Origin of the sequence: Streptococcus suis (genome assembly GCF_019794555.1) — a bacterium.
Taxonomy (GTDB): Bacteria; Bacillota; Bacilli; order Lactobacillales; family Streptococcaceae; genus Streptococcus; species Streptococcus suis_AB.
On record NZ_JAIMEP010000013.1, the window covers coordinates 1 to 52,922 of the forward strand.

The following is a 52,922-nucleotide window of genomic DNA, read 5'->3' on the forward strand; positions in this document are numbered from 1 at the left end:
AGTTAAACGATTTGTTTGTAATTTTAGTTATCTGTTTAAAAAGTCATAAGATTAGTCACTGGTAGGAATTAATCTAACGTATTTATTTATCTACGTAATCACTGTTTTTAGTCTGTTTCTAAACAGTAGATGTTTTATCTACATTACGCATTTTGAATACCAACATGACGAATCCCTCCTTCTTAATTACAAATTTTTAGCATCTAATTTAACTTCAATTCCTATTATACAAAATTTTAAGATAATGCACTATCAACACACTCTTAAGTTTGCTTCTAAGTCTTATTTCCATAACTTCTTTTACGTTTCCGCCATTCTTTGCTATTTCGATTTTTATGATATGGTGCAAGTCAGCACGAACACGAACCGTCTTATCTCCCATTATATCTTTTTTTGCACTGATTGGTGTATCATTTCGTTTTTCTTTTTGTGCGCCTAAATTTCCCACAATCACTCACTTCTTTCTATTTCTTCTTATTCTTATTTTATCATCAACAATCACAAATCACTTGTGATTTGTGATAAGTGATTTGTGATAAGTGATTTGTGATTAATATATAAAAGCCCTCTTTAAAGGGCTTTTATGTTTATTTTGAGAAAGATATAAAATCAATATATCCCTTTTCCCCAATTTTTACAACGGCATTGTAGGGCTTTTTCTCTTTGTTTTTGATTCCTTTTACCAGGGTTTCTTTTCCCTCCAGTAATTCTTTTACATTCGTTTTGGTTAGTTTTTTCTTTCTAAAATGTTCAGCTAAAGTAAACTTACATTCAGGATAATTTGAACAACCATAAAACGATTTTTTTAATACAATATTGTTGCCACACTTAGGACATTTTCCTACAATACTTTTTTCTGCTTCTTTTTCTTTCTGTTCCTGGTAATCAGAAAAATTTAGTTTTTCTATATCGTTAGGTACAGCTTCCAGTAAATGAACAATGAATTTTTTGATATTCGTAATAAAGTTCTCTTGATTGCCTTCTCTTTTACCGATTTTTTTTAAATACGTTTCCCATTTAGCCGTCATTTCAGCACTCGTTAAAAGGTGCTGACTTTCAACTGCCTGGCACAATAATTTTCCTTTTTCAGTTACAACAAGCTTATTCTTAATCACTTGGATATATTCTTTTTGTTTTAACGCTTCAATAATACTTGCTCTTGTCGCTTCTGTTCCAATCCCCTCAACTTCTTGTAAAATCTTGATTGCTTCTTCATCATCAACCGTTTTATTCGCCGTTTTCATAGCAGTTAATAATGTACCCTCTGTAAAAGCTTTTGGCGGTTGCGTTTCTTTTTCAACACTCTTAACACCAACTTCGGCACGTTCGCCAATGATAACGAGTGGTAACGTTTGAACGTCCTCTTTTTCTTCTTTGGTTTGTTGTTTGAAAAGAATTTTCCACCCTTCTTGCTTTGGTGTCTTTCCGATCGATTGAAACAGCAAATCAGCTACTTTCGTTTGTATCTTGGTTTCTCCATCCGAAGATTTCATTGAAACAATAACATATCTAGGAATAAGTTCCTTTTTATGATAATAAGGAGTTGCTTGGTAATATAAAACCCCTCCTTCTTTATGAGTCTCTAACCATTGCTGAGCTTTTTTCTCTGTATAACGCATCCCACCATCATTTTCACCAACATTTTGAGTACGAGTGCCAGTAATTAGATTTTCACGTTTTGCATTACCCCCAAGACTGTTCGCAATTAAGTGACTACGATTCCAAAAGAAACCGTTATATTTAGAGCCATTTGAACTAATGATTTCAGCCTTTTCTTCATTCTTTTTCCAACCGCTTGGATCAGACGAACCATCAGTCGCAAAAGGTAGTCTGTTCCCTCTAGAATTCTCAACATTTTGATAAATCAGACTACCTTTTACTTCAGTTGTCCTTTCAAGATCATCTAAACATTTCATCACTGCCTCTCACTTCTCCATATTTTCTTGCAATTTTGAGACATTTAGAAAACACTTCTTTTTTTGTGCCGGTAACAGACAATAAATTTCTATTTATAAAAATGTACGGTATTAGTTTCATTCTTAAACTTTCTCTTGAATCTGATTAAAGTAGACAATCCTATATATTTACATGTAGCCTACACAATTTACACCAATTACTCCTCGTCTTAGGAATATCGTATGAAATTTCTCATACTCAAATTGTTCATATTCAAACTTCTCATATTCAAACTTCTCATATTCAAACGGTTCGTATTCAAACTTTTCATATTCAAAAACTTCAATCCCTATTTCTTTTAATACTTCTTCTGGCAACTCGTAATTTTGGTCTACTAAACCAAATAGAGTAAATCCTGAATCAACACAAAATGATAGAACCGGATTGTATATTGAAGAGTAAATTACTGAGCCGGCTATCGATCCTACAAAACTACCAATCATGTATCCAAGTACAGGAATTTCAATTAGAGACTGACTCACAGAACCCATAGATAAAGCACATGTTGTTACAAACATTTCTTTGATTAATTCATTAACCATCTCAGCTCTACTCATGTTACCAGTAGTGACTTGATACGAATTTTTCATTGAATTCATTACTAATACTGTCACTGCACCAACAACTGATGGATCAATAGATTTCATTGCACTACCACATAATCCTGCCTTACAACTTGCTGTAATTGCTGCTGAAACTGTACCTCTTACAAATCCTTCGCCTGCACCTGTAATCGCTGCAAATCCTATCTCTTTGAATTGACCTTCTTCAATTTCTCCATTTTTAATTAGATAAGCTACTGCATTCCATATTTCAGGAGCAACTCTCAATGCCATTGATATTGTTGCTGCAGTTAAGCCAGACTTGTAGGCCTGTTTCAATATATCGGCGTACTTAATCAACTCTTCAGTTGTTAAATGTACGTTCTCAGGATTTACTCCACCCTCTTTAGACAATCTTGCAAGTTCACGTGCTTCCTGTTCCGAAAAAGCAATCGATTCATTCCCCTCATTGTCTTTAACCTTATCACTCAGTAATTTGAGAGTCTCTTCATAGCGATGAACTTGCTCTGGTCGCTTTGTCGCCTCTTCTCTTATTTTTCGTTCTAAAAACAAAGTCGCTTCTTTTAACTGGTCTGATGGAATTACTCTGTACTGTCCTGAGTAAACCGGATCACTCAAAACTGTGTCTGCTGAGTATCTTCTCTTCTCCAAATATACATCTAAACTTTCTTTCCCACCTTTTGATTTATATTCGCTAAAACATTGAAAAATACTCTTAGCTTGTTGTTCTGCACTGGATGCTCCGTTTTTATAATATTTTAAACCAAATTCAGCATCGAAGTTTATTCCCGTAATATCAGGAGACCCAAAATCATGGCTACGATCCACCTGTACTCTGTTTTTTGAGGAATTAATAGCCGCATTAACATTAAAGGTTCCAGCATGCCAAAACTCAGCAACATCTCCCTTTAGTGTATCTATACGTGCACCATTTGTTTCAAAGCCATTTAGATTATTCACCAACTTCTTTATCTCTGATTCTACAGCGTCTATATAATGCACTCCAGCAGCATGTCCTGCAAAATTACCTGCATTCTTCTCAAAGAATTTATATCCCTCATTAAAGGCTTCCATTCTTTATCCCTCCAAGAATTCAGATAATCCATCCATGTATAATATCGCTGTCAAACCTCTATACTGTTGATCCATGACTTTCTCTTTATCAGTTCCAGTAAGAAATTGAGTAACACCTAACACTGCACCCGTAGCTAATGTAATCCCAGGTGCCAAAAAACCTAAAAGGGCACCACCAGCGATTAAAGCCGCTTTATTTCCACCTACGACATCGTTAACTGCATCAAACGCTTGTTCAGTAATTGGTTTTGAAAATTCAATTTTTTCAAAATCTGTTTTGTAACCGCGACAGTATTCAATAAATTTATCATAAGTATCTCGTTGACTAATAACTTCAGAAACAATCATCATTCCTCGTTTGCCAAGCCAACCATACTTCATTCCAAATTTATTAAATTTCACAGACATACTTGATATCTCTTTTTTACTCACATCATTTTCACCAATAAAAAGTACATGCTCATTAGATGAAATAGTTGCCATATTTGCTTTGTAATCCTTCTCAAGCCATACAGATACAGTAATTGCCCCATCTTCAGTCCCGACTACCTTACCTTCTTCATCATCATTTGTACTTACAAGTTGACGCAAATAATTAGCATATTTTTCAGTTTTGTCATCACAAACAATAATCAATTTTGTTGTTTTTTTCTCAAACATAACAATCCCCTTTATATTCTATTTAATATTTTATGATTTCTTGTTTTCGTAAAAGTCTTATATCAATTTTTAAAATTCGTTTGATATATGCAACTTTACTATTTATTATTATAACATGAAAACACTTTCAAAAATTGTTCTTTTACTAATTTTTGAACTCTTCTATCAATTAAATAATGCTTTGCACAAGCTTCTAGAATTCAGTAAATTAGTACATCTGAATGGTGAGTTATGCACTTTAATTCTTTGGGGTGAACAGAAAAAGCATCCCGTATTTTTGGTACGAAATGCTTTCAATAAGTGTAAATAAGTTTTAACGTTTACTAAATTGTGACGCTTTACGGGCCTTTTTCAAGCCTGGTTTGGAAAGTATGAGTTTCAGTTAGATTAAAAATAGCGTGATATCAAGCCTTTTCAGAACGATATCTACTGATTAATTTCATAAAATTTGAATCAATATTTTTTAAACGGGGGAATAGTTTAGGTCTGTAAGAATTAACTTATACACTTACAAGGTTCATTCTGATCGACTTTATAACTGTCTACGAAAAAAAGATAGAGTTTAAAAAAATAGAAGAAATTCAGCAATCAAAATTAGTATCTCTACTTCTTAATCACTCTCACTAGTAAATAAATCTTCCCACTGAGTGATAGATGCTGGTAGGATTAACTTATACTTTTCATAGAAATCTAATAAACCGTTATCCCCTATCCTAACTACATTTTCAATCTTATCTAAATTTATCACTCTCGGAGCATATAAATATACTAGATAACCTTCATCTACATATTGTTTAAAATCTAAAGCGTCAAGTTCCTTTGCCTTCTTGCCTTTTACTTGAACTACTGCTTTTCTTGGGTTATTGATGTCTCTTGATATCATCTCACATTCAATTTTTATGGTTGTAGACTTCTTTGCAATTGAATTGGAAAGGACATAATAATTTTCCTTAATTTGAAGATATGAAATTACAAGTTCTTCTAAATCAAAAGCTGGTAAATTATCTAAAACAGCTCCTTTAGACGGAATCACCTTATAATAATTACTTTTTGATAGTAGATTAAAAATTAACTTTGAGTATTCTATTATAATTTTATCACGAATATATCCTGCTGTACCTCCGTTAACTCTATTGAAGGATGCTTTAATTTGTCCCGGAACCTGCATTCCGAAATTATAGGCCTCAACTGGAATAAGTGATCCTATATCCATAAGTTTATCACAAATAACTTCTGCTCGTGATTTAACCCTACAAATCCAATAAATTCCATTTAAATCTCGAGTCCAAAATAAATCATCGACCTTTGCATTTTGAAAAATATTAATTGCTGGATTCGCTTTACCACTTTCTTGTTTTATACGATTGTAGTATTCTTGAAAATCGTTAGATTTAATACCTTCACTTAATCTGCTCCAACCAATTCCAACATATTGTTCTGAATTATTCAAGCAAAAATCTACCATTTCCTGCCTAAAATCTGTATTAGTTTTTAAATGTAATCTAGCTACATAATCCAATTTAACACCATACTTTCTCTATTAATTTTTACGAGAATTATTTGTATCATATTTTATATTCCCACAACCACAATAGAAATTACCATTAACCAATTTAATAGCTACAGCTTTAGACTATTTTGAGCATTTTTCATAATCGCACCATTACTTAGTATTCCTTCTCGCTTTTATCAACTACTTTTCCATATCTTTCAGCCAAATTTGTAAAACTAGAGCTTGCTTGAATTTGTTGAGATGGAATGAAAAGGTATTTCCATGGCTTTCTGCCATTTGCCATTGCCCAGTTAGTGGCAACGTCACAAAATTGAACTGCTCTCATACTTTTAGCTATGACATCTGCATTTTCTAATTTATCTTCCCCTTTTACCTCAATCAAATAGAAACTTTCTTTAGTTTCAACAACAAAATCAGGTTCGTAGCGTTTACCTCTGTTATATGTAATATTAAATTCTGCTGGTGCAGGGCGAAGCCAATTTTGAACAGTTGTATCATGTTCCAGAACTCGAGCCAAAATTAGCTCTGGCTTACTATCAAACTTAGTTGTACTAAAAACTCCTTTTTTAATGCCTTCAAATAAAACAGACTTAATTCCAGATTCATACGAATCACTATAGAAGTCCACATGTTCTGTCCATGTATAAGATTGGCTAATATTACAACTACTTGTCCCAGAGACACTCTCCTCAAGACAACCATTCGTGGTATAGAAATGGTCTTCTAGAAGCATTTGAGAATAGATTTTTTGAGCAATATCTTTTTTGAACATCATAATAATATTTCTCATGATATTACTACTATACTTGTTCTCGTAATGATCACAAACTTGTGTAATCAGTTTAAAGAGTAAATCAGAACATTTTTCATAATCAATTTCTGGTTTTTCTCTTAGTATCTCAAGTAAAGCCTTTTTAGGATTGTAACCATCAAAGTTAATAGCATCACTAGACAGTCGTTCTAAATCTGAAAGGTTTGCTAAATTCTGAATGACTAATTCATTATTAATAGGTGTATGTGTAAACGTTGCTAAATCTAAATCAAAATCAGCAAATCCATATTCTTCAACACCTTTATCAGTTACCTTCAATCTAGGAATAGGAATAAATTTATTGATAGCTTGTTGATGAACTTCCTCAATATTTTTATCAAGCCAATGAGAAAAAGGATTTTCATTTTCTCTATAGACTTCACCTAAATCTTTATCCCCATTTACTTTTTCCTTAATCCGATCAACGACACTCCTCATTTGTTCTGAGGTTAAGTTTACAGTCTTCTTCTCTTGGATTTCTTTAGCTAGTTCCGTTTGAACTAGTTCAGAAGTCTTATCAATAACTTTGTCTATTGAATCTGTTCTTGTTATATTCAAAGATTTATAGGCATTTTCACGTATATCATTTTTTTCAAATTCAAACGACAGTTGAGTAGTTGATGTTTTAGTTTCAATATCTTCGATGGTGATAATATTACCAGCTTTAAAAATCGAATCTCCTTGTTGAGCTTCTTCAATGATTTCTTGGAACTTATCATGAGCAGTGAGATAGACAGCATCAACAATTGAATCTCCAGTACGCTTCCCGTATGGCAGTCGCAAACCACGACCTACCATTTGTTCCCTAAGAATTTTAGATGCGGCTGTACGTAGAGGTACGATTGTATAAAGATTATTTACATCCCACCCTTCTTTAAGCATATTAACATGAATCACAATCTCTATCGGATTATCACTACGTTCAATTTCCAATAAAAGTTTATTGTTAGCTTCGCTTTCTGCACCAGTCTTCTTTGAGTGGACAGTAATGGTCTTATTACGATAAATGCCATCTCTAAACTCATCAGAAGTAACAAACGTTTCGACCCACTTTGCGTGGTCAGTATCCTTACAAACTACCATCATAAACGGTTTCACCGTACGAATAGGGTTCTCTTCCGTACTGTTATTTATCGCATAAGTTTCTAGCTCTAACTTTGTTCGCTCATGTAATTTAACCCCATCATATAACATAGTCTTATCCAACTCTTCTACTCCGAAATTAAAAAAATCTATATCAGAGCGTGTCGCAGCATAAGGGGTCCGAGTGTAACCATCTTCGATTGCTTTCGATAATGGATACTCATAAACGACATTTTTGAATTTTTCTTGTTTTTTTCCTTTACCTACAAGTGGGGTGGCAGTTAGTTCGACTCCTAGCATGGGCTTCAAGTCATTCAAAGCTTGAATCCCCTTATCTGCCCGATAATGGTGAGACTCATCCATAATCAAAACAAGGTCTGGTAGTGAGGCAAGATACTGATAAAATGAATCACCAATCATTTCATTAAGCTTACGCATATTGGCTTCATCTTTATTGAATTTATCAATATTAAAGACAAAAATACGAATATCAGACTCAAACATTGAAATCTGTTTAGATTTATAGTCATCATCCGTTACAATTTGAGGTGGATTTAAGAAACATCCTAAACCTTTGAAAACATATTTTGAATGATTGAAATCTGATAGGTCTTTTTTTAGCTTTTCATAAATCGTCGTATTGGGTGCGACAACAAAGAAATTCTTTACATTATGTTGCGTATAAAAATAAGCGATAAAAGCACCCATTAGGCGAGTCTTTCCGACACCCGTCGCGAGGGCAAATGTCAAAGACATAAAATCCCGTTCAAAATCAGTACAAATAGGGTAGAGTGTATTGACACTCTCCAGAGCGGCCTTTAAATTCATCCCTTTCTGGATATGAATTGAGTTCATAATTTCTTCTAGAATTTTTAGAGAATCTCTTTGTGGCGTCCGCAGTGACATGACACCGCTGATGTAATCCGTCGTATATTGAGGAAATCTATTATTCATCTTCATACTCCTCATCATCATATATCGGTGGGTTGATAATATTTAAATTATAGTTTTCTTTGTTAAATTCGCATCGGTCAAGCAGCATTTGAGGAATTTTCTTTACAGTGATATTAGGATAACGTTTTTCAATTTCTTTAGAGAAAGATTTGCATGCTACGATAAGAAATTCATCGTCTTCCATAGCGGATTGAATGGCATCTATAAATCCAATATCAAGATGACGAGTAGATACAAATAGATATGAGTTTTCATTCCCTATCGACTGCTTCCAAAATTGTTCGCTATCTGGCTGATAAGTAAAACCTTCGTGTAAGGCAACCGCACTGGCTAGCATATCCGCATCATAGTCCGAGTTAATCACATACTCATCAAAAGCATCTTTATTTATTAAAGATGGAGCTAGCTCGTAGAATTTATAAGCTCCGCCACCTTGCCATTCTATATTTTTTGAAATACCGCCTTGATCAATACCATCTATCACTTTATCCAAACGGACTTTACAATGCGTATAGGCATGGTCACCCATTTCTATACCAATATATTTCCGATTCATCTTATGAGCGACTGCGGCTGTTGTGCCAGAACCAAGGAAGGAGTCTAAAATTAAATCATCTGGATTAGAGGCAATATGAATAATTCGCTCAATTAGAGTTTCAGGTTTCGGAGTATCGAATATACTTTCTTTGCCGAATATACTCATAATTTCCTTCTTGGCAGAATCAGTATGCCCTACCTCATCACTTGGCCACCAAGTCCACGGAGCAACCCCAGGAACTTCAGATAAATACCTAATTTTATTTGGTTGACTATTATTATCTTTGCCAAAATAAATTCGTCCGCCTGCCAACAATTCTTCGAATGTTTTTTTGGATAAAGACCAGCATCTACCCGCAGGTGGGGTGTGAACTTTACCACCAGGTGCAACTATCTCATAAAATTGTTCTGGAGTTGCATGTCCTGCCTGAGCAGTCATAGGAACAGGACGCCACCTTCCTCTAGGGTCGTTATTAGGATTTTTATAAACCTTAGCCTGCTGTTCAGTCATAGGAACTAGATTTCTATTATTCTTAAATTTTAGTTTATTTATTGCATAAACTAAAATATATTCATGAACATCTCCAATGGACTCTCTATTTTCTCTAGAATATCTTTTCTGCCATACAATTTGTGCAACAAAGCTAGTCCGACCAAATAACTCATCACATAGCACCTTCATATATGCCTGTTCATTATCATCGATACTAATCCAAATACTTCCATCCTCTGGATCTAATAGCTTCCATAATATTTCAAGTCTTGGACGTATTAAACTTAACCAAGTACTATGTTCTACATTGTCATCATAATGTTCAAAAGCGGCCCCAATATTATAAGGTGGGTCGATGTAAATACACTTCACTTTCCCAGCATACTTATTTTCCAAGCTTTTAATGCAAGGAGATTATCGCCATGAATAATCATATTCTCTGTTTCTGGGTCATTGACACAGTTAGATTTTTCCTTATCTTCAATCAATAACCGTGGCTCAACCTTTATCTCGTCGTTCTTACCAACCCAGGTAAGTTCTAGTTTATTTGACATTATCGATGCCTCTCTATTTTTATAATAAAATTATATCATATTTGCGACGGTAAAAATTAGCATATTTTAACCACTTTTTGTTCAGAAAATGTACTCCCATGATATCTGTAACACCTTATCGTTCGATTTTCTTTACTGGATTCTATCTGAAAATAAAAATAATGCTCCCTCCCATCCTTGCTATTCTCCTTATTGAGCTTAAAATAGTTCTTCTGGCTCATAGCCATTTCACGGAGGATGTCATCAGTTAGAAAGGTCAAGGGGATGTCCATGTTTGAGTACTTGTAGAAGTCTTCTTCAAATTTCATGTAGGAATCCGAGAAGTAATCAAACTGCAATTTGTCGTCATAAATTTCTTTTCTACTCATCGTCCAACTCCTCTATCATGCTGATTTCTAAAATATCATCTACCTGAATCAAGTGGTATTTCTCACTTGATTTGATAGTGATTTCCTTAACGTCAATTTCAGTCACTTGCCCAATATGGGTTTCCTTCACTTTCCCTAATTTGACGACAAACATTCCTGTTAGACCTCCTGCATAGAGCTGGCCTATTAAGGTCAGCTTTTCTGCTTTGGTAAGTGTTTGCGTCATGTCAACTTTGTTCTTATCATCAGTCAGTGAAGTCGTGTGCTCGGATAAGAAGAAGCCCATCCACTTCATCATGCCACGATCCTGGTGTTCCCTTGCTGACTGGAAAGGGAGATACATACGATCAATCATTTTAGTCCGTCCAATCCACCAGCTGAATGCCCACCAATTAATTTGCTGCGCTCGACACTCCTGGATGCCTCAAGTAAGGAGGATCCTTTCTGGATAAGGGTAAAGCCAAATTGATTGCGGATGGTGTCAATTGCTGATTGGAGCCTTTCTTCTTTTTCTATTTTTTCGACATCGTCAAAGAGGGAAATCAGACCATAAGACTCGTCCACAAAGCCTGAATAGTAGACAGAAATGGTCCTGACTGCTCCTTCTGAATATTTCTTCCGAAAGAGACCAATAACATAGTTGGCAAGTTCTCTTGTCAAATTTGTCGGTTCTATCTTCATCTGTGCATTGATAGGACGTTTCCCTTCGCTAGCTGAATAGCCAACTCCAATTGATACCCTAGTTGTTTTCTTATGAGCTCGTCTAAGTCGTATAGCTACCTGCTCAGCCATTTCCCGTAAAACAAGTTCCATATCAGTTTGTCTGATATAGTCTCTCGGCAAAACCTGAGAATTTCCTAAACCATTTGACTTTGGTTTATAAGGTTTATGAACATTACTTTCATCTATCCCATTAGCATGAAAAAATAAGTCTACCCCTACCACACCAAATTCCTTTTTGAGGATGTCTGGATTAAAATTAGCTAACTCCTTGATTGAGTATATGCCTAACTTGTTCAGTCGTTTCTCTGTACGATGACCTATTCCCCAGAAGTCTGTTAGGTTAGGAATGCCCCAAACCTTTATTTCCACATCCTCATAGGACCAATTTGCTCGCATGGTTAGTGTCTTCTTGGCTTCATTATCCAGCGCCAATTTGGCCAAAAGAGGGTTGCTATTGGACATGCCTACGGTAGAATATATCCCCGTTTGTCGCCAAATATCCCGTTGAATCCGTGAGGATATCATGTCTAACTTGTCCTTACGACTGATCGTCTTACCAGGAATAAAGTAATTCAGGGACGAGGTCAGATCAATAAAACCTTCATCAATAGAGTAGGGGAGGATATCACTAGGGCTAGCATAATTCTGAAAGATATGTTGGATTTCCATATTTTTCTTTATATAGATATCCATACGTGGTGGAACAATATAAGTTATCTTGGCCCACTCCTCAATGTAGCGAACGTATTCAGGCGTTGTTGGCAATCCTTGTCTTTTAGCATTGTAATAAGAAAACTTTCTCGTATGGATATCAAAAGGCAGGTCATAACTTCTTCCAACATTTGATTTGCCAAAGATTTTTTTAAACATTGGTGACGATGCCAAAATCAAGCCATTGGAATTATCCGCCCTGCTCATGACACAGAGGGAGGTTTTCAGGGGATGCAGGCCTCGCTCCACACATTCCACGCTAGCGTAAAAGGATTTCATATCCACAAAGGCAATATCAGACTTTGGCTCCCGTGAATAATCAAAATAGCCCATCTCATACCTCCAAAGGTGTAAAGGCTCCTACAATTTTCCCAACAATTCGAGGATTGTCGTCGAATGGTGCAAACTTGTCTTTGTAGTCCTTATTGATAGAAACAAGACGAAGTCCTTCTTTTTCACAATAGACTTTCTTGATATAGGTTTGGTCATTCCAGACTACGGCATAGACAGCACCGTCATAGTCAAAGCCAGTTTCACGAATGAGAGCCACGTCATGATTGTGATAGGTCGGCTCCATAGAATCCCCCTCAATCCAAGAGGCAAAATCGTGAGGCAACTCTTCATCAAAATAAACCGTATCGTAGTCTTTATCATCATAAACAGAAGCGCCGATACCAGCGGACATACGCTCATAAACCTTGTAAGCAAATCGTGGTTGCTCATTGACAATGCTGATGATTTTGTTTTGATTGATAACCAAATCCTGAACATAGTCCAACGCCTTCTCCTGATTCGGTTCATTCAGCTGACGATATAGAGTCGATATTTTATTTTCCGTTAGAAAGCCTGTCGGAACTCTCAAAAGCTTCTCTAGCTTTTCTAAATTATCTTTATTCGGTTGAGAACTTCCTTTTTCCCAGGCAGAATAGGATTGCCTAGAGATGCCAATGGCTCTTGCTAACTCCGATTGATTCATCTTCAATTCTTTTCGCCGTTCAATCAATTTTTCAGGATAATACATACTTACCTCTTTTCTAGTAGAAGAATGGTTTTAGCTCGTGATTGAGCTTGTTGTTTGGTCATTTTTTCTTTATCCCAGGCATATCCTATCTTTTTTCCAAAGTCAAACAATGTCCAGGTTCCTATATTAGAATCTATTTGTTCTAAATTTTTGCGAAAGTCATTCTCTAGCAAATCTGGAAAATCACTACTTGAGACAAAATTGTTTGTTTCTAAAGCAGATAATATTGCCACAAGTGGATTCACACTAACTGCTTTATATTCTGCTTCTATTTCATCTTTAATTTGCCCAAATAATTCAAGAATTAACCTGTTATTATTTAGTCGATAATCACTAATCGCCTGATTGATGTCCTGATAATTACTATCCAAGTAATAACGAAACATATCCCTCAAGCGATAGATAAGCGCCTCCGATGATACTACTAGGTCCGACAAAATCTTACTAAATCGAGATTTGCGATAATAAACATTGGACAAAAGCACAATATCTGGCATAAGAATAACAGCAGAAAAGAGATTTGCTTCTGTCTCAAGTCTTGACTCACTACCAGTACTCAATTCCGTAAACATATTACCGTCATGACCAAGGATAAAATGTCCCAATTCATGACACTTGGTAAAATTCTGCTTGACAATAGGATTCTCCTTCTCATAAGAAAAGGAGATCCCCTCATCATCAATCATAGTCAGCCCTTCAATCTTGCGATTAGAAAAATGATGTTCCAAAATCTTAATATCATAAACCTCAACACAGGTATCAAAATAATAATCAAAGCGATAAGTCAGCGGTGAAATCTGATTATCTTTCATGAATTGATACAAATGTTTTCTTGCAATTTGGGTAACTCTAGCATAAACTTCTCTCACATCATACCTCTCAGCAAGTCAAAATTATTTGTCAGTTATTCAACTGACAAAATTATATAATAAAAGTGGACCAATGTCCACTAGAAAATTATTCAAGTCACTCCACTTAATCATTTTGTAACAAAATTAGTCTAAAATAAAACCAAATAGGAGGTACAATCATATGAGAAGACTACTAAGTTTACTTGCACTTACTGCTATTAGCTTGTTCCTGGTAGCTTGTTCAAGCGAGGAAAGCATGAATGGAGAGTATTACGAAATTGGAGACTACGGTACTGATCTAGTCATTACGATTGATGGTGATACAGGTACCGTAGATGCTGAAGGCTCCACGACAAATATGACTATCGATACCGACTCACAAACATTCACCATTGAAGGATTCTCAGACCCTACTGTTGAATACGAATATGAGGATGGAGTCATAACAGCAAATATCACAGGTTCAGAACGCCAATACTATCGAAAAGGTAGCGAGGCGTATGAGAAAGAATTGAAAGAGTATGGAGTTGAAGAATAAAAAAGATTCAGAAGTAACTCTGAACCTTTTTACAATTATTCGATTTGTATTCTATATACCAAAATCCTCAAATTTAATCTCTTGTAAATCATTATCAGTTATCGTATCTAAGCTTGCAATACGATTTGCTTGATTTGAGAATGCTCTTTCAAATAGGTTCCTAACTTCTCGACCGTTCGCAAAATTCTCTGTTTTTTCTTCACAAATTTTTTTAAAGTAGTCCTTCATCATCGGAATAGTATCCTCTTCCAATTTTACATCGTTTGAATCACAAAGAAGTACTAAAATTGAAAAAAGTTGTTCTGGAGTATAGTCATCAAAAAAGATACTTTTATTAAATCTTGACTTCAACCCAGGGTTTGAATCTAGAAATCTATTCATTGGTTCATTATAACCTGCAACAATTAATACAAATTCATCCCGATTGTCTTCCATAGCTTTTAATAAAGTATCTATTGCTTCCTGCCCGAAATCTGTCCCCCCCTTTGCCAAAGTATAAGCTTCATCAATAAATAAGATACCTCCCATAGCTTCTTGAATTTTTTCTTGAGTTTTAAGTGCTGTCTGTCCGACGTAACCTGCAACCAAACCTGCCCGGTCAACCTCGACCAACTGTCCTTTCTTCAGCACACCTAATTGTTTGTAAATTTTTGCAACTAATCTAGCAACCGTTGTTTTTCCAGTTCCTGGGTTCCCTAAAAAGACTAAATGTTTTGATAATACAGGGATTTTTAAGCCTCGATTCTCACGAATCTTATTTACTTTCAAAATATTCGTTAGGGTCCTGATTTCAAATTTAACACCATCTAGTCCAATCAATTTATCTAATCGGTCTAACAATTCTTCTAAAGTTTCTTCGCCACTACTGTGTTCAACTAATGAACTTTCATTATCAACGGAGTTTTCATATTTATTTATGCTGTCTTCACCACCTCTAGCCTGTTTATCCTGATTAACAAATGACTTATTCAACGTTGATAAATAGGACAAAAATTTCTCTGAATCTGTATTACTCTTAGTATTATTGTTGACTAGGTAATACTTCCCAATAGAAATTATTACATTGACATAGGTTTCCCCTATCAAATTTCTATTTCCATCCGAAAGTGAACTGAAAAATTCTGGAGTGTATCCATCTTGTATATTCGGAATAGTTCCAACTTCCTCTGTAAAATATATAGATTTGAAAAAGTTGATTCTCTCTGTGGAATTACCAATAGTAATGTAGTCAATAAAAGACAGTATTTCCTTAATGACCAAGATTTTGAAATTAGGTATTTTATTATTCAATCCAGCCTTACCACAAACATAAAAAAGTTGGTCTAGTACATTTTTGATTTCGATATTCACAGTTTTAACTATTCCCTATTAAAGTAATGCAGCTTGCTCAAAAAGTATTTTTTGGGCTTCTATTGATTCTGGTGTATCTATTTCAGAAAGTGTATCTGTAACTGTACTTTTAATTACTTCGCTAACTTCCTGACTTATGGATTCATGTACAGTTTTTAGAATGCCTGTATCATTAATTAATTGTATTAACTGTTGGTTATCTACTACTTCGTTTTGTAGTTCTATAATCTGATTCATTAGTTCGATATAATAGACGTCAACTACAAGTACAGTTAAATTTGCTTCAAAATATGCATAGTCTTGGAGTTTTTCAGCAAACCAAGCTGAACTTAATCGATTATATACACTCATCCATTTTTCATGTGAAGAATGCCATGCTGACTGATTCGACAAAACTTCTTTATTGTTAAAATAATACTGCTCATCAAAAAATTTTATTGACACTGTCAGCATGGATAATAATGAAAAAATAGACGTAATTAAGTCATTATTGTTTACAGAAATTCCTCTTTGAAAAATTTCAATCAACAAATTAAGTACACTATAGATTTGATCAACTAATACCCTCATTTTCTCTTCGGAATATGGTTGTTGCCGCCTTCTACAATCTAGCATATCAGTGTAGTCTCCTAAAACCTTATCAAATTCAAAAGACGAATATACTTCATGACCGTGCTTTACGGTATTATTTAACTCTCTAAATTGTTGGTTTATATCCTTGCTGAGTCTATTTAACTTGGCATACATAATAGCAAAACCTGCTGTAGTTGCCGCTAGATTTACCCCATTCAAAACCAATCCTAAATTCTGAAAAGCTATAACTCTTTGAATTAATTCTAAGTTCTGAGTTAAGATTTGGTTGTTTTCTCCTACCATGTTAATTGCATTTTTAACTAATGATGTTATTTCATTTTGTTGTAAATTGTTGAATGCAACTTTTTGAAAATTTTTAAATTTTCTTTTTTTCCCACGAATAACTATCTCCATAATTTGATCTTTATTGACAAATTGTTGAAGTTGTTCCAAATTACTAATGTTTAAGATGTCAGCCATTAAAATGTTCCCCAAGAATTCTATTATCCATAAATTTGTGTAATATGATTATTGATAATACCAATATTCCATTTTCTCGCGTATATAACTCGTTCTCGTTTAAAATGTCTTTAACTTTTTTTATATACTTATTCTGACCATTAAAAGTTGTATTCGATAGATTTAAAAGAACACTCGTTATATTTATTTTACTTAAGGTATAATCAAAATTTTCAATTATCTGGCCATCGTTATTAATAATTGAATCATATAAGCAAAACATTATTCTATAGCAGCCAACAAACTGACCTGGGGATAGGACTTGATTGTCTTTTAGATTCTTCTTAGCATGTTCATAATATTTTCTTGCTCTACATGGATTTGGTTTAGATTTAGTTGTTGGCAATATTCTTGAACTAATTTTAGAATCAATTACTTTGAAGTATTTTTTTAGAAATCTATCCCAGTTATCATCCATTTTAAAAAATAATTTTTCAAAGTAATCACATATTTTTTCGGCCAAGATATCTTTGGTAACGTCATTATCATTGATAATAGAGAAATAAATATATTCATTTATTAACAATTTCTTTAGAGTTTCAAAACTATCTTCATTAAGAGTGGTAACTGTATGTTTCACTAACTCAGTACATTTCATAAAATCCTCTTTTTATCTTTTTTCCTCAAACGCTTTTTTTCGTTCTTTCATGAACTCGATGAGTTCTTCACGGAAGACGGTTTTTTCTTCTTCTGTTAGTCCATCAGAAGTCATGCGGAATAACAATTCGACATTTGCTAATTCGTCTTCCTGCTCTACTTCATTACCTAGCAAGCTATCTAGCGATACGTTGAAGATTTTTGCAATCTTGACGAGATTATCTTGGGTAGGTTTTTTTACTCCTCGCTCCCAATCGCCATAAGCTGGTTGAGAAATTCCTATTTTCTCAGCTAGCTCTTTTTGTGTAAGATTCGCTTGTTTCCTTAGTGTTTTCAGGCGTTCTGTAAATTTCATTTGTGCGTCCTTCAAAAAAATATAAAAATTTTTCAAAAAACCGTTGACAAATATAACTAATAGTTATATTATATATTCATAGCCAATGGTTATATTCTAGTTAAAAATTTAACACCAAGTTTGGAACATTGGCATCGATCATTGATAACTTAATAAAAAAGTGCGTCTGACAACCAGAGGACTGACTATCAAACTACACTAAACTTCGTATCTTTATTGTAATTGTTTTGATAAGAAAAGTCAAGTCCGTTTGTGGTTGAAGTTGAGATAGTAAAACAATTCTAGGAATTGTGGGCTCACACGCATTTCGGACTTTCGCACTTTTCCGAATAGTAAAGTGAACCGGCTTCGCCAAAGGGCGTAAGAGAATCGTGACAGGCGTGATAATGACTACCTGGATGATTGGCTGGGAAAGCGATGGTAATTGACGCAAAGCACCTTGCTAAACGTTGCCACCGTGAAAGGTTTGTCTAGTTCCTAGATAGGTCTTTCAACCAAATAACTCTTTTTCAAACGGACCACTTCTCTTTATTTCTCGGGAATAGTCTATGCTAAAGCTACTGGATTTTTCTAGTAGCTTTTGTTTTTACAATAAAGAAAGGAGGCATTTATGACCTCATATTTTGAACAATGCTTAGAGCGTCACTATCAAAATTACCTCTTTACACATAAAATGTACGCTCACAGCTTAGACCTGCAAGCAAGTCTCTTTAGTGCTGCCAAAGAAGAAATTGACACGCTCGTCAAGAAATTCAAGTCAACTGGCTATCCGCTTGCTGAATTGACTTATTATAGTCAAATCTACAAAAACAAAATCAATCGCTTTTACTTTGCTCAAGTCAGCCCTGTTATATGCTGATTTTTTTATTACTCAAATATAGAAACGGAGAATACTTATGATTCCTGAAACACTTGTTATGAAACCTGAATTTATCGGAACTTCTTATTATGAAAAACTTGGCAATGCGCCACGTACCATTTTTGGAAAAGAAGGGAAATACCAACGACACGTCCTGAATAGTCAGGTACATGGTTCGTTCCACGTCATCACACCTGCCACAAACACAATCTTTGATGAAGATACACAAGTCAAAGTAATCAACCCGATTTTCTTCCCAGACCGTGCAGTAAATGGTACCAACGTAGCACCTGCACTCAATGTCTTTGCTGAAAAACTGGAAATTGTAAAATAAGAAAGGAATTAGAAAACTATGGCTAAAACTGGATTAAACTTTGGAGAAAAACTACAGATTGTTGATAAAAGCTACCGCGTTATTACTGATGCCTTAAAGCTAGATGAAGTCTTTGGCAAATTGACTTTCCGCAGTTTGGAAGGTGCAGAACTCATTTATGAAGCGGATCGTAGCCAACGAAATGATGATGGATCTTTCGCCCAAGTTCCAACAGGGGAAATTCGTGGTATTACGGTTGGTATCCATTCTGCCAACCAACACGAAACGCTCTTTTTCACTATCGTGGATATGTCAGAACAAGAAATCGCTGACCTTAATCTCAACTACCGTGAAGAAGTAGAACTAACAGACATTGTGGTGACCTATTCAGCTATTGGACGAAACGATAACTATCGTCTCTATGCTTCTGGTATTAAGAAAAAAGGCGCTGCCGTTCCTAAGACGGAAAACAAAGCAGAAGACAAAAAATGATGCTAGGAGGTAGATATGCACCTCTTTACCTATCGTGGATTACGTGTCCATAAATTTCACAGGCATATTCGGGTGATAACCAGTCTTCTACTGTTATCACCTTTTTTAGTAGCGAATGGATTCTACTACTATCCCATCTATAATCAGCTTCTTGTTGACCCTTTACAGTATGTATCAAGTATCCTATTCACAACTATTCTACCAATCGTAGTTCTTTCAATCATTACACCTATTCTCTACCAGAAAATACTTTTCTTTCAACGCTTAAATACATTACGAATTATGGCTAATTTTCTTTTAGAAAATCGGTATTATACGTCAAAGACTATGAAACGAGAGGGGCGAACCAAGGAAAAAATTACTCTTCCAAAAGTCTACGTCAAACGTGGGAAATACCAACTACTTGTCTCTTTTATCCTTGAAGGCAATAAATTTCAAGACCGCTTTATCAATCTTGGCGCAACACTTGAAGTCATGTTCAATGGGGACTTTAGAAACAAAACCTTTGACGAGCGGTTCGTTCAATATGATATTACCATCAACCGAATTGCCTCCCGCATTCCTGTCTCAGAAGTTATTGTGACAGATAGAGGGCTACGCCTCATGAAAGACGTCTTCTGGGACTATATTTCAGAACCACACTTACTAATTGGTGGAGGAACTGGAGGAGGTAAAACTGTCATTCTCATGACAATTGTATTGGCACTCTCTAAAATTGGCTTCATTGATTTATGTGACCCGAAGAATGCTGACTTAGCTGGTCTAAAAAAAGCACCTGTTTTTAAAGGTCGTATCTTCATTTCAAAAGAAGATATCATATCATGCCTCAAGGAAAATGTCGCTGAAATGGAAGAACGATACGAGGCCATGCAAAATCATCCTGACTACAAAACTGGAAAGAACTTTGCTCAATACGGTCTCAAGCCAAAATTCCTTGTCTTTGATGAGTGGGCAGCCTTCATCGCTAAGATAGAAAATGACTATCGCCTACAAGCTGAAGCGACAGAATACCTGACCCAAATCATCCTTGAAGGGCGTCAAGCAGGAATGTTTGTGATTCAAGCCATGCAGCGACCAGACGGTGAATACATCAAAACAGCACTTCGTGACAACTTCATGAAACGCCTCACCGTTGGACACTTAGAAGATACCGGATACAACATGATGTTTGGGGATGCAAACCGAAACAAAGAGTTCAAAAAGCTAGATAAAATCAATGGCAAAAAGGTTCATGGCCGTGGCTACATTGCCAATAACGGTGAACTAGCTGGTGAGTTCTTCTCCCCCTACGTTCCATTCGATGAAGGATTTTCTTTTGAAGAAAAATTTATGAAATTACCAGTGTTGGAAGATGGACAAACTAGTGCTATGGATGAGAAAGAGGAACTTGAAAACAACAACGAGGCAATGGACACGAAAACCGAGAAAAATTATCAACTACTAACGGAATTCGCGAAGGAAAAGGACCTCCCCGTCAAAACTCTCCGGAAAATTATCTATTTGCTAGATGAACGAGGGATGCCTTTTGACAAGGAGGAAAACTCACTGGTTGTGACACCTTTTCAAGAACAGTTACTTCTTGAAACTTTGGAACTATTTGAGGCGGAAGGGCGCAAGTCTTATCCAAAGGCAGTTGAAAGTTGTCTCGCAAATCATGGGCTAGGACAAGAGCAAGGGCAAGCCTGACAACGTCAGGCGCAGACCGTAGCTCGCAGTTCCTTCGGCCCATGATTGTGTTTCAACCCCCGATTTCTAATAGGGGGGTAACATTTGTCAAAATGACAACATCCAACCCCCGAAACGCCAATGGTACCAAGGTTTTTCAAGATTAATCAAGTGTGTCACTTTGCCTCTAAAAACTGTGTCACTGACTAGAAAGGAGTTTTACTATTGAATGGATAAGTTAAATCCGCTACACCTCAAGAAATTTCGAAAGCAAACAGGTATGACCCAGAAACAATTTGCACAATCCATCGGAATTTCTACTCGCACCTATCGCAGTTACGAGGATGGTTCACGCGGACTGAGTTTGAATAAATTTAATCAATTCAAAGGGAAGCTTGGATTTCATAAGCATAATACAGAAGGCCTCATAGACGTAACGATTGACTATCTACGAATGACATTTATGTCTATTCGTGACCTATCCCACTTCTGTCAAACCTACCTTCACTGTTCTTTTACCGAGTTCAAAGAGTTTGAAACGAGACTCCTAAATTACTCAAGGCTCTGGAAACGAGGAAATATTTGGATATTTGATTTTTGGGATAAAATCGAAACAGGAAATTTCCAAGTAACCCTCCAACTCTCTGGACAAGGCTGTCGCGAAATGGAACTCATCCTAAAAAGCGAAAACCTTACCTGGCAAGAATTTCTCCAAGCAATGCTCTTTGATCTAACGGATAGCCGAATAACGAGGCTAGATATTGCCTTAGATGAACGCTACCTTGGTCACGAAAAAGAACACGAGCAATTTCATCTTTCAGATTTAATTACCAAAGTCTATAAGGAAGAGGTCCGATTCAAACATATCAGAAGCTGGAATCACATTGGAGGGGGCAGTCTTAAAAACGTAGGGGACACCGACGCTAGCCAAGGTATTTCTATTTATTTTGGCAGTCGTCAAAGCGATCTCTACTTCAACTTCTATGAAAAACGCTATGAGCTGGCTAGAAGCGAACAAATCTCCGTGGAGGAATCCTTGGAGATTTTTGGCATCTGGAATCGATATGAGTTACGCTTTTCTCAAGAAAAAGCACAACTCGCAATCGAAGAATTTGTCAACGGTGTTGACTTAGGAGAAATCGCACGGGGAATCATCAACCACGAAATACAGGTATATGACGGCACCAATAAATTTGGGGCGTTTCTACCTGATCAAAAATGGCAACGTCTCTTTGGAGGTACTGATCCTCTAAAACTTCAAATGAAGCCTGAACCCTATTCTATTGACAGAACGGTCAATTGGCTGATGTATCAGGTCGCAAATTCACTCAAATTAGTAGAGGAAGCTGACAAAATCATGAATACAGATTTTCTAAAAATGATTCATGCGAATGGTGAAATAACCGAGCGAGGCGAAAATATCTTACAAGATTTACAAGCATCCTATCACTTACAAAATATAGAAGGAGAACACTATGGAATACAAAGTTGAACTGAATAGTTTAGATGAATTTAAAGCATGGTCTGGTGCTAGAGAAACCCTAAACGTTGTCCAAGAACGTGGTGGAATCGAGCAACTCACCTGGCTTTGTGAGGAAATTTTCTCAGGAACAATTCCAACTGAAGGTGAAATCAATGACTGGCTATGGTTTGATGATGACTATATCTATCGCTCCCTTGGCTATGATGACCTTGTCGAGGAGTAACAGGAGGTATTTATGACCCATCCATATGCTGAACGGTGTAAATTACATACCAACAACCTATTGGCTGAAAGAGTCCAAAAAATCTATGCCGACATGAGAAAACCTTTGAATAATAGCGATGATCTTTTAGTCGCAATCCATACTGAAATAAGATACGCAGACTCAGACCGAACCTACCTCCTCAATAACGTACTGAAGCGTTTAGAAGAAGCCGACAAGCGCGAACGGCTCTTCTATGAGAAATTATCTAGCTTGGAATACCAGATTCGGCAAGCTCTTGATCCGAGTATCTAGCTGATGTTTATCAAAAATATTTATGAAGGGGCTACCTACTTTCATGAAACAAACGAAATCTGGTATCTATTTGTCGTATTGATGAAGGAGAAAGATTTTTATTTTGATACATTCGCGCGAAAAATAGATGATATGGATCACTACCAACATGCGTATTTTACAACGTCGGGCAAGGTCCTTGACTTTAATCGAAAGATGGACACTCATGTCGTCACCCTCTTTCGCCAAATCATCAAAGAACAACAAACCATATTTATGGAGGAAATAATCATGGCAAAACAAACTATTTTTGAAAAGAAAATCAAGTCTGTCTCTTTACAACTTGGTGAACTAATGAAAGCAAATAATGATAAGGAAGCCTGGACAAAAGCTGGTGAATTAAATAGCTTATTGAAAAACGAAGAGGCTGAAAAACTCCCTTTAGACTTCCTTGACCAGATTCGTTCAGAACTACGTAGCTACTACTACATTAACGGGGAAATCAATAAACTTCACAAACAGTTGTATGCAAAAGGCAATAAATTAGTTGAGTTAGCTAGTTTCTAATCAGGAGGAGTTATGACAAAATTCATTTTACTGATTAACCAGGTAAAACAATATCTGTCACGTTTCAAAAAGCAAGACAAGAAACGTGGTTCTCCAAAACTCATCAAAGCAACACGTAAAAACGTAAATATCCTAGTCCTTCTTGGATTAGGATGTTTCCTTTTAATTGGCATTCTTGGATCCATGCGTGCTATTGCCCTTTCCAGTAAAGTCACTCATCTGGAAACTGAAATTAGAAAGGCGCACTCTACACGCCTCACTCCAACAACTCCTTATACAGACTATCGCTTGAACTACTACCTCAATGACTTTGTGGCAGCCTATTTCACGTTTTCGGATAAAGCCGAAGAACAAGAAACTCAAATTGAAACACTCAATAATTTTTATAATGTCACCCCCACCATTAAGTCACAAGGTCAAAAACGAACACCTACCTCACTTGTTTCTGCTAAACTCTTACAACTGACTGATAACACTGCACAGTATCAAGTTACGTATAAACAAAAAGTGGAAGATAAAGAAGTGGAACTAACCACTGGCTTTTCCATTCCATATGGTAAGAATGATAAAAGCTACTACGTTTCCGGATTACCTTGGTACTCTAGTTTGACAGATGTTCAAGCCAAAGATGTGGACACAGATTCAGCACTAAGCCTGACGGCTACAGACAATGTTTCAGAAGAAATTCATGGAAGAGTAACTAAATTCCTTACTATCTTCTTTTCCAATTACACTACGGATCAAGATAACCTTGACCTTGTAGGCAAAGGTTTAATCGCCCTTGAAAACACAATTTTTCATTCGATAGATTATACCTACTTAGTTGAAGATACGGGCACAATCACAGCCTACACACAAGTCACATTTGAAGTTGCTGGCAATACTCGCTCCGAAAACTTTACGTTAACACTTACTCCAAAAGGAGACTCCTATTATGTAACTCAATTACTTCACACCATTCCAAATGATTATGCAAAACCAGAAGGAGAATAATATCTATGAATACTAGCTCACTACAACAATTCCTCCAAGGAGATGGATCTTGGATTATTACAGCAGTCGCAATTCTTTTAGCGATTAAAGCTTGGAAAAATAGTTCTTGGCTCCAGCTTTTCTCTGTTATAGGATTTTGGGGCATTATTATGTCAATGACCAAAGGACAACAGATTCTAGCTGTTATTGGTTGGTTCCTCCGTCTCTTTGGCATTGAAACGGGGCTTTGATATGAACACTGAAAAAGACCCGCTCTATGATTACGCTAGGGGGCTAAACGCTCCCTATTGGATTCAGGAAATCAAAACACAAAAAGGAACACGGATTTGGTACTTCGCAACACCTATGCAATTATCCTTTTTTGTTGTCTTTATCCTAGTTTTTGTCACTATGGTGCTAGGGCTTTCATTCATACTTGTCCCCCTCGCAAAAATTACGCACTCGATTTCCCTCTTATTATATGTGTATGTCCCTTATAAGCTGGCAAAGTTTTACACCGAATACGAACCACATGGAAAGAAAATGCATCTCTTTCTCGCGGACTACATTCACTATTTATATGAATTTCGCCTGAACAAGAAAGCTATCTACAACGATGAACGCGTGGATTCCTTTGAGGAAGAGGAGATTGTCTTTGAACAAACAAATCTATAGAAAGGAAGCAATATGGCTATCAACCTACAATATCCTATTAAAGCTACTTACAGAAATCTTATTTACCGAAAGGATAAACATGTCGCTGCCTATTTCAGGATTCCAAATACTCCAATCACTATAACTGATAACGATAAAAAAAGAAAACATAAATGGACTGTCAGTCAGCTGATTAAAAAGCTAGCGAAAAATCAACACTTTGAAATTTCACTCATCCCAAAAGATTACCTTCTTGAAGAGAAGATGCGTGATTTTATGGATGCCCTTTCTCCCAATAACCGAAAATTAGGTGAAGACTTACTTCTTCATACAGTCGATACATTGACAGATGAAATGGAAATCCCCTATCAATTTGATTGGTTGGTCGGTGTTCGTCTCAGAAAACATGACAAGGCAAGTAGTCTTACAGACCTCGCTTATGAACGGTTCTCCGAACTGACAGAAACCATCGCAAATGGACTTGGTTTTGAATTAGAAGAAGAGAAACCATGGTATGAAGACTATCTTTCCGATGAACAAGACTGTTTTCAAATTCTCTCGGCGCTTCGTTGTCGCCGTCTAACCAACGAAGAATTATTCTACTATCAACGAATGCAATACTTACGCTATATTCCACATTTCAAGGGGGAGGTGCTTGCTAATCGTTCACTGTTTAACGTGACAGATACCTTAATAAAAAGCTTGAGCGGTGGCTTTCTCAAGTTAGAAAGTCCCTACGGAACATCCTTCGTAACCATTTTGCCAGTCGGAAAATTCAATACTATATTCAACGGATTCCACTTAGGTGAGTTTATCCAACGCCTAAATTTTCCTGTAGAACTTCAAATCAAGGCGGAGTTTATTGACAGAAATAAAATAAAGGGAAAAATGGGACGCTCTAATACTCGATATAAAAATATTATGGAAGAGGCAGACAGTACCAATACCGTCCAACAAGATGAGATTATCATGGGCTCCTTTTCCCTAAAAGATCTGATGAAAAAAGTCGGAAATAAAGAAGATATTATCGAGTATGGCGCTTATCTCATCGTATCAGCATCTTCTATCACTCAACTTCGAAACCGTCGCCAAGTGGTGCTCAACTACTTTGATGATATGGGCGTTGAAATCAGTGAAGCAAGCCACGATACACCGTACCTTTTCCAAAGTCTTCTCTATGGACAAGACCTGCAAAAGAAAACAAGAACCTGGACCCACATGGTTACGAGTCGTGGCTTTGCGGAACTCATGCCATTTGCGAATACATCTGCTGGTAATCGTATTGGTTGGTACATCGGTCGTGTAGATAACTGGACAGGACGTTGGGATTCAATCGATAAAGCTATACATGCCTCAAAAAACATTGTCCTCTTTAATGCAACCGTCGGTAATAAAGAAGACATTGCAGGTAAAATAACCAAAAATCCACATATCATCATTACCGGTGCAACTGGGCAAGGGAAATCTTTCCTGGCACAAATCATATTTTTATCTGTTGCGCTCCAAAACGTAAAAACGCTGTACATCGATCCTAAAAGGGAACTTCGTCATCACTACGAAGAAATCATGCATTCTACAGAATTTTCTAGTCTCTATCCAGAACGAAAAAAACAACTGGAAGCATTCAACTTTGTCACACTCGATAGCTCACTCGCTTCCAATCACGGAGTGCTTGACCCGATTGTTGTATTGGATAAAGAACAAGCCGTGGAAGTTGCAAAAAATATGTTGGAATTCATACTTCAGGCCGTCGATAATGTCACAATGGATCAAAAGACAGCTATTACTGAAACCATCAATGATATTGTCGATAAGAGACAAGCAGGTCAAACAGTTGGCTTTAAGCATGTGCTTGTAGCGCTGAAAGATAGTCAAAATGATCAGATTGCCTCAGTTGGTCGTTATCTAACCTCTATCGTAACCAACTCAATTTTGGAGTTGGCATTCTCTGACGGCACTACACAAGGCCTCAATTATGACTCACAAGTGACCATACTTGAAGTCGCAAATCTAAAATTACCAAAAACGGATGCCACTAAGATTTCAGACCATGAACGGAACTCAATTGCACTAATGTTTGCTTTAGGAGCCTTTTGTACCCACTTTGGTGAACGAGATGAAAATGAAGATACTATTGAATTTTTTGATGAAGCATGGATACTGATGAAATCAGCTGAGGGCCAAGCAGTTATCAAGAATATGCGCCGTATTGGACGGTCAAAAAACAATACCTTAGCGCTTATCACACAATCCGTACATGACGCGGAAAATGACGATGATACAACTGGATTTGGAACAATTTTCGCCTTTTATGAAAAATCAGAACGAGAAGATATTCTTAAGCACATCCATTTAGAAGCAAATGAACAAAACTTAGAATGGATGGATAATATGATTCCTGGTCAATGTCTCTATTATGATGTCTACGGAAACCTCAATATGATTTCTATACACAATATCTTTGATGATATTGACATGCTCTTAAAACCAATGAAAGCAACTGTCTCATCCAGCCTAGAAAATAAATATGCTATGTAGAAAGGAGGGCTCATATGCAAGAAGCATTTGAGAAATTAAAAGGCGTCGATATCTTCGCTTTAAAATCATATCTTGAAAAGACCTCAAAAATTGAGACCTCCATCATCGTGGCAATGAACGAGATTTTTGTAAATCTCTTCTTTTTTGTCTTAAATCTTGTGGTAGGTTTTTTCTCACTAATGATTCGAGTTCTTGAAAATATAGATCTGTACGATTCCTACAAAACCTACGTCTATAATGCGGCCAATTCCATTTGGCAAGGGCTAACAGGCTCCACTTCGGGCGGACTTTCCAGTGGTTCATTGGTTTCGATGCTTCTTACAGTTGGAGCCTTTTACCTCTTTTATCAATATTTCTTTTCACGTGGAAACTTCATGCGGAAAGTTCTACATCTTTTTATCGTCACCGTCCTTGGATTTGGATACTTTGGAACAGTAGCTTCAACTTCAGGGGGGCTTTATATCTTAGATACAATTGAAGACCTTGCAGATACTGTCACGACAAAAATATCAAATATCTCTATTTCTTATGGAGATGGCAAGTCAATTAAAGTTGGAACCTCAATGGCTGATAGTTATATCGCCCAAACTTCTTACACTGCCTATGTCTTTGTGAATACTGGTCAAGAAAACGGGAAATATAAAAATAGTCAAACTGGAGAAGAAGAGGTGTTTGAGGATTCAAAAGTACTCGGTATTAGGAATGAGGCTGGTCAATTTGTTTCCGTAAAGAATAAAGACAGAGAAGAATATCTGGATAAACTAGGAAATGATGCAAATGATGGAAAAGAAAAAAACCGATGGGTATCGGCTGTATGGGACTATCTATTCATTGAAACCTTCTATGTTATTTTTAAAATCATTGAAGCCATTATTATTGCGATTCCACTAATTCTTGTACAAATACTAAATCTTATTGCTCAAATTATCGTCCTTGCTATGATCCTATTATTCCCTCTCTCATTGCTCGTCTCATTTGTCCCTGCAATGCAAGATATCATCTTTGGAATTATGAAAGTCATGTTTGGAGGACTTGTCTTTCCGACTATTACGACCCTTATTACGCTGATTATCCTTTACTTAGAAAAAGTCATTGAAAGTTTCATCACTTCAGGATTTGATGCAGTTATCGGAAATTTTTCATCTCTTGCCACCTTTGCACTACTCTTCAAGCTTATGCTTACTGTTATTGCAAAGGCTGCAGTCTACTACTTCCTCTGGATATATAAAGGTGAACTTATTGAGTTCATTATGGGATCTAGAGCACGATTGAAGATGGAAGACATTGGACATCAGGTCGAGACTAGAGTAACTCAAGGAAGAGAAATTATCCAACAAGTTCCAACAAGAAGTTTTGAAACGGCACAACACATTGGAAACTTTGCCTTAGCTGGAACTGGTTTTGTAGCAGGATCCGCTATTCATGCAACATCTCATATCAAGGATATAGGTAACAGATTGAAACCAAATCCTATACGAAAGGAAGAACCTGTAGAACAGGCGGAACAATCAAATACCATCGCTCCAGAACATAGACCACCTTCTCAATCGCCAAAACAAGATCCTATTTCTCCAGTAACACCAACCGTAACGACTGAAAAATTAGAAATCCATACACCAAAAGCGACAATGATTGAGCCAAACAGTCAACAACAAAAAGTATCTACAATCCGAGTCAGTCAAGAAAATCCAACAGAAGGCAAACATTCAAGTCCCAACAAGAAATCACATTTCCAAACATCAGAACCTTTACCAGATATGGAGTATCAGGAGCTCAAGCAACAATGGATTACGCCGCGTAAACAACGCAAAATGAAACGTCTAGAAAAAAAACTCAACCAATATGATCAGATTGGATCAATGTATCAGGCACAAGGATCCAATGCCTTTACAAAGAGTTTTCGTAAAACAATGACTAGAGACGACAAAATCAAAGCAAATATTGAGCGAAAAAATCATCTTATGAAAGAACTAAACAGACTGCGAGGTGAACAAGATGGACGCTATTAGAATCTATTCTAGAAATCAAATTCAAACACTCTTGGAAAAATACATTTATCAAGCTTATGAAGAAGATTTGAAAGCAATCAAAGTGACTGTTTTCTATCCTGTTGATGATCAGGAAGCCAGAAGAATTATTGAAACCTGTCGCGCAATGCAAGTCGTTTTGGATGCAAAATGGCTCTTCGGTACAATTATCTTCAAAGTTTATCTCAAACACTAAAGGAGGTGATGGGGTCACATGAAATTCCTATTTAAGCTTAGTTTGTTCACTCCACTTCTGTTGCCCCTTTTCCTTGTTGTCATTTTTGCGGCTGCCTTAGCTGGAAATCCCTCAAGCAATATAAGTAATGGAACAACTTTTGGAAGACAAACAACATTGACGGCTAAAGAGGTGGCACAAAAAGCTTCAATTTCAGAAGAACGAGCTGAGGACGTGATTAAAATTCTCAATTTTCAACTGTCAAAAGAAGGATTCACACTTGCAGGATCTAGCGGAAGCCTGGCAGTTGCAGAAAGAGAATCAGGTTTTGATCCTAAAGCCATTAATCCAAGCGGTGGTGTTGCCGGCTACTTTCAGTGGTCAGGCTGGTCAAATACAATTAACGGAAATCGTTGGTCAAAGGCATCCCGCAGAACACTCGACTCCGATATTCAGCTACAACTCATGTCTACAGAATTAAATGTGGATTATAAAAACGTTAAAACTGAAATGCAAAAGGCAACTGATCCTGCTCAAGCGGCCTTGTACTGGTCAGAACACTACGAAGGAGTTTCGCTATCCGATGGACAAACGAAGGCTGAAAAACTACAAAATGATGCCATCAAATGGTTCTCCATCTTCGATGGAACAATTACCTCAGGAAGTATCATACCATTTTCAGGTGAAACAGGTCTTACTACTGGAACCCTTCTTTCTTCTTTTACATTCCCATCCGAATACGCTGGAAAACTCAAATATGGTGTCCCAACTGAAAAATCAGTAACAACACAAGGAAATAACACCTATCCACCTGGTCAGTGTACTTGGTACGTCTGCAATCGGCTGATTGAGACAGGAATCAGTACAAACTCAGCTATTTACAACTACAATGGCAATGGCCAGGATTGGGTAAATAGTTTAGTAGCTAGAGGTTGGATGAAAGTAACCGAACCACAAGTAGGGGCAGTCATGTCTATAAAGGGTGGATATAGAGGAACTCCAGAAGAATATGGACACGTTGCCTTTGTCGAGGCTGTCAATAAAGATGGCACATTTCTCATTTCCGAATGCAATATTGGAGGTGTTCAAAATAAACCACATTATGCCGTCTTGACAAACCAAAGCTACTATAGCTTCGCCATTCCACAATAAGCTTTCGATCATTAGAACTGAAATAAACGAATAACAGCTCAGAAATGGGCTTGTTTTTATTTGCCCTCTACCTACATCAAATATAGTGATGGATCTTATGTTGTTTCTCGCTTTTACACGAATACAGCTTCTATCACGACAAACTTATCATCTACAGTTACTAAAAGTTTAAATGGGACAGCCATAGATGCACCTAATACAGATGGTGCACTAACTGAATACTCAAAGTCTGCTATTTGGGTACCCTATACCTACATGAATTCAGATACTTCAGGAACTGACGGAAAGTTTAAATTGTCCGAAGAGCAACTTAAAAGCTTAGTCGCATATAACGATGGCGATGATGATTATAAAGTCAGTGATGGATCTGAAGAAACTAAAATTTCTGAAATTGCAGGCAGTGAAAAAGAACCTAAGAATAACATGTTAAAATCCAATTGGGGTGCTATGTTCTCATACGCCTTTGTGGAGCAAGTCAAGCCTGACGGTTCAATATTAATCTCTGAATCAAATGCTCAAGGTCTGGGGGTTATCTCGTATCGAGTCTTTGATGCACAAATAGCTAAACAATTCACTTATGTGATTGGGAAATAAAATTAGAAAGGAACTAATATGCTAAAAATAAAATATGTACCTGTGGAAAACTGTGAAGCAGAATGGGGAGATAAAATGGCTTTAATAAAACGATTTGAAGGATTAAAATTAAAAACCCTTAATAATCTACTAACTGAAATGAGACTACACCCAACTTTTGCAGAATATGTCATTAACTCTGGACATAGAACAGTGTGGATAAACTTCAATGGTTTTTTGATGTTTTTGCGATTTAGACAAAACAAAAGATATAAGGAGGTAAGTTGATGAATAATATCCGCCTCCACTCTATTGTTCAGAAGAGTATAAAAAAATCATTTAAAAAAGGTTATGTAGATGTTAAATTCAGAACCCGCTTTATTAACCCTCTAACAGAAAAAAGGCGTGAAATTCTCTCAGAATGGTATACTGTTCCAAATAAAGCAGATGAAAATGGAAAAATAAAAATATCTCCTCAAATAAAATCTTTAGTTTATAAGGAGCTCCAAATTAAAGCAAATGAAACGTTTGAAGAAATAACAAAAAAATCACTCAAAGATAAAGAAAATATAACTTTAAATGAAGTTTGGACCTTATGGCATCAAGAAAGATTAAATCAGAAGTTAGTTCAACCTAAAACATTAGCAGGTGAGGAGGGTAGGTATAGAAATCATATTCAAAAGTATATTCCGCAAGAGACCCTAATAAAAAATATCCCTACAAATTTAATTAAAAACTTTATCGATTCTTTATATCCCATCGGGAGTCACAAAAGAATAGCTCAAAGTGTAAAATCAGATTTATCATCTATTTTTAAATACGCAATTGCTAATAACTTTATCTCTCCAGACCAGAATCCTATGCCCTACATTACAATTGGCAAAAAAGGACTTGAGGAAGAGATTAAAATTCTTAAGGAGAAAAATATTGAAGATTATTACTTAGAGTCATCGGAACTTAGGGAGGTCTTAGAGATAGTTAAAAAATATAACGAACAATACGCAAGAATATTTGAGTTCCAGGCACTTACTGGTATGAGAATTAGTGAAGTTTTAGGCTTAAAAATTGAAACTATTGATTTTGATAAAAAAATAGCTTCTGTAATTAGAAGTCGAGCTACTCATTCTGGAGCTTCAGAATCTAATTACGAAGGAAATGTAAAAAACTTACAAAGCTATAGAAAGGTTCAACTCTCAGATAGAGCAATTGAGATACTTCGTGAAGAAATTGAAGAAAACATTAAGCATATTCAATTCAACCCTGACTACAAAGATAACGGTTGGATTTTTACATCTAAAAGTAAAAACAAACCTGATTTCAATGGATCCCCTTTACATTATAGTGTTCTAAATAATTTTCTAAACTCTTCTCAAAATGGGAAGAAGAATAAAAAAGGCAATCAAAGACGTGTCGGTATAAATATTGATGAAAAGATAAGTTTTAATAAACATATTTCAACTCATATCTTCAGGCATACTCATATAAGTTTTCTTGCAGAACAAGGCGTTCCACTTGAAGCTATTCAAGATCGAGTAGGGCATAATAGAGGAAGTAGAGTTACTAATATATATCTCCATGTAACTCAAAAGACAAAAGACACAATCACACCTCTAATTGATTCATTAACTCAGCAATAACTCATCAAAGTATTAATGGGGGCAAATTGGGGGCAAAATCATACTAAAAAGGCTTATCCTTTCGGATAAACCTTGATTTAATCATGTATTATAACTGATTAAGCTTTGTTTGCTGAACCAAATACGTCAATACGTTCTTCAACAGATTCTTGGATAGCTTTCACGCCGTCTGCCAAGAATTTACGTGGGTCAAAGAGTTTTTTCTTATCGTATTCTGCTTCGTTTGCTTCATAAGCTGCTGCAAATTTACGAGTTGCATTTGCGAATGCGATTTGGCACTCAGTATTTACGTTAACTTTAGCAACACCCAATTTGATTGCTTCTTGGATTTGCGCATCTGGAATACCTGAACCACCGTGCAATACGATTGGGAAACCTGGTACAGCTTCAGTCAATTTACGCAAGTGATCTAGGTCAAGACCTTCCCAGTTTGCTGGGTATGGACCGTGAATGTTACCGATACCTGCTGCCAAGAAGTCAATACCAGTTGCAACCATTGCTACTGCGTCTTCAATTGGAGCCAATTCACCAGCACCTACGATACCATCTTCTTCACCACCAATTGTACCAACTTCAGCTTCAACTGAGATACCTTTAGCGTGTGCCAATTCTACAACTTCTTTTGCTTTTGCAAGGTTTTCTTCTACTGGAAGGTGCGAACCATCAAACATGATAGAAGTGTAACCAACTTCGATACATTCAAGTGCATCTTCATAGTGACCGTGATCAAGGTGAATAGCGACTGGAACTGTAATGTTCATTGATTCAATCAAGTTTGCAATCAAGTTACGAGCTACTTTGTAACCACCCATGTACTTAGCTGCACCCATAGAAGTTTGGATAAGAACTGGAGCTTGTTTTGCTTCTGCTGCACGCAAGATAGCTTGAGTCCACTCAAGGTTGTTTGTGTTAAATCCACCAACTGCATAACCGTTGTCACGAGCTGCTTGGACAAATTTTTCTGCTGAAACTAATGGCATTTCGAAAGCCTCCTAATATTTTTTGAGGTTGTACCTCATACTCCTCTATTCTACCATTTTTATTTTGAAAATGCTAGCTGAAACCGTTTGTTTTGAGAAAACTTTCACATATCTTTTCATGAAAATGTAATCTGGTAGTATAACTTTCATGCGATCAACCATGTAATCTACAAGAGACTTGCCAATAGTTAAAGAAAAAATACCTCTGAGAAACTGGAGTCACTCCTTATTTCCAACTTTCTTGGCGAGAGTTCCTTAGGAACTCCTAACTACATATCGTTTTCTTACAGGAAACGACGAGCGTGAAAGGAATAAGATTTTTATAAGATTACAAAGAAGAGCGACTTCCGTCGCTCCTCATCTCCTACTTCAGTGGGGAGTTTGACGGGCTTGAACAGCTTTAAAGCTGTTCAAGTTCGCGGCAAACTATCCCACTGAACCCTCCATTTCATAGGCAATCAGTCTGTTGAGTTCGACTGCGTATTCCATTGGGAGTTCTTTTGTGAATGGTTCGACAAAGCCCATGACAATCATCTCTGTAGCTTCAGATTCGGATAGTCCTCGGCTCATGAGGTAGTAAAGCTGTTCTTCTGAGATTTTTGATACTTTGGCTTCGTGTTCGAGGGCCACCTGCGAGTTGTGAATTTCATTGAATGGGATTGTATCTGATTTAGAAATTCCATCCATAATAATAGTATCACATTCGATGTGGCTAATCGACTTGGCTGAATTTTTAGCAAAAGTTACCTGACCACGATAATTCACTTCTCCACCGCCACGGGCAATAGATTTAGATACGATTGAAGATGAAGTCCGTGGTGCGTTGTGAATCATCTTGGCACCGGTATCCTGTACCTGACCCTTGTTGGCAAAGGCAATGGACAACATAGTACCACGCGCACCTTCGCCTTCCAAGTAAACCGCAGGGTATTTCATGGTCGTCTTAGCACCAAGGTTTCCGTCAATCCACTCAACTGTGGCATTTTTTTCGGCACGGGCACGCTTGGTTACCAAATTATAGACGTTGTCAGACCAGTTTTGAATGGTCGTGTACCGCATATAGGCACCTTCATGGGCAATGATTTCCACAATGGCAGCATGGAGGCTGGCAGTTGAGTAAGTCGGAGCTGTACAGCCCTCTACGTAGTGAACACTTGCACCTTCATCTACGATGATGAGGGTACGTTCAAACTGACCTGTCCCCTCATTGTTGATTCGGAAATAGGTTTGGAGTGGAATATCCAACTTAACCCCTTTCGGTACGTAGATGAAGGTCCCGCCTGACCAAACCGCTGAGTTGAGGGCGGCTAGTTTATTATCTGACGGCGGAACAAGTTTTCCAAAGTATTTTTTGAAGAGTTCAGGGTGTTCCTTAAGCGCTGTATCTGTATCTGTAAAGATAATGCCGTGCTTGTCGTACTCTTCCTTCATGTTGTGGTAGACCACTTCTGATTCGTACTGGGCAGAAGCACCTGCCAGGTAGGCACGCTCAGCTTCTGGAATACCAATACGTTCAAAGGTTTCTTTGATTTTGTCTGGTACATCATCCCAGCTACGTGCCGGTTTATCCGATGGTTTTTGATAGTAAACAATATCATCAAAATCCAGCTCAGACAAGTCGGCTCCCCAAGTTTGCATAGGCATTTTCTTAAAGGTTTCGTAGGATTTCAAACGGAATTCCAACATCCATTCAGGCTCACCTTTGATACGGGACATTTCACGAATGACTTCTTCGTTCAAACCCTTACCAGTCGAAGCCACCAGTTCCACATTTTCATCATGGAATCCAAATTTGTATTCCCCAAGATCAATCGGGGTTGGTTCAATTCTTTCTTCTGACATAATATAAGATACTAAGCCCATTAAGAAAGCAAATGAAAAATTGAGAATCGATTTCGTGTGCAAACACACGAGGAGATTTATCTCTTTTCAAAAGCTTTTAGGGCGAGTTCAATTTCAATTCCAATCAGAAACTGAACAATCCTTTCTGTATGATTTTCATTTTGTTTATTTATTGGTTTTCAATCAGCACTCTCACTGCGTTCCAGTGCTTTCTTCAAGACACTAAACCTGGTTGGGACTTGCTATTTGAATCCATGTTTCGCAAAGCGAATGTTAAGGTCTATCAATGACACGAACTACGTTCGCTTCATTTCCAACCTCCAAAGGTTCCCCAAACCTTCGGAGCTAATTCGCTGATTTTGGTATTATCGACCAAAATCGCTCATGTCGCAGTTGCCCTTCATTCAGCACTCTCACTACGTTTCAGTGCTTTCTTCAGGGCATTCCATGGTAAAGTAGCACATTTGATGCGTTGAGGGAATTTTGCGACACCAGCTAATAATGAGGCATCTTCCAGTTCCTTTTGGCGTTCATCTTTTTGACCTTGGACCATTTGTGAAAAGACTTCTGCTAATTCTTGCACGTGTATCTTTTCTTTTCCAATAACGGCATCCGTCATCATTGAAGCCGATGCAGTTGAAATAGTGCACCCTTCTCCATCAAACGCAATGTCTGTTATAACACCATTTTCAACTTTGACAGATAATTCAATTACATCTCCACAGGTTGGATTGTGAAGCTCTAGCTTTTCCACTCCGTCCAAACTCCCATGGTGATGAGGCGACTTAGAGTGTTCAGAAACAACTGCCATATAAAGAGAATCTAATCTAGATAGGGCCATTGAAAAACTCCTTCGTCTTTATCAAAGCTTCGACCAACTTGTCGCAATCAGCCTTTGTATTGTATATGTAGAAACTTGCTCGAACTGTAGCAGGTACCTGCAAATACTTGAGGAGAGGCTGAGCACAATGGTGTCCTGCTCTTACGGCAACTCCTTCATAATCCAGAGCCGTAGCCACATCGTGAGGATGTAGATGATCTAAGTTAAAGGCAACAAGTCCAGTTCTTTTGGCTACATCCTGACTTCCATATATTGTTAAACCAGGAATGGCCTTTAGTTTCGGCCAAAGATAGGTAATGAGTTCTTCTTCATGCTCACGAACTCTATCCATACCAATTTGATTCAAATAGTCAATCGCTGCTGCAAGACCGATTGCACCCGCTATATTCGGAGTTCCTGCCTCAAACTTCCATGGTAATTCTTTCCACGTAGCTGATTGCTCATAGACAAAGTCAATCATCTCACCACCAAATTCAACAGGAAACATCTGGTTCAAAATCTCTTCCTTACCATAAAGTACCCCTATTCCAGTTGGTCCTAACATCTTGTGGCCTGAAAAAGCAAAGAAATCAACATCTAAATCTTGAACATCTATAGCTATGTGTGGAGTTGATTGTGCTCCATCCACTACCAAATAAGCTCCTACTTCGTGTACCAAAGTTGCAATTTGCTTAATGGGTGCAATTGCCCCCAAAACATTGGAAATATGGGCAATGGAGACAAACTTAGTTTTAGAAGACAAAAGTGATTTCAAGTGTTCTACATCAATTTCACCATCTTGTAGATAAACATAGCGGAGCTGTGCACCGGTTTGTTGACAGGCTTGTTGCCAAGGAATGATATTTGAATGATGCTCCTGGACGGAAATGATTACTTCATCGTCTGGCTGTAGAATTTCTCTAGCAAACTGAGCAACCCAGTTTAAACTCGTTGTTGTTCCGCGAGTAAAGAGAATTTCCTTGCTTGATTTTGCATGAATAAAATCTGCAACCGTTTGACGAGCAGCTTCATACCGAGCTGTTGCCCGTTCTGAAAGGGTATGCACCCCTCGGTGAACATTGGCATTATCATGTTGATAGTAATCAGCAAGTACGTCCAGAACCTGCTGAGGTTTTTGGGTGGTCGCAGCATTATCCAAATAAACCAAGGGCTCATCATTGACAAACTGGTCTAAAATTGGAAAATCCTTGCTAATACCATTCAATTCCTTCATAAACTTATCTCTTTGTTAATATTTCATCAATTACTACGACTAGTTCATCACGAACTTCCTTGACCGGAATTTCTGTGATAACAGACCCAAGGAAACCACGAACAACTAAACGCTCAGCTGTTGCACGATCCAAACCGCGACTCATGAGATAGTACATATCCTCTGGATCAACCTGACCAATGGAGGCCGCGTGGCCCGCAGTTACTTCATTCTCATCAATAAGGAGTATTGGATTGGCATCTGATCGCGCCTTATCCGACAACATCAACACACGGCTTTCTTGTTGAGCATCAGCACCTTTGGCACCACGAATAATGTGGCCAATTCCATTAAAGGTCAAGGTTCCACTCTCTAAAATAACACCATGTTGAAGAATATGCCCCACCGAATTATAGCCATAGTTGGTTACCCGTGTATCCACACCTTGCACTTGACGACCAGATGATAAAGCTACCACTTTGAGGTTCGCATGACTTCCATTCCCTTTTAAGTCACTATCAAAATCGGCGACGACATTTCCTTGGTTCATTAAGCCGATTGCCCAATCAATACTTGCATCATTACCAAGTAAACCACGACGTGCGATATAGGTATCTAAATGCTTTCCTAAGCGATCAATCGCAGCAAATTTAATTTGACTCCCCGCTTGTGCAATGATTTCAACAACAATGTTGGCGGAACTAGCCACATTTCCATCACCCAAACTTTCAAAACGTTCTAAATAATTGAGCTTGACATTTTTCCCAGCGATGATTAAAACCCGCTTGTTAAAGGCAACCGGACTGGTACTATCTTGGTAGAATAAAGCTTCAACAGGTTGCTCAATTTCAACATGGTCTGGAACATAGAGTATTGCAGTTGCATTAAAATAGGCTGTATTGTAAGCTGAAAGTTTGTGTTCATCATAGGCAACAGCTGCACCTAAGTATTTCTCAATGACATCTGGAATCACATCCATGGCAGATGCAAAATCTGTAAAGACGACGCCCTGTTCCACCAAATCCATCGGTAACTGCTCTAAAACAGTTTGACTGCCAACTTGCACCAATTTTGGATTATCGCCAAGCTCTGTAAAATCTGGAACTGAACCAATTGCATCATTGGTTTCCAAACGTCCATCTCCTAAATTCCAACGGTGAAATTTAACGCGCTCAACAACTGGCAAGTCTAGCTCAGCTACTTTTTCAAAGGCCTTGAGACGGAGATCTGTCAACCAAACTGGCTCTGCCTGTTCTAATGAAAATTCTTGAATTCTATCTTTGGTCATATATCCCTCCAAAGACTTAAATGTCATCTTCTTTGTAGTCAATGCCAAGTTCGGCAGCTACTTGTACGTAACCTTCTTTTTCCAAACGTTGTGCCAATTCTGGTCCGCCTGAAAGAACAACACGTCCTTCCATCATGACATGAACAACATCAGGTGTAATGTAGTTCAACAAACGTTGGTAGTGGGTAATAATCATTGCACCAAAGCCTTCGCCACGCATGGCATTGATTCCTTTTGAAACCACTTTAAGCGCATCAATATCCAAGCCTGAATCAATCTCATCAAGAAGTGCAAAAGTCGGTTCCAACATAAGCAATTGCAAAATTTCGTTACGTTTCTTTTCACCACCTGAGAAACCTTCATTGAGGTAACGCTCTGCCATTTCTTCTTTCATGTTTAGAAGTTCCATTTTTTCATCCAGCTTAGTGATGAAATCACGAACTGAAATCTTGTCCTCATCTTCCTTACCAGCATTCATAGCTGCACGGAGGAACTCTGCATTAGTGATACCTGGAATTTCTGATGGGTATTGCATAGCCAAGAAGAGTCCCATACGGGCACGTTCATCAACTTCTAATTCCAAAATGTTTACACCATCAAAAAGAATCTCACCTTGGGTAACTTCATAGCTTGGATTGCCCATAATCGCTGCTGAAAGGGTGGATTTTCCTGTTCCGTTAGGTCCCATGATAGCTGCAATTTCACCTGTTTTCAGGGTCAAATTCACACCCTTTAGGATTTCTTTTCCTTCAATTTCCACATGAAGGTCTTTGATTTCTAATACTGACATACTACACTCCTTATATTGTTCATCCTCGTTAAAAACCATACGTATCTTTACATTGTGTTTTTATCGGGCATGGATTTATTTTTATAGTCTTTTCTGACAATTTTAATAAATCATATCTTGTATATTATACCAAAAAAAGAGCCAAAGGGCTCTTTCTTTGTCTTCAGAAGATTAATTATTTTTCTTAGTATCCTGCGAATCTGAACGTTTTATTTTTCTCTTTGCAATCATTTCTTGTCGATATGAACTGTTTCCAATAAAACGCAATATATTTAGGACAGGTGTCCTATTTTCACCAAAAATTCCAATCAATTCACACAAGATTTCCACGCCCAAGGCAAGTGCAACCACCAACAAGACTCCACCTGCTCGACTGGAAATATTCAAAAGTAAGGACGTTAAGGAAAAAATAAATGAAATCGCATAAATGACTAACACAGTTCCACGATGCGTCAGCCCTAGCGAGAGCAATCGGTGATGCAAATGCATCCGGTCAGCTTCATAAATCTTTTTCCCGGATAATTTTCGACGAATGATGGCCACGACTGTGTCAGTTATTGGAACACCCAGTATAATAATCGGCGTTACAACCGCTACCGCTGTAGAGTTTTTCAATCCCTGCAGGGAGAAGACGCCAATCATAAACCCAATAAATAGAGCTCCAGCATCACCCAAATAAATAATAGCCGGATGGTAATTATAGGGAAGAAAACCCGCTATCGCTGCAACCAAAACAAAAATAGTTAAACTCAAGAAAATATTACTATCGTACAAAAAGAAATAAGATACGATTCCCATTGTCATAAGAGATATAATGGATACCCCTGCAACCAAGCCGTCTAAACCGTCAATCAAATTAACTGCATTTGTAATCGCCACAATCCACAGAACAGTTAAAAAGAAAGCCAACCAAGTTGGAAATTCTATCAGCGGACCTCCAAAAGGAACTTTAAAACTATCGAAATGAAAGTCCGTAAAAAACCAAATGATGCCTGCTGCAATAATAATTCCTAAAAGTTTGGGAAACGGATCTAGTTCTTTTATATCATCAATAAGACCCGTTAACACTACTATCGCTCCAGCTATTACTACTGGTAAAATATAGTCTACGTAAGTTGAAGATAGATGAATCCGTGCGACTATCAACGGTAAAAAAATCAAACTAGCCACAGCAAAAGCAATAAATATCGCTAGCCCCCCACCTGATGGCATTGGTACTTTGTTAATCCGTCTCGCATTAGGATTGTCAACTGCACCAACTCGAAAAGCCAACGAACGAACCAAGGGAGTCAAAATAACAGCTAGAACAACAGTTGATATCAAGACCATGACATACTTGAGTGCAAAAGGAATCATACCATCTGCACCTTCCTAAGCTCATCAATTGCTCCAACACCTAACAGCAACAGTCCATGTTCTTGTAGGAATGGCCTCATCAATTTTGTATCATTCGTAAATTCTAGCATCCGAGAAAGGATGTACTCCGGATACTGTTTTGAACGCTCAGCTACATTTAATAGAACTGTCATATAATAACGATTTTCTAATTTGTATAGCTCAGATTCTTCAACAGGATAATCAACTGTTTGAACAAAATTTACAATATCCAGAACTGTTGAAAACTCTAAGATATAATAAATATATGGTTCTTGATCATCTTCATTTTCTTCTGCCTGCTCTACATCTTCCAATCTTTGAACAGCCTTCGTATCTTTTGCACTTTTTGCACGTACTGTCTGTTCCAAACTTTTCAACAATTCATCTGGAGTCATTCTTGATACATCGCCTAATTCCGATAAATCTGTAAATTCATCAAAATTTAAACTTTGATCCATTTCAGATTTTGTGACAAAAATATCCACTTTATCCGGTTTTGGAGTTACTCTAAAACTAAGCATCCCACTTTCACGGAAAGTCATTGGCAAGTCCAACTCATCTAAAACGGTATAAAAAAATTTCTCCGTTTTTTCTTGGGGAATAAGGAAATCCGCAATTTCCATCCCGCGCTCCTCTAAATCTTCTAATTGGATAGTGATTTTTAAAGTCGAATCACTTATTTGTTTTACTTTCATAACTACCTCATTCATCTAGTACGGTATTTCTAGCCTAGATATTATTAATTCTCATACAAATCTCTTCCCATTATACTAAAATGCCTCTCGAAAAACAAAAAAAAAGCAAGTTTCTAAACTTTCTGCCTCAACTATAGAAAAACGGCACAAGAAAAGCCTAGAACTACAATCTAGACTTTTTTCCGATTTAACAACTAAATTATCTCATAAAATAAATGTGAAAAATGAATAAATCAGTAAGATAGCACCCAAAACAATCCGGTAGTAACCAAAGACTGTAAAATCATGTTTTTTCACGAAATCTGTCAACATTCGAATGACAACTACTGAAACTATGTAAGCAGTCACACTTGCTACCAATAATATCACAACTTGTTCAAGTGACAAACTATTACCATCTAAAAAGTATTTTACAGCTTTTAATCCACTGTAGCCAAACATCGTTGGAATTCCCAAAAAGAAAGTAAAGTCCGCGGCAACAGAACGACTTGTCCCAAGAATAATTGCGCCCAGAATAGTTGCACCAGACCTACTTGTACCCGGTACAATACTTAAGACTTGAAAACATCCAATCAGTAAAGCTGTTTTATAGGACATTTTTGCCAAATCCGTCACTTGTGGTTCAACATCTTTGTTACGTTTCTCAATCCAAACAAAGGCAATACCATAAACAATCAGAGCAATCGCAATCGGCACCATAAAATTGAAATGCGCTTCAAACCAATTATCTAAGGGAACTGCAATGATAATGGACGGAATACAAGCAAGTACTACCTTTGCCCACAATTGCCAAGTTAAACGAATTTCTTTCTGCGTTTTTCCAGGTTGAAATGGATTAAGTCTTTGGAAGTAAATTGTAATAACCGCTAGTATTGCTCCCAATTGGATCACAATATTAAACATCTCAATAAAACCAGCACTTTGTTTTAATTGAATAAATTCTTGCACTAATATCAAATGGCCGGTAGATGAAACTGGCAGCCACTCAGTTATCCCCTCAATAATACCCAAAAAGATGGCTTTCAAAATCTCTATTATCATGATAACTCCTTAAGATAAATTCTACTTATTATACCACAAAAATAAATATCCCCAATTAAAAATTATCATGCACTCAGTAAAAATTTTGTAAAAAACTATCTCTCAGAGCCAGCTGATTCATTATCAGATAAGTATTCAAATTTGCTATTTTCAAACATTTTCATATGGAATTTCCATACAATTTAAGTTAATAAATAAAACAAGCATATTGAAATTTTTCAGAATTTTTTATACAATAGTATAATACATTTTACTAAGGAGATTTTATGAAACATAAAATTAGTATACTCCTGCTAAGCTTATTAGCTGTTTTTTCAATAACAACTGGAGTAAAAGCAGATGAATACCTTCGTGTCGGAATGGAAGCTGCCTATGCTCCTTTTAACTGGACACAGGAAGATGATAGCAACGGTGCAGTTCCAATCGAAGGAACCAACCAATTTGCCAACGGATACGATGTCCAAGTAGCGAAAAAGATTGCTGAATCGATGAATAAAGAATTGCTTGTTGTCAAAACCAAATGGGAAGGTTTGGTTCCTGCCTTAACATCTGGAAAAATTGACATGATTATCGCTGGTATGAGTCCAACTGAAGAGCGGAAAAAAGAAATTGCCTTCTCAGATAGCTATTATACTTCTATACCAACCCTTGTTGTCCGTTCAGATAGTCAATATGCAGATGCAACTAACTTATCAGATTTTGCTGGTGCCAAAATCACAGCTCAACAGGGTGTCTATCTTTATGATTTGATTGATCAAATTGAAGGGGCTGATAAACAAACTGCGATGGGCGATTTCTCCCAAATTCGCCAAGCACTTGAAGCTGGTGTGATTGATGCCTATGTTTCTGAGCGACCAGAAGGACGTACCGCTGAGGCTGCCAACAAAGCTTTCAAAATGGTTGAATTGACAGATGGCTTTGAAACAAATGCCGAAGACGTTACGATTGCAGTTGGTATGAGAAAAGATGATACTCGTATCACACAAGTAAACGAAGTGTTAGCAGCTTTTTCTGAAGCAGATCAAATCGCACTAATGGATAACATGATTGAAAACCAACCTGTTGAAGAAGCTTCAGCTGAAAATCCAAGTTTCTTTTCTCAAGTTTGGAAAATTATTGTTAACAATTGGCAACAGTTATTACGCGGAACAGGAATGACCCTACTAATCTCAATACTTGGTACAATTATAGGTACAATTATTGGTCTTCTCATCGGTGTATTCCGTACCGCACCAAAAGCAGCTAACAAAGTTTTAGCAATCGGACAGAAACTCTTAGGTTGGATTATCAATGTATATATTGAAGTGTTCCGTGGCACCCCAATGATTGTACAATCGATGGTTATCTACTATGGTACTGCCCAGGCTTTTGGTCTCAACCTTGACCGTACCTTAGCGGCTATCTTTATCGTTTCTATCAATACCGGTGCTTACATGAGTGAAATTGTACGTGGTGGTATCTTTGCTGTTGATAAGGGGCAATTTGAGGCAGCAACAGCTCTTGGATTTACCCACAATCAAACCATGCGTAAAATCGTACTCCCTCAAGTTGTTCGTAACATTTTACCGGCTACTGGTAATGAGTTCGTTATCAATATCAAAGATACTTCTGTTTTAAATGTAATCTCTGTGGTAGAACTATACTTCTCTGGAAATACGGTTGCAACCCAAACCTATCAATATTTCCAAACATTTACTGTTATTGCTATTATCTACTTTATTCTAACCTTTACTGTAACACGTATTCTACGTATAGTTGAAAAACGCTTTGACATGGATACGTATACAACAGGCGCAAATCAAATGCAAACGGGGGTCCTCAATGACTAATAATACTATCTTGGAAATTAAAAATCTTAAAAAGTCATACGGACAAAATCAAGTACTTAAAGATATTTCTATTACAGTTGAAAAGGGCGAAGTTATCTCTATCATCGGCTCTTCTGGTTCTGGAAAGTCTACTTTCTTACGTTCTATCAATCTCTTAGAAACACCAACTGATGGACAAATCCTTTACCACGGACAAGATGTTTTGGCAAAGGGTTATAACCTACCTCATTACCGAGAAAAACTTGGTATGGTGTTTCAATCCTTTAACCTCTTTAACAATTTGAATGTTTTAGAAAATGCGATTGTAGCTCAAACAACCGTCCTAAAACGTGAACGGTCAGAAGCTGAGCGCATTGCTAAGGAAAACCTTAACAAGGTAGGGATGACTGAGCAGTACTGGACAGCTAAGCCAAGTCAATTGTCTGGCGGTCAAAAACAGCGTGTTGCTATTGCTCGTGCTCTTTCTATTGATCCCGAATTGATTCTATTTGACGAACCAACCTCTGCTCTCGATCCTGAAATGGTTGGTGAAGTCCTCAAAACGATGAAAGACCTAGCAAAATCTGGTCTAACTATGATTATCGTAACTCATGAAATGGAATTTGCGCGTGACGTTTCCGATCGTGTCATTTTCATGGATAAAGGAATTATTGCCGAAGAAGGTAGTCCAAAACAAATTTTTGAGAATCCACAAGAAGAGCGTACCAAAGAATTCCTCAAGCGTTTCTTAGGATAATTGAGATTTTTGAATAGGAACACATTCACGATACCAGGTCACCCTGGTATCTTTTTTATGGAAAAAAGAGGCCTCCTTATCGGAACCTCTTTTTTAAAACTACATAGATTAGTTTTCAAATTTTTTGTGGTTTTTATCGTAAAAGTCAATCAAACCCAATGCAGTTGCAAATGAGATGTTATCAATCTTAGCACGGCCTTGTGCAAGAGCGATGACTGACATTTCACGAGCATTAGTTTCTTTACTAATACGGTAGCCAGTGATTTTCTTTTCACGTACCCAGTTAACTACTGCAGCAACTTTTTCGTAACTTGTCATGAGAAACCCCTTTCCATTTTATTCGTGCAACTTAGTATAATACAGCCTTGCACATTTTGTCAAGCAAAACATTCGGTTTTTGCCAAAAATTACTTAACTTTTAGAGCGGATAGTATTTGAGTCCGAATGTCCTCAACTCCTTCTGGATTCCCAGGAAGGAAAATTGTATTATTACCTCCTTGTGCAAAATTATTTAAAGTGTCCAAATATTGGTTCGTCAACAGAATTGACATGATTTGCTCTTCCGTCAAACTGACATTGGATTCCTTCAATTCACGAATCGAATCTGCTAAACCATCCACTATAGCTTTACGTTGGTGAGCAATCCCCACACCATGTAGGCGATCTTTTTCAGCTTCTGCCTCTGCGGCAGTAACAATTTTAATTTTATCTGCTTCTGCCAATTCCTGAGCCGCAACCCGTTTGCGCTGAGCTGCGTTGATTTCATTCATTGATTGCTTCACTTCTGCATCTGGTTCAACCTTTGTAATCAAGGTTTTTACAATAACATAACCATAGGTTGACATCTCTTCAGCTACTTGCCTTTGAACTTCTAGGGCAATTTCATCTTTCTTTTCAAACAATTCATCCAAAGTCAATTTAGGAACTGATGAGCGTAAGGCATCTTCAATATATGATTTGATTTGTGCCTCTGGATGCATGAGTTTATAGTAAGCATCCGTCACATTATTCTCATTAACTCGGTACTGAGTTGCTACATTCATTGTCACAAAAACATTGTCCTGTGTTTTTGTTTCAACAATAATTTCACTTTGTAGCATCCGTAACTGAATTCGGGCCGCAATCACATCTACACCAAATGGAATTTTAAAGTTAATCCCAGATGTTGATGTTTTTTGATACTTACCGAATCGTTCAATGATAGCAACAGTCTGTTGCTTAACCACATACAAACCTGAAAAGAGCAAAATCAAAGCGATAAATAATACAAACAGCACCACAACAATAAAAATAATTGAACCAGTAGACATAGTAACCTCCTAAACTAGCATTTTATAAAGCGAATCATTCTCATGCAAATTGATATATTGAGGATCAAATTGTTCTAGTCGTGCAATAAACTCAGCGTAATCCCTCTTATCACCCAATGCAATCCCTATTAAAACCGGACCCGTTCCTTTATTCGCACGTTTTATGTATTCAAACCGTGTAATATCATCATTCGGACCTAAAATGTGGTTAACAAATTCACGAAGAGCTCCCGGTCTTTGAGGAAAATTGACCACAAAATAATGTTTTATCCCCTCATAAATTAGAGCACGCTCTTCCATTTCTGGCATACGGTTAATATCATTGTTTCCTCCAGAAATGATACAGCAAATCGTTTGGCCCTTTATTTGATCCTTGATTACTTCAAGTGCCGCAATTGTTGCTGCGCCAGCAGGTTCAGCAACAATTCCCAATTTTGAATATAGATCCAAAATGGTTTCCGAAATCCGACCCTCGTCAACGCCAATCAGTTGATCAACATTTTTGCGCGCCACTTCATAAGTTGTTTTCCCAACTTTTTGAACAGCAATACCATCTGCGAATTTATCAATATGCTCCAACTTAACAGGGCGACCTTTATCAAAAGCAGCCTTCATCGACCTTGCACCACTCGCCTCTACGCCAACAATTTTAATCTCAGGTGCTTGGTCTTTCAGATAGGCAGAGACCCCAGCAATTAGACCCCCTCCACCAACTGGGACGAGTAGCTGATCAAAACTCACAGACTGCTCTTCGGCTTCCTCAAGAATTTCATAAGCAACAGTACCTTGGCCAGCTTGTACATTGGGATCATCGAAGGGGTCAATAAATGTTTTTCCCGTTTCCTCAGTGTACTTCATCGCCGCTGTAGCCGACTCATCAAAGGTATCCCCAACCAAACGAATCTCGACAAACTCTCCACCAAAAAACTTAACTTGTCCAATTTTTTGTTGAGGTGTCGTTATTGGCATAAAAATTGTTGCCGGAATCTGCATTTCTTTACAGGTATACGCTACCCCTTGGGCATGGTTACCAGCAGATGCGCAAACAACTCCATTCGCTTTGTCTGCATCTGTCAGTTGTGAAATGGCATAATAAGCACCGCGAATTTTAAACGAGCGAACGCGCTGTTCATTTTCTCTCTTGATATAGATGCTTGCTCCATATCTTTCAGATAAATAGCGGTTAAAATCCAATGGAGTCCGGACGACAACGTCTTTCAGAACTGAATACGCTTGTTCAATATCTCTTGCTGAAATCATAATGCACTTTTTTCTTTCTATTTATATCTATTGTACCAATAATGCAAAAATAAATATAGTATTTATACTTAAATATTCTATTTTTTATTATACCAGTTTTTTAATCACTTCAAAAATAAATATCCAAATCAGTGAACCGCCATAGAGAGGGTGACATCGCATCCAATAAATGACTTAGTTACTTGAATTAGCTTTGATACACCTTCACTTTCGGCTTGCCGTACTCTAGTATTGCCTGCACCTCAGTACCTTGTCTGGAAACTAATTCATTCGACTATACAAACTGCTTTTCATTTATTTCTTTTCATTACAATGTTGAGTCAATTCTCGGAAATATACTGAAAATATTCTTTTAATTTTCTAAACAACTTTCCAACAATGACCAAAAGAGCCGGGCAAGCCAGCTCTTGTAGTTCTATCAATTAAACAGAGGATTGGAATCTGGCAGTTTGGGAAACTGTCAGAGGGGAGTTATAGGGCTTGACGATAGGCAAGCCTCTCTTTTGCCTAGCCATAGACTTCCTCGCTCTTTCATTTTCAGGCAAGGGCTAAAACAGTTTCCTTCCATTACCTCGCTTTTCAATTTCTGGGCGAGGGCTAGAATAGCCTACTGGACTTCCTCGCTCTTTCATTTTCAGGCGAGGGCTAAAACAGTCCAAACATGTCTTTCCTCGCTTTTCAATTTCTAGGCGAGGGTTAAAATAGTCCCCTTCCCTTACCTCGCTTTTCAATTTCTGGGCGAGGGCTAGAATAGCCTATCCGCAGGCTATTCTAGTTATAAATCTTGAAGGCGTCGTCGTCGTTGCGTCCGACAAATGGCATTGCTTTGCGGAGTTCTGCACCAACTTTTTCAATTTCAAGATTTTCTGCTTCTTTACGATATGCTTCCATACGTGGGCGGCCTGCTTTATAGTCATTTACAAAGTCATTTGCAAATTTACCTGACTGGATATCCGCAAGAACTGCTTTCATGTTTTCTTTCACTTGATCAGTAATCACACGTGGACCTGATACATAGTCACCGAACTCAGCAGTGTTTGAAATAGATTGGCGCATTTTCTTGAAACCACCTTCGTAAACAAGGTCAACAATCAGTTTCATTTCATGCAATACTTCAAAGTAAGCTAATTCTGGTGCATAGCCAGCTTCTGTCAATACTTCAAAACCTGCCTCCATCAGTGCAGTTAAACCACCACAGAGAACTGCTTGTTCACCAAACAAATCTTCTTCTGTTTCCTCTTTGAAAGTAGTTTCCAAAAGTCCTACGCGAGCTGAACCCACACCTTTTGCCCAATCCATCGCAATATGTTTCGCATTACCAGTAGCATCTTGATATACTGCGTAAAGAGCAGGCACACCAAAGCCTTCCTCAAATGTACGACGAACCAAGTGACCTGGACCTTTTGGTGCACACATGAAGACATCCACATCTGCTGGTACCTTGATAAATTCAAAGTGAACGTTGAAACCATGGGCAAAACCAAGGGCATTGCCCGCTTCCAAGTTTGGAGCAACTTCGTTCTCATATAAATCTGCTTGAATTTCGTCTGGAGCCAAAATCATAATGACATCAGCTTGTTTTGTTGCTTCTGCAACTTCAAAAGTTTCAAAACCATCTTCTTTTGCTTTGTCAAATGACTTACCTGCACGAACACCGATGATGACATCATGGCCTGTATCACGCAAGTTTTGTGCATGTGCATGACCTTGCGAACCATAACCGATAACGGCGATACGTTTGCCATCAAGTGCTGCTACTGTTACATCTTTTTCATATTGCATTTCTACTGTCATAATTCTTTCTCTTTTCTATATTTTATTTGTAGTTTTATATTCTCAAAGATAATAAACGCTAGATTAAGCGACGAAGGCGATGATAGAACGATTGTTCATCAAGCCTAGTCAACGAAGTATAGTGTTTATTATCGAAGTGCATTAGTCTCTACTAAAGCCAGTCGCGCCCGTTCTTGCGATATTCTTGATTCCATAAGGTTGAATTACGCGTAAGAGTGCTTCTATCTTATCTCCATCACCAGTCATTTGGATGGTAATAGAGTGTGGTGCTACATCTACAACATTTGCTCTAAATGGCTGAATAATTGCTAAAATTTCTGCTCGTTTTGTAGGTGGAGCTGAAATCTTAACAAGAATTACTTCGCGCTCTAGGTGAGGTATTTCGGTCAAGTCGCGGACACGGACTACATCAATTAAACGATTCAATTGCTTAATAATTTGTTCGACTTCGTCAAGGTTTTCAACATCCACTATCACCGTCACACGGGAGACATCTTTTACCTCTGTCGGTCCAACAGATATGGATTCAATATTGATTTGACGGCGAGATAGTACACCTGTAAAGCGGTTAAGAACACCAGATGAATTCCGTAATTTTGCTGTTAACATTCTACGCATTGAACTTCACCCCCAACATTTCCGCATTACTCTTACCAGCTGGCACCATCGGTTGTACATGTTCCCGATTGGAAATATGTATTTCAATCAACATTGGCTTATCTTCTAGGATAACTTCCATATCTTCGCTCAGTGTCACTGGATTGTTAAAACTATAATGACTAATGCCATAAGCTTCTGCCAACAATTGGAAATTTGGTTCATCATCAAAGACGGATTGACTGCGGCGTTTTTCATAGAATGATTCCTGCCATTGCCGAACCATTCCAAGAGAATGGTTATTGATCAATACAACCTTTATCGGTACGCCATAACCATTCAGAATAGCCAATTCTTGGTTGGTCATTTGAAATCCTCCATCACCAACAAAGACAATTACTTCTTTATCTGGATTAGCTAATTTGGCACCGATAGCTGCCGGAATACCAAATCCCATGGTACCCATGCCACCTGATGTTATCAGCTGTCGAGCATGTTTGTAAGGGTAAAATTGGGCAGCCCACATTTGATGCTGACCAACGTCTGTCACGACAATGGCATCCCCTTGCGTCAACTGACCAATTAATTCAATTGCCGCCTGTGGCTTAATAACCTTTTCATCTTCATCATACCAAAATGGCGCCCGACGTTTGTTTTCCAATACTTGTGCCGTCCAATCAGCATAGCCTGTTTCAACTGTTTCTAAAGCAAGCAGATCTTTCAAGGTTGCCTTAGCATCGCCCACTACTGGAATAGCCGTTTTGACAACTTTACCAATTTCAGCGGGATCAATATCAATATGTGCTACCGTCGCATTTGGCGCATAGGTTGTTGGATCTCCTGTTAGGCGGTCATCGAATCGCGCTCCAATATTGATAATGTAATCAGCCTGATCCATAGCCATATTGGCAGCATATGAACCGTGCATACCACCCATGGCTAAAGATAGTTCGTGCTCAATTGGCATCGCCCCCAACCCTAGAAGGGTTGAAACAACTGGAATACGGTAGCGCTCTGCAAAGGCAACTAATTCTTTGTTGGCATCTGCATAGTTGACGCCACCACCAGCCAATATAACTGGTTTTTGAGCTTGGCTAAGCTGTTTCAAAATTTTCTTAACCTGCAAACCATTTGGTTCAACTGTCGGTTGGTAACTTGGTAAATGCAGAGCAGGATCATGGTAAGATTCTACGATCTTCTCTTGAATATCTTTCGGGACATCAATCACAACTGGTCCAGGACGACCTGTAGTCGCAATATGTAGCGCTTCTGTAATCACTCGAGGAATATCTGCCGTGTCACGAATCTGATAATTATACTTGGTAATCGGCATGGTCATACCTAATACATCCGCTTCCTGAAAGGCATCTTTACCAATCCCTCTTGTCGCTACTTGTCCACTAAATACTAATAGTGGCACGCTATCGCCCATGGCATCAGCAATCCCTGTAATGGCATTTGTAGCCCCCGGTCCTGAAGTGACAATCGCTACGCCCACCTTTCCTGATGATTTAGCGTAACCTTCTGCTTCGTGTACGGCACCTTGCTCATGACGAGCCAAAATATGCTGAATGCCCTCATACTGATGGATAGCATCATACAGTGGCAATACTGCTCCCCCTGGATAACCAAAAACAAGGTCCACTCCAAGTTGATGCAAGGTATCTAAGATTAGAAACGATCCCGAACACGGTTGATCCAATTGAATTTCTTGCACAAACATTCCTCCTCCCTACAAACGTGGTATCTACTATAATAACACACAGTGTTAGAATGTCAAGGAATATTCTGAAAATTCCTACATTTGTTCGACCTTTTTGCCTGAACCCAAATTTCAAGTTGAAATTAGCCACCCATAAGAAATTCACTCGGCGACTTGTAGTCCAAGCATTTTTTAGGGTAGTTGTTAATCCAATTTTCGATAAAAGCGACTTCTTTCGAGG

General features: G+C 37.6%; 52 protein-coding genes and 2 pseudogenes. 21 read left to right on the top strand and 33 right to left on the bottom strand.

Features of this window, described 5'->3' with window-relative positions; all coding sequences use genetic code 11:
• Positions 1-121: 121 nt before the first annotated feature.
• The 14 genes and pseudogenes from K6V48_RS06650 to K6V48_RS06715 form a co-directional block, all read right to left on the bottom strand.
• Positions 122-166, bottom strand: a pseudogene (locus tag K6V48_RS06650) (23S rRNA methyltransferase attenuation leader peptide); the annotation flags it as partial.
• Positions 167-214: 48 nt separating this feature from the next.
• Positions 215-454 (bottom strand): peptide-binding protein, encoded by a 240-nt coding sequence (locus K6V48_RS06655; RefSeq protein ID WP_222368648.1) that lies wholly within the window; start codon positions 452-454, stop codon positions 215-217.
• Between the two features lie 133 nt (positions 455-587).
• Positions 588-1,916 (bottom strand): DNA topoisomerase, encoded by a 1,329-nt coding sequence (locus K6V48_RS06660; protein ID WP_222368651.1) that lies wholly within the window; start codon positions 1,914-1,916, stop codon positions 588-590.
• Positions 1,917-2,084: 168 nt separating this feature from the next.
• Positions 2,085-3,593 (bottom strand): hypothetical protein, encoded by a 1,509-nt coding sequence (locus K6V48_RS12145; protein ID WP_222368653.1) that lies wholly within the window; start codon positions 3,591-3,593, stop codon positions 2,085-2,087.
• A gap of 3 nt (positions 3,594-3,596) precedes the next feature.
• Entirely contained in the window at positions 3,597-4,253 is a 657-nt protein-coding gene (locus K6V48_RS06670; protein ID WP_172037178.1) for a hypothetical protein, read from the bottom strand.
• A 610-nt stretch (positions 4,254-4,863) separates the two neighbouring features.
• On the bottom strand, positions 4,864-5,772 hold the full coding sequence (locus tag K6V48_RS11835; RefSeq protein ID WP_261311060.1) for a ribonuclease D: 909 nt from the start codon (positions 5,770-5,772) through the stop codon (positions 4,864-4,866).
• 148 nt (positions 5,773-5,920) lie between these two features.
• Positions 5,921-8,614, bottom strand: a complete 2,694-nt coding sequence (locus tag K6V48_RS06680) for a DEAD/DEAH box helicase (protein WP_222368655.1) — start codon at positions 8,612-8,614, stop codon at positions 5,921-5,923.
• A complete protein-coding gene (locus K6V48_RS11840) occupies positions 8,607-10,040 on the bottom strand; it encodes a site-specific DNA-methyltransferase (RefSeq protein ID WP_261311061.1) in 1,434 nt (477 codons plus the stop codon). Before K6V48_RS11840 ends, K6V48_RS06680 begins: the two co-directional genes overlap by 8 nt.
• Entirely contained in the window at positions 10,013-10,198 is a 186-nt protein-coding gene (locus K6V48_RS06690) for a hypothetical protein (RefSeq protein ID WP_261311062.1), read from the bottom strand. The genes K6V48_RS11840 and K6V48_RS06690 overlap by 28 nt, the downstream gene beginning before the upstream one ends.
• Positions 10,199-10,254: 56 nt before the next feature.
• Positions 10,255-10,566, bottom strand: coding sequence for a DUF5960 family protein (locus K6V48_RS06695; protein WP_222368658.1), 312 nt, complete (start codon positions 10,564-10,566; stop codon positions 10,255-10,257).
• Positions 10,559-10,921 carry a hypothetical protein gene (locus K6V48_RS06700; RefSeq protein ID WP_222368660.1) on the bottom strand — a complete coding sequence of 121 codons (363 nt, stop codon included), beginning with the start codon at positions 10,919-10,921 and terminating at the stop codon, positions 10,559-10,561. The genes K6V48_RS06695 and K6V48_RS06700 overlap by 8 nt, the downstream gene beginning before the upstream one ends.
• A complete protein-coding gene (locus K6V48_RS06705; RefSeq protein WP_222368662.1) occupies positions 10,918-12,333 on the bottom strand; it encodes a Y-family DNA polymerase in 1,416 nt (471 codons plus the stop codon). Before K6V48_RS06705 ends, K6V48_RS06700 begins: the two co-directional genes overlap by 4 nt.
• Position 12,334: 1 nt before the next feature.
• Positions 12,335-13,021, bottom strand: coding sequence for an XRE family transcriptional regulator (locus K6V48_RS06710; protein WP_222368665.1), 687 nt, complete (start codon positions 13,019-13,021; stop codon positions 12,335-12,337).
• 2 nt (positions 13,022-13,023) lie between these two features.
• Positions 13,024-13,890, bottom strand: coding sequence for an ImmA/IrrE family metallo-endopeptidase (locus tag K6V48_RS06715; RefSeq protein ID WP_222368667.1), 867 nt, complete (start codon positions 13,888-13,890; stop codon positions 13,024-13,026).
• Positions 13,891-14,053: 163 nt separating this feature from the next.
• Here K6V48_RS06715 and K6V48_RS06720 point away from each other — a divergent pair, with 163 nt between their 5' ends.
• Positions 14,054-14,410 carry a hypothetical protein gene (locus K6V48_RS06720; protein WP_121795918.1) on the top strand — a complete coding sequence of 119 codons (357 nt, stop codon included), beginning with the start codon at positions 14,054-14,056 and terminating at the stop codon, positions 14,408-14,410.
• Positions 14,411-14,461: 51 nt separating this feature from the next.
• Here the strand turns inward: K6V48_RS06720 and K6V48_RS12025 are convergent, their stop codons facing one another.
• From K6V48_RS12025 to K6V48_RS06740, 4 genes are read right to left on the bottom strand one after another with little or no spacing between them, the layout of a single operon-like run.
• The gene (locus K6V48_RS12025) at positions 14,462-15,760 is read right to left on the bottom strand and encodes an AAA family ATPase (RefSeq protein WP_315863157.1); all 1,299 of its coding nucleotides are present in this window, start codon (positions 15,758-15,760) and stop codon (positions 14,462-14,464) included.
• Positions 15,761-15,778: 18 nt separating this feature from the next.
• Positions 15,779-16,813: a hypothetical protein gene (locus K6V48_RS06730; RefSeq protein WP_222368669.1), complete on the bottom strand. Its 1,035-nt coding sequence runs from the start codon at positions 16,811-16,813 to the stop codon at positions 15,779-15,781.
• Positions 16,806-17,450 (bottom strand): hypothetical protein, encoded by a 645-nt coding sequence (locus tag K6V48_RS06735; RefSeq protein WP_222368671.1) that lies wholly within the window; start codon positions 17,448-17,450, stop codon positions 16,806-16,808. The genes K6V48_RS06730 and K6V48_RS06735 overlap by 8 nt, the downstream gene beginning before the upstream one ends.
• Before the next feature lie 12 nt (positions 17,451-17,462).
• Entirely contained in the window at positions 17,463-17,804 is a 342-nt protein-coding gene (locus K6V48_RS06740; protein WP_222368673.1) for a helix-turn-helix domain-containing protein, read from the bottom strand.
• 610 nt (positions 17,805-18,414) lie between these two features.
• Between K6V48_RS06740 and K6V48_RS06745 the strand changes: the two genes are divergently transcribed.
• The 18 genes and pseudogenes from K6V48_RS06745 (at position 18,415) to K6V48_RS06835 (ending at position 33,407) form a co-directional block, all read left to right on the top strand.
• The gene (locus tag K6V48_RS06745; protein WP_220018189.1) at positions 18,415-18,663 is read left to right on the top strand and encodes a hypothetical protein; all 249 of its coding nucleotides are present in this window, start codon (positions 18,415-18,417) and stop codon (positions 18,661-18,663) included.
• 37 nt (positions 18,664-18,700) lie between these two features.
• Complete coding sequence (locus K6V48_RS06750) at positions 18,701-18,997, top strand: cytoplasmic protein (RefSeq protein ID WP_222368675.1); 297 nt, start codon at positions 18,701-18,703, stop codon at positions 18,995-18,997.
• 18 nt (positions 18,998-19,015) lie between these two features.
• Positions 19,016-19,468 (top strand): conjugal transfer protein, encoded by a 453-nt coding sequence (locus K6V48_RS06755; RefSeq protein ID WP_161516696.1) that lies wholly within the window; start codon positions 19,016-19,018, stop codon positions 19,466-19,468.
• Positions 19,469-19,483: 15 nt separating this feature from the next.
• Positions 19,484-21,154 carry an FtsK/SpoIIIE domain-containing protein gene (locus tag K6V48_RS06760; RefSeq protein ID WP_222368677.1) on the top strand — a complete coding sequence of 557 codons (1,671 nt, stop codon included), beginning with the start codon at positions 19,484-19,486 and terminating at the stop codon, positions 21,152-21,154.
• Positions 21,155-21,362: 208 nt separating this feature from the next.
• Complete coding sequence (locus tag K6V48_RS06765; protein ID WP_222368679.1) at positions 21,363-22,625, top strand: replication initiation factor domain-containing protein; 1,263 nt, start codon at positions 21,363-21,365, stop codon at positions 22,623-22,625.
• Positions 22,609-22,839: a hypothetical protein gene (locus K6V48_RS06770; protein ID WP_222368680.1), complete on the top strand. Its 231-nt coding sequence runs from the start codon at positions 22,609-22,611 to the stop codon at positions 22,837-22,839. Before K6V48_RS06765 ends, K6V48_RS06770 begins: the two co-directional genes overlap by 17 nt.
• Positions 22,840-22,851: 12 nt before the next feature.
• Entirely contained in the window at positions 22,852-23,133 is a 282-nt protein-coding gene (locus K6V48_RS06775; protein WP_099390419.1) for a hypothetical protein, read from the top strand.
• 3 nt (positions 23,134-23,136) lie between these two features.
• Entirely contained in the window at positions 23,137-23,679 is a 543-nt protein-coding gene (locus K6V48_RS06780) for a conjugal transfer protein (RefSeq protein ID WP_222368682.1), read from the top strand.
• 12 nt (positions 23,680-23,691) lie between these two features.
• Complete coding sequence (locus K6V48_RS06785) at positions 23,692-24,672, top strand: conjugal transfer protein (RefSeq protein WP_222368683.1); 981 nt, start codon at positions 23,692-23,694, stop codon at positions 24,670-24,672.
• 5 nt (positions 24,673-24,677) lie between these two features.
• Positions 24,678-24,902: a hypothetical protein gene (locus K6V48_RS06790; RefSeq protein ID WP_099390416.1), complete on the top strand. Its 225-nt coding sequence runs from the start codon at positions 24,678-24,680 to the stop codon at positions 24,900-24,902.
• A 1-nt stretch (position 24,903) separates the two neighbouring features.
• Positions 24,904-25,326 carry a conjugal transfer protein gene (locus tag K6V48_RS06795; protein ID WP_222368685.1) on the top strand — a complete coding sequence of 141 codons (423 nt, stop codon included), beginning with the start codon at positions 24,904-24,906 and terminating at the stop codon, positions 25,324-25,326.
• Between the two features lie 12 nt (positions 25,327-25,338).
• On the top strand, positions 25,339-27,843 hold the full coding sequence (locus K6V48_RS06800; protein WP_222368686.1) for an ATP-binding protein: 2,505 nt from the start codon (positions 25,339-25,341) through the stop codon (positions 27,841-27,843).
• A 14-nt stretch (positions 27,844-27,857) separates the two neighbouring features.
• The gene (locus tag K6V48_RS06805; protein ID WP_222368688.1) at positions 27,858-29,852 is read left to right on the top strand and encodes a conjugal transfer protein; all 1,995 of its coding nucleotides are present in this window, start codon (positions 27,858-27,860) and stop codon (positions 29,850-29,852) included.
• Positions 29,839-30,066 carry a hypothetical protein gene (locus tag K6V48_RS06810; RefSeq protein ID WP_099390412.1) on the top strand — a complete coding sequence of 76 codons (228 nt, stop codon included), beginning with the start codon at positions 29,839-29,841 and terminating at the stop codon, positions 30,064-30,066. Before K6V48_RS06805 ends, K6V48_RS06810 begins: the two co-directional genes overlap by 14 nt.
• Positions 30,067-30,084: 18 nt before the next feature.
• The gene (locus tag K6V48_RS06815) at positions 30,085-31,197 is read left to right on the top strand and encodes a phage tail tip lysozyme (RefSeq protein WP_222368690.1); all 1,113 of its coding nucleotides are present in this window, start codon (positions 30,085-30,087) and stop codon (positions 31,195-31,197) included.
• A 459-nt stretch (positions 31,198-31,656) separates the two neighbouring features.
• A pseudogene (locus K6V48_RS06825) lies at positions 31,657-31,791 on the top strand (CHAP domain-containing protein); the annotation flags it as partial.
• An 18-nt stretch (positions 31,792-31,809) separates the two neighbouring features.
• A complete protein-coding gene (locus K6V48_RS06830; protein ID WP_014293934.1) occupies positions 31,810-32,058 on the top strand; it encodes a hypothetical protein in 249 nt (82 codons plus the stop codon).
• Entirely contained in the window at positions 32,058-33,407 is a 1,350-nt protein-coding gene (locus K6V48_RS06835; protein WP_222368692.1) for a tyrosine-type recombinase/integrase, read from the top strand. The genes K6V48_RS06830 and K6V48_RS06835 overlap by 1 nt, the downstream gene beginning before the upstream one ends.
• A gap of 98 nt (positions 33,408-33,505) precedes the next feature.
• Here the strand turns inward: K6V48_RS06835 and K6V48_RS06840 are convergent, their stop codons facing one another.
• The 9 genes from K6V48_RS06840 to K6V48_RS06880 form a co-directional block, all read right to left on the bottom strand.
• The gene (locus K6V48_RS06840; RefSeq protein ID WP_172071126.1) at positions 33,506-34,387 is read right to left on the bottom strand and encodes a class II fructose-bisphosphate aldolase; all 882 of its coding nucleotides are present in this window, start codon (positions 34,385-34,387) and stop codon (positions 33,506-33,508) included.
• Between the two features lie 426 nt (positions 34,388-34,813).
• On the bottom strand, positions 34,814-36,229 hold the full coding sequence (gene sufB, locus K6V48_RS06845) for a Fe-S cluster assembly protein SufB (protein ID WP_024397013.1): 1,416 nt from the start codon (positions 36,227-36,229) through the stop codon (positions 34,814-34,816).
• Between the two features lie 400 nt (positions 36,230-36,629).
• The gene (gene sufU, locus K6V48_RS06850; RefSeq protein ID WP_172006952.1) at positions 36,630-37,070 is read right to left on the bottom strand and encodes a Fe-S cluster assembly sulfur transfer protein SufU; all 441 of its coding nucleotides are present in this window, start codon (positions 37,068-37,070) and stop codon (positions 36,630-36,632) included.
• A complete protein-coding gene (locus K6V48_RS06855) occupies positions 37,057-38,283 on the bottom strand; it encodes a cysteine desulfurase (protein ID WP_222368695.1) in 1,227 nt (408 codons plus the stop codon). Before K6V48_RS06855 ends, sufU begins: the two co-directional genes overlap by 14 nt.
• A 4-nt stretch (positions 38,284-38,287) precedes the next feature.
• Positions 38,288-39,550, bottom strand: a complete 1,263-nt coding sequence (gene sufD / locus K6V48_RS06860) for a Fe-S cluster assembly protein SufD (protein WP_222368698.1) — start codon at positions 39,548-39,550, stop codon at positions 38,288-38,290.
• Between the two features lie 16 nt (positions 39,551-39,566).
• Positions 39,567-40,340 carry a Fe-S cluster assembly ATPase SufC gene (sufC, locus tag K6V48_RS06865; RefSeq protein ID WP_002938165.1) on the bottom strand — a complete coding sequence of 258 codons (774 nt, stop codon included), beginning with the start codon at positions 40,338-40,340 and terminating at the stop codon, positions 39,567-39,569.
• A gap of 171 nt (positions 40,341-40,511) precedes the next feature.
• The gene (locus K6V48_RS06870) at positions 40,512-41,696 is read right to left on the bottom strand and encodes a glycosyltransferase family 4 protein (RefSeq protein WP_222368701.1); all 1,185 of its coding nucleotides are present in this window, start codon (positions 41,694-41,696) and stop codon (positions 40,512-40,514) included.
• Positions 41,693-42,412 (bottom strand): adaptor protein MecA, encoded by a 720-nt coding sequence (gene mecA, locus K6V48_RS06875; protein WP_222368705.1) that lies wholly within the window; start codon positions 42,410-42,412, stop codon positions 41,693-41,695. The genes K6V48_RS06870 and mecA overlap by 4 nt, the downstream gene beginning before the upstream one ends.
• A gap of 204 nt (positions 42,413-42,616) precedes the next feature.
• Positions 42,617-43,456 (bottom strand): undecaprenyl-diphosphate phosphatase, encoded by an 840-nt coding sequence (locus K6V48_RS06880; RefSeq protein ID WP_222368710.1) that lies wholly within the window; start codon positions 43,454-43,456, stop codon positions 42,617-42,619.
• Between the two features lie 263 nt (positions 43,457-43,719).
• On the opposite strand from K6V48_RS06880, the gene K6V48_RS06885 reads away from it, so the two are divergent.
• Positions 43,720-45,282: an ABC transporter substrate-binding protein/permease gene (locus tag K6V48_RS06885; RefSeq protein ID WP_172018707.1), complete on the top strand. Its 1,563-nt coding sequence runs from the start codon at positions 43,720-43,722 to the stop codon at positions 45,280-45,282.
• Entirely contained in the window at positions 45,275-46,018 is a 744-nt protein-coding gene (locus K6V48_RS06890; protein WP_024397007.1) for an amino acid ABC transporter ATP-binding protein, read from the top strand. Before K6V48_RS06885 ends, K6V48_RS06890 begins: the two co-directional genes overlap by 8 nt.
• A gap of 108 nt (positions 46,019-46,126) precedes the next feature.
• Here the strand turns inward: K6V48_RS06890 and K6V48_RS06895 are convergent, their stop codons facing one another.
• The 6 genes from K6V48_RS06895 to K6V48_RS06920 all read right to left on the bottom strand — a co-directional run bounded on the left by K6V48_RS06895 (position 46,127) and on the right by K6V48_RS06920 (position 52,702).
• Positions 46,127-46,336: a capsule biosynthesis transcriptional regulator gene (locus K6V48_RS06895; RefSeq protein WP_024391394.1), complete on the bottom strand. Its 210-nt coding sequence runs from the start codon at positions 46,334-46,336 to the stop codon at positions 46,127-46,129.
• An 89-nt stretch (positions 46,337-46,425) separates the two neighbouring features.
• Entirely contained in the window at positions 46,426-47,328 is a 903-nt protein-coding gene (locus K6V48_RS06900) for an SPFH domain-containing protein (RefSeq protein ID WP_024397006.1), read from the bottom strand.
• Positions 47,329-47,337: 9 nt separating this feature from the next.
• Entirely contained in the window at positions 47,338-48,588 is a 1,251-nt protein-coding gene (ilvA, locus tag K6V48_RS06905) for a threonine ammonia-lyase IlvA (RefSeq protein ID WP_172065554.1), read from the bottom strand.
• A gap of 771 nt (positions 48,589-49,359) precedes the next feature.
• Positions 49,360-50,382, bottom strand: a complete 1,023-nt coding sequence (gene ilvC / locus K6V48_RS06910) for a ketol-acid reductoisomerase (protein ID WP_024403876.1) — start codon at positions 50,380-50,382, stop codon at positions 49,360-49,362.
• 141 nt (positions 50,383-50,523) lie between these two features.
• The gene (gene ilvN, locus K6V48_RS06915; protein ID WP_171989112.1) at positions 50,524-51,000 is read right to left on the bottom strand and encodes an acetolactate synthase small subunit; all 477 of its coding nucleotides are present in this window, start codon (positions 50,998-51,000) and stop codon (positions 50,524-50,526) included.
• Positions 50,993-52,702 (bottom strand): acetolactate synthase large subunit, encoded by a 1,710-nt coding sequence (locus K6V48_RS06920; protein WP_404830140.1) that lies wholly within the window; start codon positions 52,700-52,702, stop codon positions 50,993-50,995. Before K6V48_RS06920 ends, ilvN begins: the two co-directional genes overlap by 8 nt.
• Positions 52,703-52,922: the final 220 nt, after the last annotated feature.

Coding starts and splice junctions, on each gene's coding strand:
- K6V48_RS06765 (WP_222368679.1), top strand. CDS start 21,363: ATGGATAAGTTAAATCCGCTACACCTCAAGAAATTTCGAAAGCAAACA.
- sufC (WP_002938165.1), bottom strand. CDS start 40,340: ATGTCAGTATTAGAAATCAAAGACCTTCATGTGGAAATTGAAGGAAAA.
- K6V48_RS06745 (WP_220018189.1), top strand. CDS start 18,415: ATGACCTCATATTTTGAACAATGCTTAGAGCGTCACTATCAAAATTAC.
- K6V48_RS06710 (WP_222368665.1), bottom strand. CDS start 13,021: ATGTATTATCCTGAAAAATTGATTGAACGGCGAAAAGAATTGAAGATG.
- K6V48_RS06775 (WP_099390419.1), top strand. CDS start 22,852: ATGACCCATCCATATGCTGAACGGTGTAAATTACATACCAACAACCTA.
- K6V48_RS06885 (WP_172018707.1), top strand. CDS start 43,720: ATGAAACATAAAATTAGTATACTCCTGCTAAGCTTATTAGCTGTTTTT.
- ilvA (WP_172065554.1), bottom strand. CDS start 48,588: ATGATTTCAGCAAGAGATATTGAACAAGCGTATTCAGTTCTGAAAGAC.
- K6V48_RS06840 (WP_172071126.1), bottom strand. CDS start 34,387: ATGCCATTAGTTTCAGCAGAAAAATTTGTCCAAGCAGCTCGTGACAAC.
- K6V48_RS06680 (WP_222368655.1), bottom strand. CDS start 8,614: ATGAATAATAGATTTCCTCAATATACGACGGATTACATCAGCGGTGTC.
- K6V48_RS06705 (WP_222368662.1), bottom strand. CDS start 12,333: ATGGGCTATTTTGATTATTCACGGGAGCCAAAGTCTGATATTGCCTTT.
- K6V48_RS12145 (WP_222368653.1), bottom strand. CDS start 3,593: ATGGAAGCCTTTAATGAGGGATATAAATTCTTTGAGAAGAATGCAGGT.
- K6V48_RS06830 (WP_014293934.1), top strand. CDS start 31,810: ATGCTAAAAATAAAATATGTACCTGTGGAAAACTGTGAAGCAGAATGG.
- mecA (WP_222368705.1), bottom strand. CDS start 42,412: ATGAAAGTAAAACAAATAAGTGATTCGACTTTAAAAATCACTATCCAA.
- K6V48_RS06800 (WP_222368686.1), top strand. CDS start 25,339: ATGGCTATCAACCTACAATATCCTATTAAAGCTACTTACAGAAATCTT.
- K6V48_RS06690 (WP_261311062.1), bottom strand. CDS start 10,198: ATGTCAAATAAACTAGAACTTACCTGGGTTGGTAAGAACGACGAGATA.
- K6V48_RS06890 (WP_024397007.1), top strand. CDS start 45,275: ATGACTAATAATACTATCTTGGAAATTAAAAATCTTAAAAAGTCATAC.
- K6V48_RS06770 (WP_222368680.1), top strand. CDS start 22,609: ATGGAATACAAAGTTGAACTGAATAGTTTAGATGAATTTAAAGCATGG.
- K6V48_RS06740 (WP_222368673.1), bottom strand. CDS start 17,804: ATGAAATTTACAGAACGCCTGAAAACACTAAGGAAACAAGCGAATCTT.
- sufB (WP_024397013.1), bottom strand. CDS start 36,229: ATGTCAGAAGAAAGAATTGAACCAACCCCGATTGATCTTGGGGAATAC.
- K6V48_RS06780 (WP_222368682.1), top strand. CDS start 23,137: ATGTTTATCAAAAATATTTATGAAGGGGCTACCTACTTTCATGAAACA.
- K6V48_RS06755 (WP_161516696.1), top strand. CDS start 19,016: ATGGCTAAAACTGGATTAAACTTTGGAGAAAAACTACAGATTGTTGAT.
- K6V48_RS06700 (WP_222368660.1), bottom strand. CDS start 10,921: ATGATTGATCGTATGTATCTCCCTTTCCAGTCAGCAAGGGAACACCAG.
- K6V48_RS06695 (WP_222368658.1), bottom strand. CDS start 10,566: ATGAGTAGAAAAGAAATTTATGACGACAAATTGCAGTTTGATTACTTC.
- K6V48_RS06795 (WP_222368685.1), top strand. CDS start 24,904: ATGAACACTGAAAAAGACCCGCTCTATGATTACGCTAGGGGGCTAAAC.
- K6V48_RS06785 (WP_222368683.1), top strand. CDS start 23,692: ATGACAAAATTCATTTTACTGATTAACCAGGTAAAACAATATCTGTCA.
- K6V48_RS06900 (WP_024397006.1), bottom strand. CDS start 47,328: ATGTCTACTGGTTCAATTATTTTTATTGTTGTGGTGCTGTTTGTATTA.
- K6V48_RS06660 (WP_222368651.1), bottom strand. CDS start 1,916: ATGAAATGTTTAGATGATCTTGAAAGGACAACTGAAGTAAAAGGTAGT.
- K6V48_RS06730 (WP_222368669.1), bottom strand. CDS start 16,813: ATGGCTGACATCTTAAACATTAGTAATTTGGAACAACTTCAACAATTT.
- K6V48_RS06810 (WP_099390412.1), top strand. CDS start 29,839: ATGGACGCTATTAGAATCTATTCTAGAAATCAAATTCAAACACTCTTG.
- K6V48_RS06920 (WP_404830140.1), bottom strand. CDS start 52,702: ATGTTTGTGCAAGAAATTCAATTGGATCAACCGTGTTCGGGATCGTTT.
- K6V48_RS06750 (WP_222368675.1), top strand. CDS start 18,701: ATGATTCCTGAAACACTTGTTATGAAACCTGAATTTATCGGAACTTCT.
- K6V48_RS06805 (WP_222368688.1), top strand. CDS start 27,858: ATGCAAGAAGCATTTGAGAAATTAAAAGGCGTCGATATCTTCGCTTTA.
- K6V48_RS06670 (WP_172037178.1), bottom strand. CDS start 4,253: ATGTTTGAGAAAAAAACAACAAAATTGATTATTGTTTGTGATGACAAA.
- sufU (WP_172006952.1), bottom strand. CDS start 37,070: ATGGCCCTATCTAGATTAGATTCTCTTTATATGGCAGTTGTTTCTGAA.
- K6V48_RS06870 (WP_222368701.1), bottom strand. CDS start 41,696: ATGATTCCTTTTGCACTCAAGTATGTCATGGTCTTGATATCAACTGTT.
- ilvN (WP_171989112.1), bottom strand. CDS start 51,000: ATGCGTAGAATGTTAACAGCAAAATTACGGAATTCATCTGGTGTTCTT.
- K6V48_RS06835 (WP_222368692.1), top strand. CDS start 32,058: ATGAATAATATCCGCCTCCACTCTATTGTTCAGAAGAGTATAAAAAAA.
- K6V48_RS06790 (WP_099390416.1), top strand. CDS start 24,678: ATGAATACTAGCTCACTACAACAATTCCTCCAAGGAGATGGATCTTGG.
- K6V48_RS06720 (WP_121795918.1), top strand. CDS start 14,054: ATGAGAAGACTACTAAGTTTACTTGCACTTACTGCTATTAGCTTGTTC.
- ilvC (WP_024403876.1), bottom strand. CDS start 50,382: ATGACAGTAGAAATGCAATATGAAAAAGATGTAACAGTAGCAGCACTT.
- K6V48_RS06760 (WP_222368677.1), top strand. CDS start 19,484: ATGCACCTCTTTACCTATCGTGGATTACGTGTCCATAAATTTCACAGG.
- K6V48_RS06855 (WP_222368695.1), bottom strand. CDS start 38,283: ATGAAGGAATTGAATGGTATTAGCAAGGATTTTCCAATTTTAGACCAG.
- K6V48_RS06895 (WP_024391394.1), bottom strand. CDS start 46,336: ATGACAAGTTACGAAAAAGTTGCTGCAGTAGTTAACTGGGTACGTGAA.
- K6V48_RS06815 (WP_222368690.1), top strand. CDS start 30,085: ATGAAATTCCTATTTAAGCTTAGTTTGTTCACTCCACTTCTGTTGCCC.
- K6V48_RS06735 (WP_222368671.1), bottom strand. CDS start 17,450: ATGAAATGTACTGAGTTAGTGAAACATACAGTTACCACTCTTAATGAA.
- sufD (WP_222368698.1), bottom strand. CDS start 39,550: ATGACCAAAGATAGAATTCAAGAATTTTCATTAGAACAGGCAGAGCCA.